This is a genomic window from Pseudomonas sp. SWRI99 (genome assembly GCF_014270125.1).
GTDB classification, from domain to species: domain Bacteria; phylum Pseudomonadota; class Gammaproteobacteria; order Pseudomonadales; family Pseudomonadaceae; genus Aquipseudomonas; species Aquipseudomonas hamedanensis.
The window spans coordinates 170,642-228,312 of record NZ_JABWQR010000006.1 but is presented as its reverse complement, the minus strand read 5'-3'; the positions used below and the strand labels follow the sequence as shown (position 1 = coordinate 228,312).

Sequence of the window (57,671 nt, the reverse complement as noted above, 5' to 3'; positions counted from 1 at the left end):
TCAAGCCGTCCACGCCGACCGTGGAGAATCCGGATTTTTTCGCCGACAGCGAGCTGCTGTGCAACAAACGCTCGCGGGTTTCCTGTTTGTGACCGGCAGAATAACGCACGTGTTTTTCCTCGTACTGCAGTGCCTTGACGTTAATCGAATCCTAGCATAACGTTCGTTAACTAAACGATCGTTAACCAAAGGCAATCCCAATGAATAACAAGAAGGTCGTACTGGTAGTCGGCGCCGGAGATGCCACCGGCGGCGCTATTGCCAAGCGCTTTGCCAAAGAGGGCTTCATTGCCTGTGTAACGCGCCGCAGCGCTGACAAGCTTCAGCCTTTGGTGGATGCGATAAACGATGAAGGGGGTGAAGCTCATGGTTTCGCCTGCGATGCGCGCAAAGAAGAGGACGTCATTGCGCTGATTGAGGATATCGAAACCCGCCTTGGCCCGATTGAGGCGTTTGTCTTCAACATCGGCGCTAACGTGCCCTGCAGCATCCTGGAAGAAACCGCCCGCAAGTACTTCAAGATTTGGGAGATGGCCTGTTTCTCAGGCTTCCTCAATGCGCGTGAAGTCGCCAAACGTATGGTGACCCGCCAGCGCGGCACGATCCTGTTCACCGGCGCCACGGCCGGGTTGCGCGGTGCTTCCGGGTTCGCGGCATTCGCCGGGGCCAAACACGGCATTCGTGCCTTGGCGCAAAGCATGGCGCGGGAATTGGGCCCGCTGAACATTCATGTCGCGCATGTGGTAGTCGACGGAGCGATCGATACCGACTTTATCCGCTCCCAATTTCCCGAGAAATATGCGACCAAGGATGACGACGGCATTCTCGACCCCGAGCATATCGCCGAGAACTATTGGTACTTGCATAGCCAGCCACGGGACGCCTGGACATTTGAGCTGGATTTGCGGCCGTGGAACGAACGCTGGTAAAGCCCTCCCCTACAACAATAATGAGAGCACCGTGATAATGACTAAAACCGTGGAGTTCTATTTCGACCTCGGCAGTCCCGCGACCTACCTGGCCTACACCCAGTTACCGAAAATCTGCGCCGCTACCGGAAGCGAACTGCGCTATATCCCGATGCTTCTGGGCGGTGTGTTCAAAGCCACCGGCAACGCATCGCCAGCGATGATCCCGGCCAAAGGGCGCTACATGTTTCAAGACCTGGACCGCTACGCCAAACGTTACGCGGTGCCGCTGCGATTCAATCCGCACTTTCCGATCAACACGCTGTTATTGATGCGGGCCGTCACTGGCATCCAGTTGCATCAACCGCAACGCTTCGCGGCGTTTGTCGATTGCCTGTTCAACGCACTGTGGGTTGACGGCCGAAGCCTGAATGAACCGGAAACCGTCGCCGCCGTACTCAGTGAGCACGGCTTCGATCCGCAGGAAGCTCTCGCGCTGTGCAATGACGAGTCGGTCAAAGCGGCGCTCAAGGACAATACCGAGACCGCGGTTAAACGAGGTGTGTTTGGTGCCCCGAGCATGTTTGTCGGGAATCAGCTGTTTTTCGGTCAGGATCGGCTGGACTTCGTCGAGGAGGCGTTGCGCCAGGCCTAGAACGAGGTCGCCACTCAGACGCTGGTCGCAGCGCCTGAGTGGTCACCGATCAGATGGCTTCTGTACGGGTTTTCAGCCATTGCAGTGCCGCACCGTCAAGCAACGGGCTCAAGCGCTCACGCACCTCGGCGTGATAGGCGTTTAACCACTGCTGTTCTTCCTGCGTCAGCAAGGAAGGAATCAGGCAGCGAGTATCGATCGGGCACAAGGTCAGCGTTTCGAACTTGAGGAACTCGCCGAACTCGCTGCGACCGGCCTCGCGATTCATCGCCAGGTTTTCGATCCGCACGCCCCAGCGACCCGGACGATAAGTGCCCGGTTCGATCGACGTGATCATTCCCGGCAGCATCGCCGTCTGCGGCGTCGCGGCGGCCTGATACGCGATGACCTGCGGCCCCTCGTGGACGTTGAGGAAGTAGCCGACACCGTGACCGGTGCCATGCCCGTAATCCACGCTTTCGGCCCAGATTGGCGCACGGGCGATGGCATCGAGCAGCGGCGAGAGAATGCCTTTGGGAAATTGTGCCCGCGACAAGGCAATCACACCTTTGAGTACCCGAGTGCAGTCCTGTTTCTGCTCTTGCGTCGGCGTCCCGACCGGCACCATCCGCGTGATGTCGGTCGTACCGCCGAGGTATTGGCCCCCGGAATCGATCAGCAACAAACCGTCGCCCTCGATCACGGCGTGCGCTTCTTCGGTGGCGTGGTAGTGCGGCATTGCGCCATTGGCGTTGAACGCAGCAATCGTGTTGAAACTCAGCGAGACGTAATCGGGCCGACGCTCACGGGCTGCGGTGAGCTTCTCATCGATGGTCAACTCGGTAATACGCTCGCGCCCCCAAGCCGACTCCAGCCAGGCGAAGAATTCGCACAACGCCGCGCCGTCCTGCTCCATCGCCTGGCGGATGTGCTGGGCATCGGCTTCACTTTTTTGCGACTTGGCCAGTGTGGTCGGGTTCAGGCCCTCGACCAGTTTGACGCCACTGTCGAGGTGCTCCAGCAGACCCCAGGTCACGCGCGCCGGATCGACCAGCAGACTTGCGTCACTCGGCACCGCACGCAGCGCATCGGCGACTTCGCGGTAATCACGCAGGGTCACGCCATCCTGTTCCAGCACCGCGCGCAATGTGTCATCGACTTTGCTCAGCGCCACGAACAACGTGGCCTGCTGTTGATTGACCAACGCAAACGACACAAACACCGGGTTGAACGACACATCGCCGCCGCGCAGGTTGAACAGCCAGGCGATGTCGTCGAGGGTCGCGATGAAATGCCAATCGGCGCCCCGCTCCCGCAGGGTTTCGCGCAGGTTGGCGAGTTTCTCGCTGCGGCTGACGGTCGCTTGCGGTGGCAGATGCTGATAGATCGGCGCATCCGGCAGACCTGGCCGGTCGCTCCAGACGTGCTGCAACACATCGATGTCGGTGCGCAGGCGAGCGCCTCGGGCTTCAAGTTTGCTGCCAAGCGTGCGCGCCGAAGCCACGGCCATCACCGCACCGTCGACCGCGACCACACCGCCTTCAGGCGTTTGCTCGGCCAGCCAGTCCAGCGGGCTCGGCTGTCCCGGTTGCAGCTTGACCAGTTCGATGCCGCTGCCCTCAAGTTCCTGAGTCGCCTGTTCCCAGTATCGGCTGTCGGCCCATACGCCGGCGAAATCAGCGGTGACAATCAAAGTGCCCACCGAGCCGTGAAAGCCTGACAGCCATTGCCGGCCTTGCCAGTAGCCCGGCAGGTATTCCGACAAATGCGGATCGGCAGACGGCACCAACAACGCATGGATGCCTTCACGGCGCATCAACTCTCGGGTGCGCGCCAGGCGCTGGGGCACCGATCCTTCGGTCGAGGTCTGGGTACTCATCATGTCTCCTGCTAATCACTTCATCGTTATTGTTCGTCGCCGTCAGGACGGCGGTTCAAATTCCTGTCGTCCAGAATGCCGGAGCACTGGCGCAGGCGGTCTTGATCAGTTCGGCAGCCTTGTCGACGTCCTCGACGCTGGTGAAGCGGCCGAGGCTCAGGCGAATCGTGCGGCTGGCAAGTCGAGCATCGTGCCCCAGCGCCAGCAATACGTGCGAAGGCGTGTTGCTCGCCGAATTACAGGCCGATGTCGCGGAAAATGCGATCGAATGGCTCAACGCGGCGCTGTTGAACTCGCCTTCGCTGAACGTCAGGCTCAAGGTATGCGGGATGCGCTGCGCAGCGCTGCCATTCAGGCGTACGCCCGGCAGGCTCAACAACTGTTCGAGCAGACGCTCGCGCAAGGCCACGATGGTTTTTTTCTCTTCATCAAACGCTGCGGCCGCCAAAGCGAATGCCGCGCCCATCCCGGCAATCTGATGGGTCGCCAGGGTCCCCGAGCGCAAGCCGCCCTCGTGACCGCCGCCGTGGATCTGCGCCTGCAAACGCGGCTTCGCGCGCGGGCCGACGTATAAAGCGCCGATGCCCTTGGGGCCGTAGAGCTTGTGCGCCGAGAACGACATCATATCGACCGGCCATCGGGCCAGGTCGATCGCGACCTTGCCGGCGCCTTGCGCGGCATCGACATGAAACAGCGCGTCGCGACTGCGCACGACTTCGCCGATGGCCTGAACGTCATTGACCGTGCCGAGCTCATTGTTGACCAGCATCAGCGACACCAGAAAGGTGTCCTCGCGCATGGCTTCGCTGACCGCTTGCGGCGTGATCAGGCCGTCGGCGTCCGGCACCAGATAGGTCACGGCGATGCCGCTGTCCTGCAACTGCCGGGCAGTATCGAGGATGGCCTTGTGTTCGATCTGACTGGTAATGAAGTGGCCGCCGCTGACGCCACGCGCCTGGGCGCTGCCCTTCAGGGCGAGGTTGTTGGACTCCGTGGCGCCGGAAGTCCAGACGATCTGTTCGGCTTGCGCGCCGACCAGTTCGGCGACTTGCCGACGGGCCTGCTCGACCGTTTGCCGGGCCTGCTGGCCGAATGCGTGGGAGCTGGAGGCAGGGTTGCCGAAGTTACCGTGCAACCCCAGACATTCGATCATCACCTGGATGACCCGCTCGTCCACCGGGGTGGTGGCGGCGTAATCGAAATACAACGGACGTGTGTTCATAAAAGACTCGCAGAGCGTGTTCCGGGATCAGGAGGCTCGTTGTCTGCAAACGACAAACACAGCCTCGTGAGCTGTGCCTGGATTCGAGAGCGTCATCAATACCTGATCGGATGCCGTTAAAGAAGTAGGGCTTCATTTAAAAGTGCGTAGGAACGCTCCTGAAGCCGAGCTTAACAGTCATCGGGCCGGCGGTTGAAGCAATGCGTCAGCTAAAGCTTTCGAGAAGTAACGGGTACAGCGAGATGACCAGCAGTGCCGCCATGCCCCAGTTGAATACGCGTAACCAGCGCGGCTCCTTCAACACATTGCGCAACAATGTACCGCAGGCAGCCCAGACGCCGACGCTTGGCAGGTTGATGATGGCGAACACAGCGGCAATCACCACGACGTTGGTGAAATAGCCCTGCATCGGCGTGTATGTGCTGATCGCACCGATGGCCATGATCCACGCCTTCGGATTGACCCACTGAAACGCGGCCGCGCCCAGGTAGCTGATCGGCCTGGCTTCGCCTTGGGCGTTGTCACCGACAGGTCCCGAGTGAGCGATTTTCCACGCCAGGTACAACAGATACGCCGCGCCGGCATAGCGCAGAACCGTATAAAGCAGCGGATACGACTGAAATACCGCGCCCAGGCCGAAGCCTACCGCCACCACCAGGACAAAGAAGCCGCAGCTAATCCCCAGCATGTGCGGGATGGTGCGGTTAAAACCGAAATTCACCCCCGAAGCCAGCAGCATGGTGTTGTTCGGTCCCGGTGTGATCGAGGTAACAAGGGCAAACAGGGCAAAGCCCAACATCAGGTCAAGCGAGAGGGTCATGGTGCGGCTTTCCGTCAAGGTCATTCAGAGATTGACCCTATCCCAGCCGGCCCGACAAACCCACGCACAGTTGGCCAAAAGTTCAGGCGGTACAGTTTTCTGTCAGCTTGGACGTCCGTGCAGCTGTACTGCACGTTCAGCGCTCATTTCACCTTGTTTGTCGAAACCGAAGGTTCTCTGCGGCTGGCCGAGCAACTGCGCTTTTTTCGCGTGATATTCCTCAAAGGACAAGCCGCTACGGTTCAACGCCTCCATCGCCAGCTCACGGGATTCTTCGGCGGTGTAAGGGCGCAACTCGGGGGAAACATGGCTGGCGCAACCCGCCAGCACAGATACAGCGAAGATCAGCGAAACAGTCAGTAAACGATTCATGGGAGCGTCCTGGCGAGCAGTGTGGGTCGATGGACAAAGGCTACGCCCGGGCACGCTCGCGCAGAAATCAACGCTCTCAATAGTGGCTATCAGAAATAGGCTACAGACGGATATGCCGCACCAGCCATGCCTAGCCCACCAGATTGCAATGCAGCGCATCGTCGTGGCTGCGGGCAATGCTGCTCAACACCTGAAACGAATTGAACGTCACGGTTTTCGCTCGATGGCTGCGGATCAACTGCCAGAAATCCTCTTCGCCGCTTTCGAAACGGCGAAACGCCGCCTCCCCCGCCTCGCGCGTCTGCCATTGCAACAGGCTCAAGACGCGCCGGCCGTCGTCGCTGGCCTGCACGCTGGCACTGAGAAAACCTGCGTAGCGCTGCGCCAGATGCTCGGTCTGCGTCGCTAACGCCGACACCAGCGCCGGTTGCTGGCGAGGCTCGATTTCGAATTCGATCAGTTGAGTAAAGCTGTGGTTTTTCATGAACGCCCCCAGTCATCTTGAAACGAGTCTTGCGACCCGAAGATCAGCAGGGTAAAACCTCTAGTTAAGTCAAGGTCAAGGGCTATTTCCAACATGATCAGCAAAGACAACGTGCACAAACCGCTCACCGTCGGCGAGGTCGCCGCGCGCAGTGGCGTGGCGGTCACGGCCCTGCATTTCTATGAGTCCAAGGGGCTGATCAAGAGCCAGCGCAACGCCGGCAATCAGCGGCGTTACCCGCGTGCCGTACTGCGCCGCGTGGCGTTGATCAAAGTGGCCCAACGGCTGGGAATACCGCTGGCCGCGATCGGCGAGGCGATGAAAAATCTCCCGCAGGATCGCGCGCCGACAGCGGCAGACTGGAAAATTCTCTCCGAACAATGGCGACAGGAACTCGATGAGCGGATCCATCAACTGACGTTGTTGCGTGATCGGCTCAATGGCTGCATCGGCTGTGGCTGCCTGTCGATGGAGGCCTGTCCGTTGCGCAACCGGGGTGATGTGCTGGGCGAGCAAGGACCCGGGCCGCATTTCCCGGTTGAATAAGGGCGCTGCTCGTCGGGGCAAAATCGCCATGGCCGGGACAGTTCTATAGTGATCCTTCCGGGTCGATCCGGTGCAGCCACCTCCTATACAACAACATCAAGGAGAACGTCATGAGCGTAAAACCCATTCCCGAGGGGTATCACAGCATTACCCCGTACCTCGGCATCCAGAAGGCCGCCGAGGCCATCGACTTCTACAAAAAAGCCTTCGGTGCCACCGAGGTGATGCGTCTGGCCATGCCCGACGGCGGTATCGGCCACGCCGAACTGCGCATCGGCGACAGTGCCATCATGCTCGGCACGCCCTGCGATCAGGGACCGCTGAGCAATCCCGACCAGGCCGTCTCGGTCGGTTTGCATTTGTACGTCACCGATGTCGACAAATCCTTCCAGCAGGCGCTGGATGCCGGTGCGACAACGGTGTCCGAGGTCAAGGATCAGTTTTACGGCGATCGCAGCGGAACGCTGAAAGATCCGTATGGGCATCTGTGGTTCCTGGCCACGCACAAAGAAGATCTGAGCGAAGAGCAGATCCGCCATCGGGCGATGGAAATGTTCAGCCAAGGTTGAAACCTACCGGCCCGGTATCAGGGCTGTGCATACCCTGCTCCTTGTGGAGCGAGCTCGTTCCACAAGGACATCTGAGAACGCGTATCGAACTGCGAAACATTTACTTTCATATGATTTAGCGGGATTTGCCTCGCTCATCCGTCTTATAGGAATGCAGGCCGTTCGCGTAGGCAAAAGCCACGATCGGCCTTCCGGGGATTCCCGTGCTGCGAAGCCCGTAGCCCGGCACCCTTCCAACGAAATCAAGACGCGTAATCATGTCGAAGAAATCCCGCTCGAAATTGTGGTTCCTGGTGCATAGCTGGCTGGCGTTACCGATCTGGTTTTTTGTGCTGATCGTCTGTGTCACCGGTACGCTGGCGGTGGTCAGTCAGGAAATCGTCTGGCTGGCCAACCCGCAGATGCGTGCCAGTCAACCGTCGGACGATGCGCCGCGCCTCAGTTATGACCAGATCCTCGCGGCCATCAAAAAAGCCGAACCGCAGACTCTGGTCGAAAGCATGAGTCGCCCGGACGAGTCGCACTTTGCCCTCGATGTCGAAGTCAGCTACCCGGACGGCCGCTCGCTGACGGTGTACGTCAACCCTTACACCGGCGCGATTCAGGGCACCGCGCCCGACTTCAACTTCAAGGCGTTTACCCGCGCCCTGCATGGCTGGTGGCTGGTGCCGTTTACCAGCGGTTTCAGTTGGGGCTGGTATCTGGTGTCCTTTCTCGGGCTGCCTTTGCTGGCCTCGTTGATTACCGGACTGGTGGTCTATAAACGCTTCTGGAAAGGGTTCTTCACCCCGACCTTGCGCATTCGCCATGGCGCACGAATTTTCTGGGGCGACTTTCATCGCCTCAGTGGCATCTGGTCGATCTGGTTCATCGCGGTGATTTCGATCACCGGGACCTGGTTCCTGATTCAGGCGCTGCTGGCGGACAACCATATTTCGATTTCCAGCGAGCCGGTCATTCCCGCGATGTCCCGTGAAGCGGTACCGCGTTCGGCCGATGGCTCCCCGCCTGAACGCATCAGCCTGGACCGTGCCATTGACATTGCCCGGCAAACGATTCCGGGCCTGGAAGTCAGTTTCATCAGCCTGCCCGGCAACGCCTATAGCCATATGAGTGTGGGCGGCCGTGGCTGGTATCCGCTGATGTTCCAGTCTGCCACGCTCAACCCGTACAACGGTGATCTGGCCGCGTCGCGAATGCTGTCGGACCGCACGTCGCTGGAGTTCGTCACCGAGTCCATGCGTCCCCTGCACACCGGCGATTTTGGCGGGCTGTGGATCAAGCTGATCTGGTTCTTCTTCGGCTTGTTGCTGAGCATGATGGTGCTCAGCGGCTTGTTGATCTGGACCAAACGCACCGCCCTGGCCACGGCCAATGCCTTCAAGCGCGAATCGAAGAAAAATCGCCTGCAGGCCCAACCGGCCATGCAGCGTGAAACGTCGGAGGCCAACCTGTGAACAAGTCCATTACCGCCCCGCCACCCTCGCGTCTGAACCTGCTCTGGCGTAAATGGCGCTTCCACATCAACGTGCTGTTGCTCCTGATTCCGCTGGGCTTCATGCCCAAGTATTTCGCCGATGTCGCTCTGTTTCGCGGCGACAGTGGTCTGGGCGAACGAGAAATCGGCGAAATTCAGGTCGGCCCCTGGAGCGTGCGACTCGCCGAGTTGCGCAATGAAGCGCCGCGCTCCGACGGCCCGGCCGGGTATCTGAAAGGCTTCAACGCAGCGCTCTGCCAGGCCTGTATCGAACCGGTGAAGGCGACCTACCTGCGCATCGGCAAACCCCGCAGCCTGCGCGCCGCCGGGGTGATTTTCTTCGGCACGCCCTATCGCATGGGCACGCAATTGCCGGTTCCGGAAAAGACCAAACCCGACGCCGAACTGTGGATCACCATGGAAGGCTGGGACGGCAGCATGCACCAGGCCTCGATTCCCCTGAGCCATGCCTCTCCCGCCACCGTGGCCTGGCTGAACACACAAGGAGCCAAACCATGACTCGCCCACAACGCCCTTCCCGCTTGCTGCTGAGCGCCGCGCTGCTGATGCTGAGCGCCGGTTTCAGTGCAGGCGCTCTGGCACACAACCCGATGTGCGAATGCAAAGCCATCGACGCCGAACAGATCAAGTGCACTGGCGGCTTCTCCGACGGCAGCGGCGCGCCCGGCGTAACCCTGGATGTGATCGGCTATGACGAAACGATTCTGGTGCCAGGCAAGCTCGGCACCGATTCGACCCTGACGTTCAAGAAGCCCGACTCCGAGTTCTATGTGCTGTTCGACGCCGGTCCCGGCCACGTCGTGGAAATCGACCAGGCGGATATCGAAACCCCATGAGCACACCGACCCGTCAAATCGTGCGCCCGGCGGGCGCCGGTCATGAAACCCTCAACGTTCTGCTGCTGTGCCTGCTGATCCTCGCCGTCGCCGGTTCTGTGGTGGCGTGGCGCGGGGTTTCCCATGAACCGGAACCTGTCGCCAGCCACCAGTACGATGCCCGTCGCGACCTCAGCGCCGCCGAGCAGGGCATTTATGCCGACCTGCGGGTGACCCTCGACGAAATCCGCTTGCTGCGTGAAGAACAGCAAACCCTGCCGACCCCGCAGAATTTGGCGCAGGAAGGTTTTGCGCCCTTTGCCCAGGACGCCAGCTCGGTCAGCCGGGGTGGTCACGCCTGGCAAATGCTCGGCGACAGCGCTTATTTCGGTCGCAGCGCAACGCCTGCGGTCGCCGGTTCATTCCTGATGCGCGTCAGCACCGACCCGGACGCCGCGCCGGATATCTGGTTGAACCGTGGCGCAGAGCTCACGCCCGCTCAGGATCTGTCCGACACGGCGCTGTCCGCCGCTGGCTGGAAACAGATCGTCGCGCAATACGACGCCGGGGTGACCCGCGAACATCGTCATTGACTCCTCGCCCCATTCGAGAGAAGACCGCTTGCCCATGTCCATTTCAGCTCCTCGCCGTCCGTTGTTACGCCTGTTTCTGCTTGGCCTTTGCGCCTGCATGCTGAGCCCGCTGGCCAGCGCCGATCAAGCCAAGCGCCTGCGCATCGGCATCACCCTGCATCCTTATTACAGCTACGTCGCCAACATCGTCGGCGACAAGGCCGAGGTGGTGCCGCTGATTCCCGCCGGCTTCAACCCGCATGCCTATGAGCCGCGGGCCGAGGACATCAAACGCATCAGCGGGCTCGATGTGATTGTGCTCAACGGCGTCGGCCACGATGATTTTGCCGATCGCATGATCGCGGCCAGCGAAACACCCAACGTCAAGACCATCGAAGCCAATGAAAACGTTCCGTTGCTGGCTGCCACGGGCGTCGCGGCACGGGGTGCCGGCAAGGTGGTCAATCCGCATACGTTCCTGTCGATCAGTGCGTCCATCGCGCAGGTCAACAACATCGCCCGGGAGTTGGGCAAGCTTGATCCGGACAACGCCAAGACCTACACGCAGAACGCCCGCGCCTATGGCAAACGCCTGCGGCAGATGCGCGCCGATGCCCTGGCCAAGCTGACGCAGGCACCGAACGCCGAACTGCGCGTCGCCACGGTACACGCGGCTTACGATTACCTGCTGCGTGAATTCGGCCTGGAAGTCACCGCCGTGGTCGAGCCGGCCCACGGCATCGAACCGAGCCCCAGCCAGTTGAAAAAGACCATCGATCAATTACGCGAACTCGACGTCAAGGTGATCTTCTCGGAGATGGATTTTCCCTCGAGCTACGTCGACACTATCCAGCGTGAATCGGGCGTGAAGCTGTACCCGCTGTCGCACATTTCCTACGGCGAATACACCGCCGACAAATACGAAAAGGAAATGACCGGCAACCTCAACACCGTGGTCCGGGCGATTCAGGAGTCGGGGGCATGACATCCAAAGAAACCCTCTCCCCGGAAAACACCGATTCCCCTGTAGGAGTGAGCCTGCTCGCGATGGCGCCGGGTCAGCCGACATCATTAGCAAATGACACACCGCTATCGCGAGCAGGCTCACTCCTACAGGTTACGGGACCGGCGCTGGATTTTGCGCAGGTGAGCCTGACCCTGGGGCGCACCACGATTCTCGACAACGTGACTTTTCAGGTCCAGCCCGGCAGCAGCCATGCGCTGGTCGGCCCCAATGGTGGCGGCAAGAGCTCGCTGATCAAGACCTTGCTCGGACAGATGCCGCATCAGGGCCAGCTCAGCCTGCACTGGCGCGGCGCGCCCGGCACCATTGGTTACGTGCCGCAAGCGCTGGAATTCGATCGCGGCCTGCCGATGACCGTCGACGACTTCATGGCCGCGATGTGCCAGCGTCGCCCGGCGTTCCTCGGCCTGAGCAAGCGTTATGCCGCGGCCATCGGTGAAGCGCTGGAGCGGGTCGGCATGCAGGACAAACGCAAACGCCGCATGGGCGCGCTGTCCGGCGGTGAACGCCAGCGCGTCCTGCTCGCCCAGGGGCTGATCCCGACGCCGCAGTTGCTGGTGCTCGACGAGCCGATGTCGGCCCTCGACGAAGCCGGCATTCAGGTGTTCGAACGCCTGCTCGGCGACTGGCGTGCAGCCGGGGTTACGGTGCTGTGGATCGAGCATGACCTGGAAGCGGTCGGGCGTCTGGCCGAGCGTGTCACCGGTCTCAACCGCCGCGTACTGTTCGATGCGACGCCGCAACAGGCACTGACCCCGGAGCGTCTGCTGAGCTTGTTTTCGACCCATCCACGGAGCGCTGCCTGATGAGTTACGAAGCCTTTCGATTGATGGTCCAGGGCTGGGCATCTTCCGGTTATCTGCCGGAAGCACTGGCTTACGGCTTTGTGGTCAATGCCCTGCTCGCGGGCCTGTTGATCGGCCCGGTGCTGGGCGGTCTGGGCACGCTGGTGGTGGTCAAGCGCTTTGCGTTTTTCTCTGAAGCGGTGGGCCATGCGGCGCTGACCGGTGTGGCCGTCGGCATTCTGCTCGGCGAACCCTACACCGGGCCGTACGGCAGCCTGTTCGGTTACTGCCTGCTGTTCGGCATCCTGCTCAACTACCTGCGCAACCGCACCGGCCTGGCGCCGGATACGCTGATCGGCGTATTCCTTTCCGTGTCGCTGGCACTGGGCGCGAGCCTGCTGTTGATTCTCGCCGGCAAGATCAACGTGCACATTCTCGAAAACGTGTTGTTCGGCTCGGTACTGACGGTCAACGGCAATGACCTGGCGGTGCTGGCCATCGTCGGTTCGCTGGTCATGGCGCTGGCGTTGCCGTTGTACAACCGCATCATGCTCGCCAGTTTCAACCCGCAACTGGCAGCAGTGCGCGGCGTGGCGGTGAAAACCCTGGATTACCTGTTCGTGATTCTGGTGACACTGATCACCGTGGCCGCCGTGAAAGTCATCGGCGCGATTCTGGTCGGCGCACTGCTGGTGATTCCGGCTGCCGCGGCACGCTTGCTCAGCCAGTCGCTGAAAGGCTTCTTCTGGTGTTCGGTGCTGATTGCCACCGTGAGCACGTTGTGCGGAATTCTCGCACCGATCGTGTTCGACCTGCCGATTCCGTCCGGCGCCGCGATCATTCTGGTTGCCGGCATTGCCTTCGCCCTCGCCGCCGTCGCGCGCGGCGTGGTCCCCAGCCTGAAAGGGAATCTTGGATAAATGGCTTTTTCATTGAAAGAACTGACGCTGGCCATCGCGCTGTGCGGCGCAATCTGCACCCCGCTGATGGCCGCTGACAGTGCTAAACCACTGCGAGTACTGGCCTCGTTGCCGATCACCTACGGCTTGGGCGAAGCGCTGCTCAAGGGCACCGAGGTCCAGCTCGAACGCGCGGCGCCGGCCAATCTGCCGGGTAGCCGCCAGACCGCCTATTTCACCGGACGCGGCGCACCGGCGCTGAGCAAACTGGCGACCGACGCCGACGCGGTGGTCGGTGTGCGCTCACTGTGGGCCGATGATCCGCTGTACCCGATTGCCCGGCGCAGCAATATTCGTATCGTCGAGGTCGATGCCGCCCGCCCGGTCGACGGCGCCCTGCCGGGGATTGCCGTGCAGCCGGGCCTTCAGGTCGATGGACTGAACAGTCAGCCATGGCTGGCGAGCAATAACATGGGACGCATGGCGGACGTTGTGGCCGCCGATCTGGTGCGTCTGGCGCCGACTGCCAAGCCGAAAATCGAAGCCAACCTGGCGGCGCTGAAACAGCGTTTGCTGAAACTCAGCGCCGAGACCGAAGCGCGTCTGGCCGAGGCCGATAATCTGAGCGTGATGAGCCTGAGCGATCATTTTGGCTATCTGATCGGCAGCCTCAATCTCGAACTGACCGGACAGGACCCGCGTCCTGATGCCGAGTGGACGGCGCAAGACCTGAAGAAACTGACGGCGACGCTCAAGGACAATGACGTGGCGGTGGTACTGCACCATCGCCAGCCAGCGGAGCCGGTGAAAGCGGCGATTGCCGAGTCCGGCAGTCGCCTGGTGGTATTGAGCACAGATGCGGCGGACCCGCTGGCGGAACTGGAGGGGAATGTGGATCTGCTGCTCAAGGGGCTGAGCGGGGCGTAGTTTCCGTCATAGACCGCGTTATCGTTTATCGCGAGCAGGCTCACTCCTACAGGGGGAACGCATTTCAACTGTAGGAGTGAGCCTGCTCGCGATGAGGCCCGACATGCCAACGAAAAATTACGGACAAAAAGAAACCCGCTGACCATTACGGGTCCAGCGGGTTCTTTTTTGCCCGGTCGCTTATTGTGCCGCGACTTGCGCTTCCATTTTCTGACGCAGGCTCAGCGGGCGCATGTCGGTCCAGACTTCCTCGATGTAGGCCAGGCATTCCTTTTTCAGGCCGCTCTTGCCCACGGTGCGCCAGCCCTCTGGTACCGCTTTGTAATCCGGCCAGATCGAATATTGCTCTTCGTGGTTGACCACGACCTGAAAGAGGATGTCCTCACGGTCGAATACTGACGTCATGCTGGTTCTCCATCGTTGTATGGGGTGGCCGCACAACGGGTGCAGCCGGGTATGTAGAAAGAACGTTCGGCGCCGCGAAAAATTTACAGCGCCGCAGTGGCCGCCGCCAACGCACGCCCGAAGATCTGCGCGACACGGTCGATTTCAGTGGCGGTGATGACCAACGGCGGCAGGAAACGCACCACCGCGCCATGACGGCCGCCCAGTTCCAGGATCAGGCCGCGCTTGAGGCATTCGCGCTGAACCAATGGCGCCAGTCGGGCGAACGCCGGCGGATGGCCGAGCGCGTCCGGACTGCCGGTCGGGTCCACCAGTTCGATGCCCAGCATCAGGCCCCGACCGCGGATATCGCCCAACTGCGGGAAGTCGCGTTGCAGGATGTGCAAATGCTCGCTCAATCGCTCGCCCATGGCTGCGGCGTGTTCGCAGACCTTGTGTTCGACCAGATAGCGCATCACCGCGGAGCCGGCGGCCATCGCCATCTGATTGCCGCGGAAGGTGCCCGCGTGGGCGCCCGGTTGCCAGGTGTCGAGCCAGTCGCGATACACCACCACCGCCAGGGGCAGGCTGCCGCCAATGGCTTTGGACAACACCACCACATCCGGAATGATGCCCGCATGCTCAAAGGCAAACATCTTGCCGGTACGGGCAAAACCGCTCTGAATCTCGTCGACGATCAATGCAACGCCGGCCTTCTCGGTGATGCGGCGCAGGCCACGCAACCACTCGATGTCAGCGGGAATCACGCCGCCCTCCCCCTGCACCGCCTCGACGATCACGGCGGCCGGCAGTTGCACACCGGCTTCGGGATCGTTGAGCAGATTGTCCAGATAGCTCAGATTGGCTTTGACGCCCGCCGCGCCGCCGAGGCCGAACGGACAACGGTAGTCATATGGAAACGGCATGAACTGCACGCCGTTGCTGAGCAAGGCACCCAACGGCTTTTTCGGCCCGAGACTGCCCATCAAGCTCAATGCGCCTTGGCTCATGCCGTGATAACCACCGGAAAACGACAGCACCGTACTGCGCCCGGTGGCGGTGCGCACCAGTTTCAAGGCCGCTTCCACGGCATCGGTGCCGGTCGGGCCACAAAACTGAATCTTTGCCTGCGCCGCCAGTTCCGCCGGTAGCAGCCCGAACAGGTCCTGGACAAACTGGTCCTTGACCGGCGTGGTCAGGTCGAGGGTGTGCAGCGGCAGCTCATCGGCCAACACTTGCTGGATGGCCGCGATGACTACCGGATGATTGTGGCCCAGCGCAAGTGTGCCGGCCCCGGCGAGGCAGTCGATGAACGTGCGACCTTCGACATCCTCGACATACAAGCCCTTGGCCCGTTTGAGCGCCAGGGGAATGCGCCGCGGATAGCTGCGGGCGTTGGACTCCTGCCGACTCTGACGAGCCAGCAGCGGTGACTCATTGAACTGATACAGGGTTTCGGCCGGCGCCGGGGCAACCCGGGCCGACGATTGTTCGATAAGGCTGGTGGCGACTGACATCTCTCGACCCCTCAATTCGCTATGGATAGTGACCAAAACAGCACACCGGACAGGTGCGCGTTCCGGTCGCGGGGCGCACTTGCAGGTTTTCCTGTTCTGGAAACGCTTAAGCGCGATGCGGATTTACACCCTTGATCGAGTTGTCAGTCCGGTGGCGGCAAAGACTTGTGCAGCGGCACGGTCTGCGAATCGGACGTGAAGGCTGGCGATGCCTGTTGATAGCCCAGGTGCCGGTAGAACGGCTCGGCAGTTCGGGAGCTGTTGAGATGGAAATGCTGCACACCGCGAATCCGCAGCCAACCCTCGAGGCTCTGCATCAGCGCCCGGCCGACGCCTCGCCGGAAGGATTCCGGCTGCACGTAACACAGTGAGATTTCGCCACCGGCCTCGGCCATGCCGACACCGACCGGTTTTTCTTCAAGCAAAGCGAGACAAAGATAAAAGTCTGGGTCGGCAAGCCGGCCACTGATGAAATCGACAGAGGACTGACTGACCCAGTCGCTGACGAGCAGAGGGTCGTTTCGGTGATCGAACGCGCAACCAATGCGGATCGAACGCTCGATGATACGGTTGATGATGCCGGTGTCGGCCAGCGTGGCCGAACGTATGCAAACGAGTGCTTCCATGGCGCAGTTCCCTCAATCCATTGAGTCAAGGCTGGGTTGACCTTAGCCCCAACACTGGCGGATAGCGAACGCCGAGAAGTTACATTTGATGTGCCAGAACACGAAACTTTTGTAGGAGTGAGCCTGCTCGCGATAGCGTTCCGTCATCAATCAACTTGTCAACTGACATGACGCTATCGCGAGCAGGCTCACTCCTACAGGGGAGTTGTGGTGGATTCAGCTGACTTGCAACGGCATCGTCAACTCGACCCGCAGGCCATCCGGGCGGCTGTCGAAATGCAAGGCACAGTCACAACGCTGAACAATCGCCTGCACGATCGCCAGCCCCAGGCCGCAGCCGGTGCTTTGGCCATTGCGCCAGAAGCGCTGGGTCAGATGTTGCAGATCGTCAGGCGCGATACCCGGGCCATGGTCGCGCACAACAAAACGCACGCGATTGCCGATGGTTTCCAGTGTGACCTCGACAGCACAGTCTTCAGGCGTATGGCGCAGTGCGTTATCGAGCAGATTACGCAACGCCGCAATCGCCAGCACGGCGGGCATCTGCAGCGGCGCGGCGGACAGATCATCTGGCACCTGCAGTCTGATCCGCAGTCGCGCACCGCCCGTCGCGTCCTGAATCGCCAGCCGGGCGACTTGTTCGGCGCTGTATTGCGAGCCGTCATCGAACGACAGGCTGCCCTCGACGCGCGCCAGCAGCAGCAATTGCTCCAGGGTTCGGTGCAGACGGTCCGCGCCCTCTTCGGCCCGCGCCAGCGATTGATCGCGGGCGCTGCCATCGGTCATGCGCGCCACTTGCAAGTGGGTCTTGATGGCCGTCAGCGGACTGCGCAGCTCATGCGCCGCGTCACCGGTCAGGCGGCGTTCACGCTCGATGGTCTTGCCAATACGCTGGAACAATTGGTTCTGGGTTTCGAGCAACGGTTTCAGTTCGCTGGGGAACGCCTGCAACTGCAACGGTTCAAGCGAATCGGCGTTGCGCCGCATCAACGCTTCACGCAGGCGATTGAGCGGAGCCAGCCCTTGTCCGATGCCCAGCCATAACAGGCACAGGCAGCCCAACAAGGCGACACCGACCGGTACCGAGGCGGCGAGCAGAATCGACATGTTCAGCGCCTCGCGCTCGATCTGCCGGTCCGCCGTGGTGATGCGCACATCGCCCCGGGCCAGGGTGAAACTGCGCCACGGCGCGCCGTCGATGATTTGATCGTGGAAGCCCATTTTCTCGGCTTCCAGCGCCTGCTCGGGGTTGTTGTGGCTGCGCGCGAGAATTTCCCCGCGCAGGGAACTGACCTGGCAGGCCATGCCACCGGGAACATTGAGTTGCTCGGCACTGAAATGGGTGCCCTCGCCTTTGCTCGGCAGCGTCGGCAGTTGTTCGAGCAACCCGGCGACCATACGCGCCGAGGCCACCAGCCGCTGGTCGAGGGAAAACATCATCTGGTTGCGCAGATCGCTGAGCATCCACGCCGCCGCCAGCGCCCAGATCAACGCAAACGCGGCGCCGAGTGTCAGGCTCAGGCGCAGGCGCAGACTCATCATTTGCCTTGATCCCCGCCGTCGGCCGGGCCGAGGCGATAACCCAGGCCGCGCACGGTTTCGACGATGCCCTTGCCAAGTTTGCTGCGCAGGTGATGGATGTGCACGTTGAGGGCGTTGCTTTCCAGCTCATCGTTGAAGCCATAGACGCTGTCTTTCAACTGCTCGGTGGACAGTACTCGCCCACGATTGTGCAGCAGTGCCTGCAACAGTGACTGCTCGCGGCGCGACAGGTCCACTGGCTGCCCGGCCAGCGTGGTTTCGCGGCTGCTCGGATCGTACGTCAGCGCGCCATGCTCGATCAGGTTGACACTGCGCCCGGCAACCCGGCGCAACAGGGTTTGCAAGCGGGCGAACAGTTCGCGCAGGTCGAACGGCTTGAGCAGGTAGTCGTCGGCACCGGCCTGCAAGCCATCGACGCGGTCGATGACCGAATCGCGTGCGGTCAGGATCAGCACCGGGATCTCCAGGCCAGAGTGACGCAACTGTTGCAGCAGCTTGAGCCCGTCCTCGTCCGGCAGGCCCAGGTCAAGCACCATCACGTCGAATTCCGCGACCTTGAGCATCGCCCGCGCCTTGGACGCCGTGTTGACGTGCTCGACAGTCAAGCCCTGGGCGGTGAGGCCGGCGACGATGCCACTGGCGATCAGCTCATCGTCTTCGCAAACCAGTACGTGCATGGGTGCTCCGTGAGAAAAATGGCGAGTGAAGCAGGCGAGGATTAAGGGGCAATTATGGCCATGCGCGACAGTCACGGGAAGTCGGTTAAACATTCCGACCACTTCCAGGCGACGGGAAACCCGGGGTAGCGACGGTCGAAACATTCGCCAACCTAAAGGCGTCTTCAGAAACAATTCATCGCTTTGTCTACGAATGCGTCGTCACTTACTTTGAATCGGGCAACTTCGCCAACCGTCTAAATGGACTTTGGAAACATGACCGAATTAAAAAACTTTGTCGCCGTCGACTGGCGCTCCGGCCCCGACCGTATTTATTTCTTCTTCAAGGATACTGACACTTACTCCCGATTCAATATCGGCGACAACATTGTCCCTGGCAACTATCCCACCAAGACAGCAGGCCACTGGGACAGTTTCAGCCCTTTTACCCAACACCTGCGCTTTGGCCTGACCACCACTTCGTTCGGCTGGAACGTCGATAGCGATGAAGACATTGCCTGGTTCTTCTTCTACCAGGGAACAACCCCGATGGTCTGTAAATATGATCAGGACACTGACAAAGTTGCCGCTTTCCATGAGGTCGCCGATTCGATCTGGAAGCCGATCCTGCCGTATTTCGATAAGATTATCGCCGGCACCTGGTTTCAATTGACCGGTCATCCGTTCCTGTTTCGCTTCATTCTCAATGACGGGCACTACTTGTCGTTCAATTACAAAGCTAAGACTCTGACGCGCAAGCCCTTCGGCGACTATCAACTGGGGGCATTAAAACCCTACAAGGACCGAATCATCACCGCCGCCCAGAATGACCGGACATTTGCCGACAGTTACTGGTATATCTTCCTGACCCATAATCAATATCTGACTTACAACATCCAGACTGATCGACTGGTTTCCGGTCCGAAAACCATTAATGAAGGTAATTGGCCCGGTCTGTTGCGCGGCTGATTGGCCAATCATGGAGGGGCTAGTAGGATAGGGTTAATTATCGGTTAATCGCCGCCGCCCATTCTGCACCCACTTGCACAGGGACAAGGCTCCTCCATGCGTCGTTTTTTTCTGTTGTTTGCTCTGCTGATCTCCGGTCTGGCCCAGGCCGGAAACAATCCCTTTGAGACGAAACCGGACTTTTTGCCAGTCGACAAGGCATTCGTACTCACCTCCGAACGGCTGGAGTCCGGCGAGACCCAAGTGTTCTGGCAAATCGCCGATGGCTATTACCTGTATCAGAAGCGTCTGAAATTCGATGGGCTGACGCCCGCACAACAGCCGACATTGCCTGCGGGCGAATCCCATAGCGATGAGTTTTTTGGCGAGCAACCGGTCTATCGACAGGGCCTGGAAGTGAAAATCCCGGCCGCCGCCACAGGGCAAATCAAGGTCAGCTATCAGGGCTGCGCGGATGCGGGGCTGTGTTACCCGCCGCAAACCCGGGTGATTGATCTGGGCGGCAAAACGGCGCAGGCCGACAACGCTCAAGCGCCGGATCAAGCCCTCGCCAGCAGCCTGCAACAACGAGCGTTGGGCTGGAGCCTGCTGGTGTTTTTCGGCCTTGGCCTGCTGTTGGCATTCACCCCGTGTTCCTTGCCGATGCTGCCGATTCTGGCCGGCATGATTGTCGGCAGCGGTGCCACACCCCGTCGCGGTTTCGCCCTGGCCAGCAGCTATGTGGTCTGCATGGCGCTGGTGTATGCGGCAATGGGCGTGATCGCCGCACTGCTTGGCGCAAACCTGCAGGCCTGGCTACAGAACCCGTGGTTGCTGGGTGCCTTCGCCGCCGTATTTGTGATACTTGCCCTGCCGATGTTCGGCTTCTTCGAGCTGCAATTGCCCGTGGCGCTGCGTGACCGACTGGAACACGCCTCGCGCAGCCGCAGCGGCGGCAGTCTGATTGGCGCCGGTGTGCTCGGTGCGTTGTCCGGTCTGCTGGTCGGCCCGTGCATGACTGCGCCGCTGGCCGGAGCATTGCTTTATATCGCGCAGAGCGGAAACGCCGTGCACGGCGGCTTGATTCTGTTTGCGCTGGGCATCGGTATCGGTGTGCCCCTGTTGTTATTGGTGACGGTCGGCAATCGTTTTCTGCCCAAGCCCGGCGCCTGGATGAATCTGCTCAAAGGCGTGTTCGGCTTCCTGTTCCTCGCCACTGCGTTGCTGATGCTGCGCCCGGTACTGGACGCTTCGTTGTGGCTGGGTCTGTGCGGTGCACTGCTGTTGATCGCCGCATTCTGCGCCTGGAAACAGTCCGAAGGTTTTGGCCGGGTTGCCCAGTTGTTCGGCGCCAGTTCGCTACTGCTCGGGTTGTGGGGCAGTCTGCTGGTGATCGGCGCGGCGGGCGGCAGCGATGATCCCTATCAACCGCTGCAGGTTTACAGTGCCGGTCGCGCCAGCACGGCGGCACCATCAGGTCACGAGGCGTTTACCACGATCAACGACCCGGTGGCGTTGCAACGCGAACTCGACGCTGCCAAGGCGCAGGGCCAGTGGGTCCTGCTCGACTACTACGCCGATTGGTGTGTGTCGTGCAAAGTCATGGAAAAACAGGTCTTCGGCCAGGCCAAGGTGATGCAGGCGTTGAACGATGTACGGCTGCTGCGCCTGGATGTCACCGCCGACAACGCCGCCAGCCGTGAACTGCTCGGTCGTTACAAAGTGCCGGGACCACCGACTTTCATCTGGATCGGCACGGATGGCGAAGAGCGGCGCAGCCAGCGCATCACCGGCGAAGTCGATGCCGAGGCGTTTCTGCAACGCTGGATCACTACCCGAGACGCCAATTAATGCTGACTTTCACCCTCGGCACCTTCGCCATCGCACTTAACCACCTGCTGCTGATCAGTGCCCTGGCGCTGGCGACGTTTGTCGGCTGGCGGGTGGCCAAACGTGGCGGCGAGAATCCCGAGTCGGCGCTATTCAGCCTGTTTCTGCTGGGCATGCTCGCGGCGCGCATTGCGTTTGTGCTGATGTACTGGCCGCACTACCGCAATGACCCCTGGCAGATCATCGACCTGCGCGACGGCGGTTTCCTCGCCTGGCCGGGGGTGATCGTGCTGCTGCTCGCAGCGCTCTATCGCGGCTGGCGGCGACCGGGCTTGCGGCGACCGCTGGGCTTTGGCGTGGTCAGCGGCGTGGCCTTCTGGTTGCTGGCAACCCTGTCGCTGAACATTTACGAACAGGGCACGCGCCTGCCGGAAATCTCACTGCGCAACGCCGCCGGAGAAACGGTAAAACTCAGCGATTATCAGGGCGGCCCGCTGGTCATCAACCTGTGGGCCACCTGGTGTCCACCCTGCCGGCGCGAAATGCCGGTGCTGGAAAACGCCCAGCAGCAGCGCCCGGACCTGACCTTCCTGTTCGTCAATCAGGCCGAAAGCATGCAAAGCGTGGCGACGTTCCTCGAAACCCAGGGTCTGAGCCTGAACAACGTGTTGTTCGATCGTGGCGGTCGACTCGGTCAGGCCGTCGGCTCCATGGCGTTGCCGACTACGCTGTTCTACAGTCCCGACGGCCGCCTGCTGTCCAGCCACTTGGGCGAATTGTCCAACGCCAGTCTGGCACGCGCCCTGGAAAATTTCGGCGAACCGAACCTGAATTCAAACCCGGCCGCTGCACCGGCCACCTCTGCAAGGAAACTCCCATGCCCCGCCTCCGCCACCTGCTGACGCTGACTCTGGGCAGCGCCCTGCTGCACTTGCCGTCGGTGCAGGCTGCTGAAGAATTGCCCGCCGCGATCAAGCAGATCGAAGCCAAGGGCGCGAAAATCGTCGGCCAGTTCGACGCGCCCGACGGCCTGCGCGGTTATGCCGCGCAATATCAGAACCGCGGCATGGCGCTGTACCTGACGCCGGATGGCAAGCACGTAATGGTGGGCAATCTGTACGACGCCGAGGGCAAGGACTTGAGCAGCGAACCGTTGCAGAAACTGGTCTACGCGCCGATGGCCAAGGAAGTCTGGGCCAAGTTCGAAGCCAGCAACTGGATTCAGGACGGCAACAAGGACGCGCCACGCACCGTGTATCTGTTCAGCGACCCGAACTGTCCGTACTGCAACGTGTTCTGGGAACAGGCGCGGCCCTGGGTCAAGGCCGGCAAGGTGCAGTTGCGCCACATCATGGTCGGGATCATCCGCGAAGACAGCCCGGGCAAATCGGCGGCGCTGCTGGCAGCGAAAGATCCGGCCAAGGCGCTGGAGGACCACGAAAAGGCTGGCAAGGGCAGCTCACTCAAAGCTCTGAAGGATATTCCGGTGGCGGTGCAGACCAAGCTCGCGGCGAATATGCAACTGATGGAAGATCTGGAGTTGCAGGCCACGCCGGCAATTTTCTACATGGACAGCAAGGGTGAGCTGCAACAGCAGCAGGGGGCGCCGACGCCGGAGAAGCTGGTGAAGATTCTGGGGCCGAAATAGTTTTCCGTTGCCTGAACCGGCCCCATCGCGAGCAGGCTCACTCCCACATTGAAATATGTTCACCTGTGGGAGCGAGCCTGCTCGCGAATGAAGCTACTCGGTCTAACGGTTGCACTCGCTCAGAAAGGCCAGCAGCGCCTCAGTGACAAACTCTGGATTCTCCAGATTGGAAATATGCCCCGCCTCCGGCACCAGCACACACGGACAGCCGATCAGTTCAGCCATTTCCCGGGCTTCCGACGGCGGGCGTGGCTTGTCCTGATCGCCGCACAGCACCAGCGCGGTCGCGGCATTCAACTCGCCCAGACGCGGCAACAGATCATCGCGGCCAAAGGTGATGCGCCCCATCGGCACGATGCTTTCGCGCAGGCGATCGGATGAGTAAGCCGCGAGTTTCGCGCGGAAATCCTGATACAGCGCCGACTGCGGATCGATGCCCGGGCGGAAAAAGATCGGCACGACAATGTCGAGCAGTTGCTCGGAGATTTCGCCGCTGTCTTCGATTTGCTTGAACAGCGAGAAGTAGTACTGCTTCGTAGGCTCAGGTTCGACGCCGACGTAAGTGTCCATCAGCACCAGACCGGTTAGACGCTGCGGCGCCGACAGTGCCAGGCGAACGCCCCACATGCCGCCGACCGACAGCCCGACCAGCGTGACGCGGTCAATGCTCAGGTGATCGAGCAAGGCCTGCGCCTGACGGGCGATGTCATCGAGCGATGCAGTCCCTTCAGGCAGCCGTCCCGACTCACCGTGCCCCCACAGATCCAGCGCAATCACCCGATAGTGCGGAGTCAGTGCAGCGATCTGCGGCGCCCACATGGCCTGGTCCCACAAATAACTGCCGGCCAGCAACACGGCCGGGCCGGTGCCTTGATCAATGTAGTGCAGCGCTTGTCCGTCAACCGTAAAAAAAGGCATCGACCACCTCCTGTGAGAAAAAACAGAACCGGCAGACTGAGCTGCCGGATCTTTATCGTCAACCTTGAAAATGTACGGGAATGTACAGTCGCCATTCGCGAGCAGGCTCGCTCCCACAGGGGATTGTGTGAACGACACAAAGCCAGTGTGGGAGCGAGCCTGCTCGCGAAGAGGCCGATGAAAACACCAGAGAACTAGAGCCCCTCCAGCTCCGCCATCAAATCATTCAACCGGTCGACCTTCTCCTCGGTGATATCACTCGCTGCCAGGCCAGCAATGTACTCGGCCAGTTCCTCCACCGTGCCGCACTCGAACATCGCCCGCAGCGGCACATCGCGTTGCAGGCTTTTCTGCACCCGTGAGGCGATCTGCGTGGCCAGCAGCGAGTGCCCGCCCAACTCGAAGAAGTTATCGCGTACGCCGACCTTCTCGACTTTCAGCACTTCGGCCCAGATATCGGCCAGGGTCTGTTCGAGGTCGCTGCGCGGGGCCAGGTAATCCTGGATTTGCAACTGCCCGATCTCCAGCGTTGGCAAGGCCTTGCGGTCCAGTTTGCCGTTAGGGTTGAGCGGCAGCTGCGGCAACCACAGCCAGTGCAACGGCACCATGTATTCAGGCAGTTCGGCGCGCAGACACTGTTTGATGCTTTCCAGGCTTTGGCCCGGATCGAGTGCAGAATCCGCAGCGACCAGATAGCCGACCAGATGCTTGCCATTGACGCCTTCCTGCACGCCGACCGCAGCATCACGCACTGGCGGTTGTTCATGCAGGCGCGCTTCAATTTCACCCAGCTCGATCCGGTAACCGCGGATCTTCACTTGGTGGTCGACTCGGCCGACGTATTCCAGCACGCCATCGCTGCGCCGCCGCGCCAGGTCGCCGGTGCGATACAGGCGTTCGCCCGGTGCGCCGAACGGGTTCGGTACAAACACCGGCGCGGTACGCAACGGGTCGCTGACATAACCGCGACCAACGCCTGTGCCCGCCACGCACAACTCACCCACCGCCCCCAACGGCACCAGCTCCAGTGCGCCATCGAGCAGATACAAAACGTTGTTGTCAGTCGGCGTGCCGATCGGCAAATAACTGCCGCGCGTCGAAGCCCTGTCGACCCGGAAGAAAGACACGTCGTCCGAACATTCCGCCGGGCCGTAAGCGTTGACCAGACTGATATCGGGGTAACGCAGCAGCCATTGATGCGCCAGCTCCGGCGGCATCGCTTCGCCGGTCGGCAGCATCCAGCGCAGGCCGTCGAGGCTCAGGCGTTCGGAGGCAAGCATGCCCTGAATCAGCGACGGCACACTCTCCAACACGGTGATGCCCTGTTCTTGCACATGCATCAGCAAACCTTGCGGATCGTGGGCGATGGTGTTGGGCACGATGTCCACCCGCGCGCCAAACAGCGGCGCGGCGAGGAACTGCCAGACCGAAATATCGAAGCTTTGCGAGGCAGTCTGGGCGATAACATCCGCATCGCTCAGATTCAGATAAGGCACCTTGCTCAACTGGTTGTTGAGCATGCCGCGCTGCTCGACCATCACGCCTTTTGGCAGGCCGGTCGAACCCGAGGTGTAGATCACATAGGCGAGATTGTCCGGGCCGCTGTGAATACCTGGATTGTGCGTCGCGGCGACCGAGGCTTGTATCTCTTCCCATACCAGCAGGCGTGGACGGTTGGAACAGCCAAACGCTTCCAGCAAAGTCTGCGCCTGGTCACGGCAGGCTGCGCTGCACACCAGCAACGGCGTGCGGCTCAGCTCGATGATGCGGCTCAGGCGCTGGCTCGGCAGGCCGGGATCCAGCGGCAGATAACCGGCACCGGCCTTGAAGCTGCCGATGATCATGCCGAGCAAATCGAGGTTGCGCTCGGCGAGCAAGGCTACCGGTTGATCCATCCGCACCCCGGCCGCGACCAATGCATGGCCGAGACGGTTGGCATTGCGGTTCAGCTCGGTATAGCTCAATTGCTGGTCAAGGCAACTGGCAGCAATGCGCTGCGGGTGCTGCTCCACCTGCGCTTCAAACAGCGCAGCGTAGCTCTGCTCCAGCGGATAGTCGTGGCTGCTCTGGTTGCAACCGTTCAGCAGGAAACTTTTCTCCTCATCGCCCAGCAGCGGCAGATCGTCCATGTCACCATGGAAGCCGTCGACCAGCGCCAGCAACAATCGCTTGAACTCGCCGAGCATGCGCTCGACCGTCGACTCGTCGAAGTAACGCTGGTCATACGATAAATGCAGGCCCAGGTCATCGCCCGGATAGCACACCGCCGTCAACGGGAAGTTGGTGTGGGTGCGACCCGAATCCGACGTCGCGTCAAGGCTCTGCGCACGATCCAGTACCGAGACTTCGACCGGCGCGTTTTCGAAGACGAACAGGCTGTCAAACAGCGGCTGGCCTTTCGGCAACTCGCTCTGTTCCTGAATGTTCACCAGTGGCAAGTATTCGTATTCGCGCAGTTGCATGTTGCTGTCGAGCAGAGCGTTGAGCCACTGGCGCACGCTGCTGCGTTGGTCGTCCTCGGGCATCTTCACCCGCAGCGCAATGCTGTTGATGAACAGGCCGACGGTGCGCTGCATTTCTGGCATGTCTACCGGGCGTCCGGCCACTGTCACACCGAACAGCACGTCGCGATCACCGCTCATGCGCCGCAGCACCAGCGCCCACGCCGCCTGGGCGAAGGTGTTGACCGTCAGTTGATGGGCCTGCGCCAGTTCACGCAAACGCACACCGTCTTTGACATCGAGGCGGGTGTAGCAGTCGCCGACGATCATGCCGCCGCTTTCACCGGCGTGTTCACGCAGGAACGGACGATCACTCGGGATCGGCGTGGTGCGCTCGAAGCCTTGCAGGTTCTGTCGCCACCACTGCCGCGCCTCGGTCAGGCTCTGGCGTTGCAACCAGCCAATGTAGTCACGGTAACGCGGTGGCACACTCAACTGGGGTTCGCGGCCTTCGCCGAGGGCGGTGTAGATCTCGAAGAAATCGTTCATCAACAGCGAGCGGCACCAGGCATCGATGAGGATGTGGTGGTTACTCATCATGAACCAGTAGCGCGCCGCGCCGACCTTGATCAGGCGCAGGTGGAACGGCGCTTGATTGAGTAGATCGAAACCGGCCTCGCGCTCGCTTTTCAGCAGCGCTTGCAGCTTCGGTTCCTGCTCGTTTTCGTCGATGGCGCTCCAGTCCAGAGACTCGATCGGCGTGCGCCCCGGCGTGTGAATCACTTGCAGCATGTCTTCGCCGACGTTCCAGCAGAACGACGCACGCAATGCTTCATGACGGGCGACCACCGCTTGCCATGCCTGGGCGAAACGCTCGGCATCGAGTTCGCTGTTGATGCGATAGCGATCCTGCATGTAGTACAGACCGGTGCCCGGTTCGAGCAAGGTGTGCAGCAACATGCCCTCCTGCATCGGCGTCAGCGGATAGACGTCTTCGATGTGCGCGGCGGGCACCGGCAGGGCATCGAGTTGCGCCTGGGTCAGCTTCGCCAGAGGGAAGTCCGACGGTGTCAGGCCACCGGCTTCGTCTTGCAGGCAATGTTCGATCAGGCTTTGCAGTTCGCCGAGGTAAGCCTCGGCAAGATCGTTGATCGTCTGCTCAGCGTAGCGCTCGGCGCTGAAGGTCCAGCGCAGCAGCAATTCGCCGCCGTAGACCTGACTGTCAATACTCAGCTCGTTCGGCAAAGGCGCTTGCGGATCATGGGCAGCGCCGCTTGGCTCATCCACAGGACGGAACAATGCGTCGTCGCCGAAGCTCTGGTCGAACTGGCCCAGGTAGTTGAAGGTGACTGGCGCGTTCGCCAGCGCTGCCATTTGCTGGCGACTGGCGTCATCGGCCAGATACCGCAGCACGCCATACCCCAGGCCTTTGTGCGGCACCGCGCGCAGTTGCTCCTTGATCGCCTTGATCGAAGCGCCCTGCCCGGCGGCTTCTTCGATGGCGTGCGGGGTCAGGCGCAGCGGGTAAGCGCTGGTGAACCAGCCAACGGCACGGGTCAGGTCGATCTCATCGAACAGGGTTTCGCGGCCGTGGCCTTCCAGCTGAATCAGGGCCGATGACTGGCCGCTCCAGCGGCACAGCACACGGGCCAGTGCGGTCAGCAGCAAGTCGTTGACCTGCGTGCGGTAAGCGCTCGGCGCCTGTTGCAGCAACTGCCTGGTGCGCTCGGCATCGAGACGCACGCTGACGGTTTGCGCGTGCAGATTGTGTCGCCCGCCTTGCGGGTTTTCGCACGGCAGATCGGCGCTCGGACCGGCCAGTTGCGCTTGCCACCAGTTCAGCTCTTCACGCAGTGATTCGCTGCCGGCGTAGGCTTGCAAACGCGCGGCCCAGTCCTTGAAGGCACTGGTTTTGGCCGGCAGTTTTACCGCCTGCCCGGCGTCGAGCTGGCGATAGCCAGTTTGCAGATCGTCCAGCAGCACACGCCACGACACGCCATCGACAACCAAGTGGTGGATAGCCAAAAACAGCCGTTGCTGATCATCCGGGCCGTCGACCAGCACTGCGCGCAGCAGCGGACCGTTTTGCAGGTGCAGACTGCGTTGCGCGTCGGCGAACAAGGCTTCGCACTGGTCCATCGAATCGACGCTGAATTGCCAAAGAACGTCTGCATCGGTCAGCATTTGATGCGTCGCTTGCCAAGCGTCATTGACTTCGCTGAAGCGCAAACGCAACGCGTCGTGTTGTTCGATCACGGCCCGCAAGGCCTGCTGCAAACGCTGCGGCTCAAGAATCACGGTCGGTTTTAGCAACAACGCCTGATTCCAGTGCTGACGCTGGGGAATCTCGGTATCGAAGAACCAGTGTTGAATCGGCGTCAGGCGCGAGTCGCCGCTCACCAGACCTTGTTCGGCGCTCACCTGCTGTGTGCGGCTGGCGACAGCGGCGAGGGTCAGCACGGTCTGATGCTGGAACAGATCGCGCGGGCTGAAGTGAATGCCTTGCTGGCGTGCGCGGCTGACCACCTGAATCGACAGAATCGAGTCGCCGCCCAGTTCAAAGAAATTGTCGTTCAACCCCACCTGTTCGACGTTGAGCACCTCGCACCAGATCTGCGCCAGCGCCTGCTCCAGCTCGTTACTCGGCGCTACGTAATCCTGACGATTGAGTTCCGGGTCCGGTGCCGGCAACGCGTGGCGGTCGAGTTTGCCGTTGGCGGTGAGCGGCATGCTCGCCAGCAGAATCAGGTGCGTCGGCACCATGTAGTCCGGCAGTTGTGCCTTGAGGTGCGACTTGAGGGTTTCGCGCAGTTCAGCCTGTTGCGCTTCGCTGTGTCCGGCGACTTCGGTCGCCAGATAGCCAACCAGTTGCTTGCCGCTCGGCGCCTCAAGCGCCAGTACCACCGCTTCGCGGATCGACGGGTGATCGAGCAGACGTGTTTCGATTTCGCCCAGTTCGATGCGGAAACCACGGATTTTCACCTGATGGTCAATCCGCCCCAGGTACTCGACCAGACCGTCGGCACGTTGGCGCACGAGATCGCCGGTGCGGTACATGCGCCCACCGTCAGCAGCAAACGGATCAGCGACAAAACGCTCGGCAGTGATGCCGGGACGGTCGTGATAACCCTGCGCCAGACCGGCGCCACCGACGAACAATTCACCGGTCGCGCCTTGCGGCACCAGGGCCAGATCGGCATCGAGAATATAGGCGACGCGCGCGCCGATCACACTGCCGATCGGCACGCTGCCAGCGCCCTCTTCCAGCACGTCCGGGGCCAGACTGGCCAGCGGCATGACCACGGTTTCCGTCGGCCCGTAGGCGTTGAAAAACGCCGTCGGTTGGAAGGCTGCGCGAATCCGTTGAAGATGTTCGCCGGTCAACGCTTCGCCGCCGGTGATGATCATCCGCACCGGCAGGACTTGGTTCTGCGAGGCGAGGAATTGCGCGAGCTGGCTGCCGTAGCTCGGGGTGAAACCGAGGACGTTGATTTGATGGGTACGGATCAAGCCGCAGATTTCTTCGGCATCCCACTGACCCTGCGCACGCAGCACCACCTGCGCACCACTGAGCAGTGGCACCAGCAGACGCTCGGTGGCGGCGTCGAAGTTGATCGAATAGAAGTGCAGTTCGCAGTCGTCCGGGCGCATGGCGAAACGCTCGGTCACCGCTTGGCAATGCATGGCGATCTCGCCGTGGGAAACCACCACGCCTTTTGGTTTGCCGGTCGAACCCGAGGTGTAAATCAGGTAAGCCTGATGCTGCGGCAGGCTGATGTATGGCAGCTCGCCGGCCGGGTAATCGGCCAGTGCCGCGCGGTCGTCTTCCAGGCACCAGCGCGCCACGCCTGGCGGCAACTCACCGAGGGTCTGGAACATCGCTCGGTCACTGAGCAGCAAACCGATGCGGCTGTCTTCGATCATGTAATGCAGGCGGTCGAGCGGGTATTCCGGATCCAGCGGCACATAGGCGCCGCCAGCCTTGAGAATCGCCAACAGGCCGATGACCATTTCCAGCGAGCGCTCCAGCGCCAGACCGACGCGCACCTGTGGTCCGACGCCGCGCTCGCGCAGCGCCCAGGCCAGACGATTGGCGCGGGCGTCGAGTTCGGCGTAGCTCAGGGTCTGCCCGGCGAAGGTCAGGGCCGGTGCGCCTTTGCGCGACAGCGCCTGCTCGGCAAATAGATGATGGACGCACTGATCGAGACGATGCACGCCCGGCTCGACGCCAAGGCTGTCGAGCAGTTGCTGTTGTTCCGGCGCATCCAGCAGCGGCAGTTCGCTGAGGCGTCGCTGCGGATCGGCGATCAGCGCTTGCAGCAGGTTGCACCAGTGTCTGGCCATGCGCGCAATGGTCGGTTCGTCGAACAGATCGGTGCTGTAGGTCAGGCAGCAACCGAGGCGATGATCCAGGTCGGTGACTTCCAGATTGAGGTCGAACTTGGTCGCCCGCGCATCGTTGGCCAGGTACTCGACCGTCATGCCGGCCAACGTCCGGCTCTGCTGGAATTCCCAGCGCTGCACATTGCACATCACTTGGAACAGCGGGTTGTAAGCGGCGCTGCGCGGTGGCTGCAAGGCTTCAACCAAATGATCAAACGGTAGATCTTGATGCGACTGGCCTTCGATAACCGTATGGCGCACCTGCTCGAACAGTTCACCCACCGACATCTGCCCGTCGAGCTGGCAACGCAGCACTTGGGTGTTGAGGAATGCGCCGATCAGCCCTTCGCTTTCCGGGCGAATGCGGTTGGCCACCGGCGCGCCGATGCGCAGATCGGTCTGGCCGCTGTAGCGGTAAAGCAGCGTGGCGAGCGCGGCGGTCATGGTCATGAACAGGGTCAGACCGTGTTGCGCATTGAAGGCACGAACCCGGGCGGCGAGCTCATCGCTCAGATCAAAGCGGAACAGTTCGCCCTGATGACTTTGCACCGGTGGACGCGGTCGGTCGCCCGGCAGCTCCAGCAGAGGATGTTCACGGCCCAGTTGCGCGGTCCAGTAATCGAGTTGCCGTTGACGCTCGCCGGATTCCAGCCACTGGCGCTGCCAGACGCTGTAATCGAGGTACTGCACCGGCAACGGTTGCAGCGGCGAATCGCGCTCATCGACGAACGCTTCGTACAGCGCGCTGAGTTCGCGGGCGAAAATATCCATCGCCCAGCCTTCGGTGACGATGTGGTGCAAAGTCAGAACGAAGTAATGCTCCTGCTCGGCAGTCTTCACCAGACAGGCGCGCAGCAGCGGACCGGCTTCCAGGTCGAAAGGCTGGTGCGCTTCTTCGTCGGCCAGGTGCTGGACGCTCTGCTCGCGCACTTCGAGCGGCAATCGGGAGAAATCTTTCCAGCCCATGCGCACGCCCATCTCGGCATGCACGTGCTGACGAGCAACGCCATCGATGCTGGGGAACGTCGTGCGCAGGGTTTCGTGACGCAGGATCAGCGCCTGCAACGCCGCCTCGAAATGCTCGACATGCAGCACGCCACGCAAGCGCGCCATACCGCCGACGTTGTAGGCCGGGCTGTCCGGTTCCATTTGCCAGAGGAACCACATGCGCTGTTGCGAATAGGACAACGGCACCGCTTGGCGGCGGTCGACTTTGCCGATCGGCAGTTGCTGGTTGGTGCGGCCGCTGGCCTGGATCAGGCGGATCTGCTCGGCGAAATCACCCAGTTCGCTGTGCTCGAACAACGTGCGCAACGGCAGTTCAACGTCACAGGCCTGACGGCTGCGGGAGATGATCTGCGTGGCCAGCAGCGAATGACCGCCGAGGGCGAAGAAGTCGTCGCGCAGGCCGACCTGCTTCAGGCCAAGCACCTCGCGCCAGATCGCGGCGATCTGTTGTTCCAGTTCACTGGCCGGTTCGACATGCTCACGCACTTGCCACTGCGGCTCGGGCAACGCGCGGCGGTCGAGTTTGCCGCTGGGGCTCAGGGGCATCGCGTCGAGGCGCAGCAGTTGCGCCGGGACCATGTATTCCGGTAATTCAGCGGCCAGAGTGGTTTTCAGGCGAGTGATTTGCTGGTCAGCGTTTTCATCGGCATCAGTCGCCGTGAAGTAGCCAATCAGTTGCGCACCGGCAGCGGTTTCCCGCACCAGCACCACGGCTTGGGCGACGCCGTCCTGAGCGAGCAGACGCGCTTCGATTTCCTGCGGTTCGACGCGAAAACCACGCAGCTTCACTTGCTGATCGAGACGGCCGAGGTATTCGATCACGCCATCAGCTGTCCAGCGCGCCCGGTCGCCGGTGCGGTACAAACGCGCGCCCTGCTCGCCCAGCGGATCGACAACAAAGCGTTCTGCCGTTAACGCCGCGCGGCCGAGGTACCCCCGGGCCAGACCGATGCCGCTGATGCACAGCTCCCCCGACACACCGGCAGGCACAGGGTTGAGATCGGCATCGAGGATGCGGCAGACCACATTGCCCAACGGGCGGCCAATCGGCGAGCGCTCACCATCGGCGCTGGTGCAATGCCAATGGGTAACGTTGATCGCGGTTTCGGTCGGGCCGTAGCGGTTGTGCAATTGCACCGCCGGCAGTTGCGCCAGCACACGGTTGCGCAGCTCGGCAGGCAGTGCTTCACCGCCCGAAAATATCCGGCGCAGGCTAGTGCATTCAGCCGTCAGTGGCTCATCGATAAACAGCGCCAGCAACGGCGGCACGAAGTGCAGCGTGGTCACGCCATATTCCTGAACCAGCTGCGCGATGCGATGCGGGTCGCGGTGTTCGCCCGGGGCAGTAATCAGCAGGCGCGCGCCGGTGATCAGCGGCCAGAAGCATTCCCACACCGACACGTCGAAACTGATCGGCGCCTTTTGCATCAGCACGTCAGTTTCATCGAGACCGTAGGTGTTCTGCATCCATTGCAGACGTTCGGCCAGCGCGGCATGAGTGTTGCCGACGCCTTTCGGTTGCCCGGTAGAACCCGAGGTGTAAATCACGTAAGCAAGGTTGTCGCCGTGCAGGTGCAGACCCGGTGCCTGGCTCGGCCAGTTTTCCAGGTGCAACGCGTCCATGGCGATCACACTGACGCCCGCGCTGGCCGGCAAGCGCTCAAGCAGTTCGGTCTGAGTCAGCAGCAATTCGACGCCACTGTCGCTGAGCATGTAGGCCAGGCGCTCCGCCGGGTAATCCGGGTCCAGCGGCACGTAGGCGCCACCGGCCTTGATGATCGCCAGCAGACCGATCAACAGTTGCGGCGAACGTTCGGCGGCGATGGCCACGCACACGTCCGGGCCGACGCCTTTATCGCGCAGGTAATGGGCCAGACGGTTGGACTGCGCGTGCAACTCGGCAAAATCGAGGCTGCCGCCGGCCCACATCAGCGCGGTGCGTTGTGGGCTTTTGCGCAGTTGATCGTCGAGCAGTTCCGGCAGCCACTGCTGCGCGGGAGTGCACGGTGCCACGCTCCAGTCGTCCTGCAGATGTTGCTCGCTGACGGTCAGCAAGCGCAGATCGCCAATCGCCTGCTGCGGCCGTTCGCAGACTTCGCTCACGAGGTTATGGAAATGGTCGGCCAGTCGCTCAATGGTCGCGCCATCGAACAGTTCGCTGGCGTAGTCGAACGACAAGGTCAGCAGACCATTGCGGTCTTCTTCGCTGTGCAGTTGCAGGTCGAACTTGGCTTCGCGGCTGTGCCACGGCAGCTCTTCGGCGAGCAGGCCCGGCAAGCGTTTAAGCGCGCTGAGGTCGCGCTGCTGATGGTTGAACATGACCTGAAACAGCCCCTGCTCACGGGCTTGCGGGAAGGCCTCGAGCAGTTGCTCGAACGGCAAATCCTGATTCGCCTGGGCGCCGAGTGTGGCCTGGCGGGTCTGAGCCAGCAGTTCGACAAACGGCAGGCGCGAATCGATCTGCGCACGCAGCACCTGGGTATTGATGAAAAAGCCGATCAGGCCTTGGGTTTCCAGACGCGGGCGGTTGGCGTTGGGTACGCCGATGCGAATATCGCGCTGGCCGCTGTAGCGGTGCAACAAGCTTTGGAATGCCGCGAGCAGCAGCATGAACGGCGTGGCTTCATGCGCCTGGGCGGTCTGCCGGATCGCCTCGCTGAGCTTCGCGCTCAAGCGCACACTGTGGCGCGCGGCGCTATGGCTGTGTTGCGCCGAACGCGGGTAGTCGGTGGCCAGTTCCAGCGGCGAATGCTCCTCGCCCAACTGCGCTTTCCAATACGCCAGTTGTCGCTCGCCCTCGCCTTGCTCCAGCCATTGGCGCTGCCAGGCGCCGTAGTCGGCGTACTGGGTGGGCAGCGGCGCGAGCTCGGCGCGCTGGCCTTGCGAAGCGGCGGCGTAGAGGCGCGAGAATTCGTCGATCAGCACGTTCAGCGACCAACCGTCGGCAATGATGTGGTGCATCGTCACCAGCAGCTGGTGGTCTTCGCCAGCAAGGCGCACCAGAGTCACCGTGAACAGTGGGCCGTGTTGCAAATCGAATCGGGTGCGTGCCGCGTCTTCGCGGATCTGTTGCGCGTGCACCTCGCGCTGGTCGGCTGGCAAGTCGCTGAGGTCGATGCGTTGCAGGTTGAGCTCGGCGGCGGTAACGACTTGCTGCAAAGCCACGCCGTCACGTTCGAAGAAGTGCGTGCGCAGGGATTCATGGCGCTCGATCAGCTGCTGAAAACTCACGCGCAGCGCGTCTTCATCCAGTTCGCCACGCAGGCGCAGGCCGCCGGGAATGTTGTAGGCGCTGCTGTGCGGATCGAGTTGCCAGGTGATCCAGAGACGGTTTTGCGCCAGCGACTGCGGCAGCGGTTCGCTGCGCGACAACACGGTGATTGCAGCTTGGGCGCTGGCACCGTCCTGTTGCTGTTGCGCCACGGCCGCCGTGAACGCGGACAGGGTTGGCGCTTCGAACAGCAAACGCAGGTTCAGCTCCAGCGCCAGTGCTTCGCGGACCCGGGCAATCACTTGAGTGGCGGCGATCGAATTACCGCCGAGCAGGAAGAAGTGGTCGTCGGCGGCGACCTGTTCGACGTTCAGCTGTTCGGCCCAGATTTGACCGATCAACGCTTCGAGGCCCGAGGTGCTGGCAGCCGGCGTTTGGGGTTCGGCGCTCGTCGACGGGAACACTGCGTAACTGTCGAGGCTGCCGTCGGCCAGACGGCTGCGGCACGCCGAACGCTGGAGTTTGCCGCTGGAGGTTTTCGGCAATGCGCCCGGATTGAGCAGCACCACCACGCTTGGCGCTTCCTGACAGGCTTCGGCGACGGCTTGGCGAATGGCTTTGATCAGCGCGTCGGGTGGCAGAATTTTCTGCACGCTGCGGCTGATTTCCGCGGCGATGCCGATGCCCTCGTCGCCATTCTGATTGACCGCGAATGCCGCCACCCGGCCCTTGCGCACCACTTCCACTTCGCGCTCGACGGTCTGTTCGATGTCCTGCGGATAGAGGTTGTGACCGCGCACGATGAGCATGTCTTTCAGGCGCCCGGTGACGAACAGCTCCCCGGCGCGGATGAAGCCCAAATCCCCCGTGCGCAGCCAGGTGCGACCGGCGTGCTGAACGAAAGTCTTCGCGCTGGCTTCGGGGTTGCGCCAGTAACCTTGGGCAATGCTCGGGCCGGTGGCCCAGACTTCACCGACGGTGTTGTCGGCCAACTCTTCAAGCGTATTCGGTTCGACAATCAGCACCGCATGTTGCGGCTGGCTGATGCCGCAGCTCATGACCGGGCTGCCGTCGCCCGGCTCGGCGCGGTTTTGCGCCAGCGCCTGATCGTCCACGCGTAACGCTGGAATGCCGGTGCCGCGCGGCGTGCCGGCGACAAACAGTGTGGCCTCGGCCAAACCGTAAGACGCCATGAAACTGTTTTTGCTGAAAGCACACGCGGCGAATTTTTCGGCGAAGCGCTCAAGGGTGTCGAGGCGAATCGGTTCGGAGCCGGAATACGCCACGCGCCAGCGGCTCAGGTCGAGTCGCTCAAGTGCCGATTCGCTGACCCGCTCGCTGCACAAGCGGTAGGCGAAATCCGGGCCGCCACTGATGGTCCCGCCGTATTGGCTGATCGCTTCCAGCCAGCGCAAGGGCCGCGCCAGAAAATACGCCGGCGACATCAGAATGCACGGCACGCCGCTGAAAATCGGTTGCAGCAGACCGCCGATCAGGCCCATGTCGTGGTACAGCGGCAACCAGCTGACGATAACGTCGTTCGGGTTAACGTCGATACCGAAGCCGTGACGGATCAGCAGTTCGTTGGCGACCAGATTGCCATGGCTGACTTGCACGCCTTTGGGCAGCGCGGTGGAGCCGGAGGTGTATTGCAGAAAAGCGATGTGTTCGGGTGGCAGGGGCGGTTCAACCCAGCGCTCGGCCAGCGCGCTGTCGAGGGTGTCGACACACAACAGCGGCGGCGCGCCTTCAATGTGCTGCAAGGCCTCGCGCAGATCGGCACTGGTCAGCAGCAAGCGCGGCTCGGCGTCGGCAATGATCGACAGCAGACGTTCCTGATGATGACGGCGTGCGGATTCCGGCGGATAGGCGGGCACTGCAATCACACCGGCGTACAGGCAACCGAAAAACGCCGCGACGTAGTCCGGACCACTGGGAAACAGCAGCACCGCGCGATCGCCCGGCTCAGCTTCGGCCTGCAACGCGGCGGCGATGGTGCGCGCCCGCTGATCCAGTTCGCGATAACTGAGTACCACAGCCTGCTCTTCGTTTTCGGCAAGAAAACGCAAGGCCAGTCGGTCCGGTGTCAGCGCGGCGCGGCGCTGCAGGGCTTGGACCAGTGTGCTGGGGAGTTCGAACGCGTCGGTCATGAGGTTTCCTGCCTGAAATCGGCTTGCCAGTGGAATCGGGTTGCTGCAACACGCCCATCGAAAGGCGCGCGGGGCACGGTCTGGGCCGACCGCGCAGGGCTTCGCAAAGCTGTCTGGCCGGGCGTTGTAGCCCAGACCATTCACCAATGAGAACGGATGACCTCTGGAAATAATTAGTCGGCAGGCTCGACGCCCAACGGCGCCGGGGTGCGGCAGCGTGCCGCAGTTCGCAAAACACATCGACTTACAGCACTACTTCTCTTTCTCATTTGACAATCATTATCATTCAACATAATTTGTCGCTCGATGTGTAGGACGGCCCTGCCCCCCAGGCCCTCCACTAACCTATTGGCAGCAAGGTGATTTCCATGACGGAACAGGTATCCACAAGCAGGTGCGATTCACCGCTACTTCAGGCATTTGTCGACAACCGACTGATTCTGGTAAAGATTGCAGCGCGCATTACCGGCTGTCGGTCACGCGCCGAAGATGTGGTGCAGGATGCGTTTTTCCGCCTGCAATCGGCGCCACCGATCACATCGTCCATCAAGGCCCAACTGAGCTATCTGTTTCAGATCGTGCGCAACCTTGCCATCGATCACTACCGCAAACAGGCGCTGGAACAGAAGTACTCCGGCCCTGAAGAGGAAGGGCTGAACGTGGTCATTCAGGGTGCTTCGCCGGAAACCTCGCACATCAACTTCTCGACCCTGGAACACATCGCCGATGCGCTGACCGAGCTGCCCAGCCGCACCCGCTACGCGTTCGAGATGTACCGTTTGCACGGCGTGCCGCAGAAGGACATTGCCAAGGAGCTCGGCGTATCGCCAACCCTGGTCAACTTCATGATTCGTGATGCGCTGGTGCACTGCCGCAAGGTTTCGGGCAGCCGGCGGGATGCGGTGATCGCGGGTCGCCGCTAGTCTGTCGGATCGATGCGCCTCCGATCGCGAGCAGGCTCACTCCTACATTGGTCCTGTGTTCACAGTTCGAGTGTAGGAGTGAGCCTGCTCGCGATGGCGGACTCAAGACCGCAGAAGACCTTGAGCCCGGACACGTCAGGCCAAGCTGCACCGATCAAAAAACCGCTCACGCCCCAAAATCATCAGCGCCGCACGCTTGTGCGGGAAGTCGAATTCCTTTTCGCAATGAAAACACTGGTTGTGCATATGCCCGATCATCTTCGCGTTATCGGCCCGCGGCTCGGCCACCACGCGCTGGGTACGTGGATCATCAAGAAACAGGTAATGCACCAGCGCCGATAACCAGCTCGCGACTTTGTGCGGACCGCGGTGATTTTCCTCGCCGACCAACATGTGAATGCCACGGTCGAAATCACCGGCCTCGTAGAACGGCGCGATGCGATCTTCCTTGGCCCAGTAGGCTTCGAAATAGGCAAACGGCTGATCATCGAAACAGCCGATCAAGGTCAGCGTGTGCGGGTCGGCGTCGAGCTTGCGCAGATACTCGCGGTGTTGCTCAAGACTGCCCTCCTCTTGCCAGAAACTGGCCACGCGGGGGCTGTTCTGCCAGCGATTGAAGCGCGGCAAATCTTCTTCAATCTCAAGTGTGCGCAAGGAAATCCAGGCGCCAAGACGGGCATCGAAGCGCCGATAGACTTCACCCCGCGGTTTCACCGGTCGCCGCGGATGGCGCTTGCCCTGACTGATCACCATTTGCTGCGGATAGCTACCGCTGATGGACGTACCAAGCCAGGGCTGCGGCAATTGCCAGAACAACGTGCGCTCGCAGCGATATTCACCGGCCACCTCGGTGTTCACCAGCAAACCGCTGAGCAAGGCTTCGGTCGGCGGCTGATCCAGTTGCCAGGTCAGCTGTCGGCAATCGGGATCACGAGCGAACAACCAGTAACAGGCCGCCCACAACGCTTGGCCCGCCGGCAGCGCGTAACGTTCATCAAGCTGGATCGGGCCTTTCGCTTCGCGGTCAAGGCGCAGACGAATCAACGGCTGGCCGTCGAGGCTCAGGCTCAGGCGGCTTTCGCTGGCATCGGCCTGGAGTTGACTGCCCGAAGGCAAGGCCAGCGCAGTCAGGTCATTCAGATGGGACATGGGTCGGGCTCACGGTAATCGTCGACAGTTCAACGATGTGACGTGAGCCGCATGGGGAAATTTAGGCTCAAGGCAAAAACAGCCTTCAGCGCTGAGGCACCGGCACCACCGCAATCTTGTACGGATCGAAGATCTTCAGCATCTCGCCATTGTCGCGTAAGCCCTTGAGCAGTCTGGCAAACGCTTCGCTGGAAATCGGCGCGGCGCTGCGCAAAATGGCGTAGTGGTGATAGACCTGATCGATACGTTGCGAGACCAGCAGCTCGTCGCGCACCTTTTCGTTGCGCATCAGGTAGTCACTCAGATACGAACGGGTCACCAGTGCGATATCGGCGCGTCCGCGCAACACCATCAACAGGTTGCTGTCGTGGGAATAGGTCAGCGTCGCGTTGTAGTTGCGGGCGAGGAATTTCGGGTCGGCGTTGAAGCTGGCGAATTCGTAGTGGTACCCACTGAACAGGGCCAGACGCTTGCCTTCAAGGTCGGCGAAGTAGCTCTGCTGGCGGTTGTCCTGGCGTTGCGCGACGAAAATCTCGGCGTCTTCCAGGCCCATGTCGACATCCGTGTGGGGAATTTCCTTCCAGCCCCATTGCGGATTTTCGAAGATGGCCATGTCGATCCGGCCCTGTTTGAAGTCACCAAAGCGCCGCGGAATCGACGTCGGTACGAGAACGAACTGATAGTCGCTTTGCAAACGGTTCAAGGCCTCGACCAGTTGCGGAAGCAAACCGGTGTCGGCGCCGTTTTCAGGACGAATGGTGTAAGGCGGAAAATGCGCCGCGCCGACCCGAACCAATTGCGCTGCCTGAGCGGGCAATACCCAAAGCGCAGCCAGCCCTGCGAGCATCAGCCCGGCGGCCGTCCGAATTGGCAAAGACTTCAAAACACCCCACTCCCCGAAAAAAGATCGATCAATGCATTCAAGCTAGGCGGTTTCGCCCAGTTAGCCAGTTTCCCGGCCGGATAGAAACTCGCTCAACGCTCTTCAAGGACCAGAATCAGCGCCTCATCGGCCAGTTGATCGAGGCTCAAACTGCCGCCGGCACGGAACCAGGTGGTGGTCCAGGACAGTGCGCCGGTGAGAAAACGTCGAGTAATAAAAACATCGCCGCGAATAAATCCGGCGTCCTTGGCTTCGCCCAGCACTTGCAGCCAGAGGTCTTCGTAAATATCGCGCAGCGCGAGGACTTTGGCCTGACCTTCCTCGGACAACGACCGCCACTCATAGACCAGCACCGCCATGGCTTCGCCGCTGCCGCCCATGATCGACTGCAATTCACAGCGGATCAGCGCCAGCACGCGCTCGCGCACATCGCTGGCTTCGGCCAGCGCTGCGCGCATCAATGCAGTGTTGTAACGGATGGTTTCTTCCATCACCGCGCGCAGGATTTCGTCCTTGCTCTTGAAGTGATGAAAAATGCTCCCCGACTGAATGCCCACCGCACCGGCCAGGTCGCGCACTGTCGTACGTTCGTAGCCTTTGTTGCGGAACAGGTGAGCCGCCACTTGCAGCAATTTGCCGCGGGCGCTGTCAGGGTCGGTCAACTGGCCCGCGTCGACCAATTGGCGCATGACCCCCAGGGCTTTTTGCTCGTCCACCCGTTCTCTCCTACAGTCGATCAGTGCGTTGCCCCCCGAACCTTAAGGGTTGCGCGCAATTTAAGCCGCGCACCGTGACCAAGCAAGCGCTTGGGCAGAAGATAGTTTCAACTGTTTACAAACCAAGCGCTTGCTTGGTAGCCTCCAGACACTTCTGTCGCAGGCTTCTGAGTCGGAGATAAACATGCCAACCACCGTCCGCATCGGATGCGCCAGTGCCTTCTGGGGCGATACATCGACCGCCGCCGCGCAGCTCGTAAGCGGTGGACGCCTGGATTATCTGGTGTTCGATTACCTCGCCGAGATCACCATGTCGATCATGGCAGGGGCACGCATGAAAGACCCGCAGGCAGGCTACGCCAGCGACTTCATCGAAGTGCTTGCACCGCTGTTGCCACAACTGGCCGAGCAGAACATTCGCGTTATCAGCAATGCCGGCGGGGTCAATCCGCACGCCTGCGCCGCCGCGCTGCAAGCGGCCTGCGACAACGCCGGCATTGACCTGAAAATCGCCGTGCTGCTGGGCGATGACCTGCAACCCCGGTTCAAACAACTCACTGGCGTCACCGAAATGTTCAGCGGCACCCCGCTGCCGCCATTATGCGTGTCGACCAACGCCTACCTCGGCGCGCCGGGCATCGTCGAAGCGCTGCGCCTGGGCGCGGACATCGTCATCACCGGACGGGTGGTCGACAGTGCGGTGGTCAGCGCCGCGCTGGTCCACGAATTCGGCTGGTCGTGGCACGACTACGACAAACTCGCCCAGGCCGCACTGGCCGGGCATATCATCGAGTGCGGCGCACAATGCACCGGCGGCAACTTCACTGACTGGCGCGACGTGGCGGATTACGAGCACATCGGCTTTCCGATCGTCGAAGTCAGCGCCGACAGCCAATTCATCGTCAGCAAACCCGAAGGCTCCGGCGGGCTGGTCACGCCGCTGACTGTCGGCGAACAGATGCTTTATGAGATCGGCGATCCGCAGGCCTATCTGTTGCCTGATGTGGTCTGCGATTTTTCCCAGGTCAAACTTCAGCAGCAAGGCAAAAACGTCGTTCACGTTCACGGCGCCAAAGGCCTGCCGCCGACCGACAAGTACAAGGTCAGCGCGACGTACCCGGATGGTTTTCGCTGCACCGCCAGTTGCCTGATGGCCGGCATCGACGCCGTGGAAAAAGCACGGCGCGTCAGTCAGGCGATCATCGACAAGACCGCTGAAATGTTCAGCCTGCGCGGCTGGGCGCCCTACAGCGAAACCCACATCGAATTGCTCGGCAGCGAAGCCACCTATGGCCCCCACGGTCAACGCCGCGACAGCCGAGAAGTGGTGATCAAAATCGCTGTGCGCCATCCCGAGAAAAAAGCCCTGGTGCTGTTCTCCAGAGAGATTGCCCAGGCCGCGACCGGCATGGCTCCGGGCCTGACCGGTATCGTCGGTGGACGCCCGACGGTTTATCCGCTGATCCGCCTGTTCTCGTTCCTGATCGACAAAACCGCCTGCAGCCTGCACGTCGAAATGGCCGGTGAACGCTATCCCTGCGCCCTGCCCTCGCAAGTTGCGCTCGCCAGCGAGGATTTACCGCTCGCCCATCAACCCCCCAAACCTAAGGGGCGCGCCGATGCCAGTGTGCCGCTGGTGAAACTGGCAGTGGCGCGCTCTGGCGACAAGGGCAACCACAGCAACATCGGCGTACTGCCGCGCCACCCCGACTACCTGCCGTGGATCGCCGAAGCGCTGACCACTTCGGTGGTAGTCGACTGGATGCGTCATGTCCTCGATCCGGTCCTGGGCCGCGTCGAACGCTGGTATTTGCCCGGCACTCACAGCCTCAACTTTCTTTTGGAAAACGCCCTCGGCGGCGGCGGCGTAGCCAGTCTGCGCATCGACCCGCAGGGCAAAGCCTTTGCCCAGCAATTGTTGGAAATCCAGATTCCGGTGCCAACAAGCATCGCCGAACAGCTCGATTAAAGGAGGGTGCGCATGGCTTACGCGTCGATTTTCAAAGCCGATCTGTTCAGCGGCCAGAACGTCATTGTCACCGGCGGCGGCAGTGGTATCGGCCGTTGCACCGCCCACGAACTGGCAGCCCTCGGCGCCAATGTGCTGCTGGTTGGGCGCAAGCCGGAAAAGCTTGAAAAAGTCGCCGCCGAGATCGCCGAGGACGGCGGTCGTGCACATTGGAAAGCTTGCGACATTCGCGATGAAGAGGCAGTCAGGCAGTTGATCAAGGATCTGATCGCTGAGCATGGGCCGGTCCACGGCCTGGTCAACAACGCTGGCGGTCAGTATCCGTCACCCCTGGCCTCGATCAATCAGAAAGGCTTCGAAACCGTGTTGCGCACCAATCTGGTCGGCGGCTTCCTGATGGCGCGCGAAGCGTTCAATCAATCGATGAGTAAACACGGCGGCAGCATCGTCAACATGCTCGCCGACATGTGGGGCGGCATGCCTGGAATGGGCCACTCCGGCGCGGCGCGCTCGGGCATGGACAACTTCACCAAGACCGCTGCGTTCGAGTGGGGTTATGCCGGAGTTCGGGTCAACGCCGTGGCGCCCGGCTGGATCGCCTCCAGCGGCATGGACACCTATGAAGGCGCGTTCAAAGCGGTGATCCCGACCCTGCGCGAGCATGTGCCGCTCAAACGCATCGGCACCGAGTCGGAAGTCAGTGCGGCGATCGTGTTTCTGCTCAGTCCGGCAGCCGCATTCATCAGCGGCACCACGGTGAAAATCGACGGTGCCGCCAGCCTCGGCAGTCGCGCCTGGCCGCTGCACAAGGCCAGCCACAGCGAGTCGTTCAACGGCTTCCACCGCGCCTATCGTCCAGAAGTGCTCAAGGACAAGGAATAAGCCATGGCGCACCTACAGTCGCAACTCGACCCGCACAGTGAAGCGTTCGTGCGCAATCGCGCGGCCATGCTGGCGGCCATCGAGCAGGTGCAACAGCTGGAACGGAACCTGCTGGACAAGGCCGCCGACGCCAAAGCCAAATTCGACAAACGCGGGCAATTGTTGCCCCGCGAACGCCTGAACCTGTTGCTCGACCCCGGCGCGCCGTTCCTCGAACTGGCCAGCCTCGCCGGCTACAAGTTGCACGACGACAAAGACGGCAGCGCGGCCGGCGGCGGCCTGATCGCCGGTATCGGCTATGTGTCTGGCGTGCGCGTGATGCTGGTGGCGAACAACAGCGCGATCAAGGGCGGCACCATCTCGCCAAGCGGGTTGAAAAAATCCCTGCGCCTGCAACAGATCGCCCAGGAAAACAAACTGCCAGTGATCACCCTCGCCGAAAGCGGCGGTGCCAACCTTAATTACGCGGCGGAAATTTTCGTCGAAGGCGCGCGCAGCTTTGCCAATCAGGCGCGGATGTCGGCCCAGGGCCTGCCGCAGATTACCGTGGTGCACGGTTCGGCCACGGCGGGCGGCGCCTACCAACCGGGGCTGTCGGATTACGTGGTGGTGGTGCGCGGCAAGGCCAAGCTGTTCCTCGCCGGCCCGCCACTGCTCAAAGCGGCGACCGGCGAAATCGCCACCGACGAAGAACTCGGGGGCGCCGAGATGCACGCGCAGGTCGCCGGCACTGCTGAATATCTGGCTGAAAACGACGCTGACGGCATACGTCAGGTACGCGACATCATGCGCATGCTGCCATGGAACGAACAATTGCCATGGCGCGCGCAGCCGCCATACAAAGAGCCGCTCTACCCTATCGACGAGCTGCTCGGCCTGATCCCCGATGATCCGAAAAAACCGTATGACGTGCGCGAAATCATCGCACGCATCGCCGACGAATCGTGCTTCCTCGAATTCAAAGGCGAGTTCGATCAACAGACGATTTGCGGCCACTTGAAAATTCAGGGCCGCGCCTGCGGCTTCATTGGCAACAACGGGCCGATCACCCCCAACGGTGCGAGCAAGGCAGCGCAGTTCATTCAACTGTGCGACCAGAGCCAGACGCCGCTGCTGTTTTTTCACAACACCACAGGCTTCATGGTCGGCACCGAATCGGAACAGCAAGGCGTGATCAAACACGGCTCGAAGCTGATTCAGGCCGTGGCCAACGCGCGGGTGGCGAAGCTGACCATCGTCGTCGGCGGTTCCTACGGGGCTGGCAATTACGCGATGTGCGGACGCGGTCTCGATCCACGCTTCATCTTCGCCTGGCCGAACAGCCGCACAGCGGTGATGGGTGGCGCTCAGGCCGGCAAGGTGCTGCGCATCGTTACCGAAGCCAAACAGCTCAAGGACGGCCAGGTGCCGGACCCGAAAATGCTCGACATGCTGGAGCAAATGACCGCGCAGAAACTCGACAGCCAATCCACCGCGCTTTACGGCAGCGCCAACCTGTGGGACGACGGCCTGATCGACCCGCGCGACACCCGCACCCTGCTCGGCTATTTGCTGGATATCTGCCACGAAGCCGACCTTCGCAAGCTGCAACCCAACAGCTTCGGCGTCAGCCGCTTCTGACCGCCACGGATCCTACGGAGAACAACAATAATGATCTTCACCCCGGAACACGAAGCCTTGCGCCGCACCGTCCGCCAGTTCGTCGAACACGAGATCAACCCGCACGTCGATGAGTGGGAGAAAGCCGGACGCTTTCCCATTCACGAGATTTTCCGCAAGGCTGGCGAGCTGGGCCTGCTGGGTATTTCCAAACCGGAAAAATTCGGCGGCATGGGCCTCGATTACAGCTATTCGATCGTGGCTGCCGAAGAATTCGGCACCATCCATTGCGGCGGCATTCCGATGTCGATCGGCGTGCAGACCGACATGTGCACACCCGCGCTGGCCCGTTTCGGCTCCGATGAACTGCGCGAAGAATTCCTGCGCCCGGCAATCAGCGGCGAGCAGGTGGGTTGCATCGGCGTTTCCGAAGTCGGCGCCGGCTCCGATGTCGCCGGGCTGAAAACCACCGCGCGCAAGAACGGTGACGACTACGTGATCAACGGCAGCAAAATGTGGATCACCAATTCGCCGAGCGCCGACTTCATCTGCCTGCTGGCCAACACCTCGGACGACAAACCGCACATCAACAAGTCGCTGATCATGGTGCCGATGAACACGCCGGGAATCAGCCTCGGTTCGCACCTGGACAAACTCGGCATGCGCAGCTCCGAAACCGCGCAGGTGTTCTTCGACGACGTGCGCGTGCCTCAACGCAATCGCATCGGCCACGAAGGCGCAGGCTTCATGATGCAAATGCTGCAATTTCAGGAAGAACGCCTGTTCGGCGCGGCGAACATGATCAAAGGCCTGGAATATTGCGTCGATAGCACTATCGAGTACTGCAAGGAGCGCAAGACCTTCGGTAACGCGCTGATCGACAATCAGGTCATCCACTTTCGCCTCGCCGAACTGCAGACTGAAATCGAATGCCTGCGGGCGCTGGTCTACCAGGCCACCGAGCAGTACATCAAAGGCCAGGACGTGACGCGGCTGGCGTCGATGGCCAAGCTCAAGGCCGGACGCCTGGGCCGTGAAGTCAGTGACAGTTGCCTGCAATATTGGGGCGGCATGGGCTTCATGTGGGACAACCCGGTGGCCCGCGCCTACCGCGACGTGCGGCTGGTGTCGATTGGCGGCGGCGCTGACGAAATCATGCTGGGGATCATCTGCAAACTGATGGGCATCCTGCCGGGGAAAAAGAAATGAGCCACCTGCCCGAGTGCCAGACGCTGCTGCTGGAACTGCACGGCGGCGTCTTGCACATCGCCCTCAATCGCCCGGACAGCCGCAACGCGATGAGCCTGCAAATGATCGGCGAATTGCGTGCGCTGCTGGCCGCGGTACGTGATGACCGTGCGGTGCGGGCCTTGGTGCTCAGCGGTGCCGGCGGGCATTTCTGCGCCGGCGGCGACCTCAAGGACATGGCCAACGCTCGGGCCCAGGGCGCGGAGGCTTACCGCGAGTTGAACCGGGCCTTCGGGGCCTTGCTCGAAGAAGCCCAGCACGCCCCACAAGTGCTGATCTGCCTGTTGCAAGGCGCCGTGCTGGGCGGCGGTTTGGGTCTGGCCTGCGTCAGCGATATCGCTCTCGCCGATCACCAGGCGCAGTTCGGTTTGCCGGAAACCAGCCTGGGGCTGATCCCGGCGCAAATCGCACCGTTTGTGGTGCAACGCATCGGGCTGACCGAAACCCGGCGACTGGCGCTGACCGCTGCGCGATTCGATGGCGCTGAGGCGCTGCGTTTGGGGCTGGTGCATTTCGTTGAACAGGATGCCCAGGCACTGGCAGAACGACTGGATGAGGTGCTGCAACAGGTGCTGCGCTGCGCGCCTGAAGCGAATGCCGCGACCAAGAAATTGTTGTTGGCGAGCGCCGGGCAGCCGTCGAGTGAGTTGCTTGATGAGGCGGCTCAGTGGTTCAGCGCGGCGGTGACTGGCGCCGAAGGTGTGGAGGGAACCATGGCTTTTGTGCAAAAGCGTAAACCGCGGTGGGCCACCTGAAAGCTTCGCGAGCAAGCCCGTTCCCACATTTGGAATGCATTCCCCTGTAGGAGCGGGCTTGCTCGCGAAGAGGCCTGTACATTCACCGCCAACCCTTCAGGAAACCCACCATGCCCGCCATTCACAAAGTCCTGATCGCCAACCGCGGTGAAATCGCCTGCCGCATCCAGCGTACCGCCCAGGCCCTCGGCTATCGCACCGTCGCCGTGTTCAGCGACGCCGACGCCGATGCGCTGCACGTGCAAATGGCCGATCAGGCCGTGCGCATCGGCCCGGCGCCGGTGCAGCAGTCCTATCTCAATATCGCAGCTATCCTCGACGCGGCCCTTCGCAGCGGGGCCGATGCCGTCCATCCTGGCTACGGTTTTCTCTCGGAAAACGCCGAGTTCGCCCGCGCCTGCGACGACGCCGGCCTGACATTCATCGGCCCCAGCGTCGAAGCAATCGAACTGATGGGCAGCAAACGCCTGTCGAAAATCGCCATGCTTGCGGCGGGCGTGCCGTGCATCGCCGGTTATCAGGGCGCCGCGCAGGACGACGCCACTCTGCTGCGCGAGGCCGCACGCATCGGCTACCCGCTGATGATCAAGGCCAGCGCCGGCGGCGGCGGACGCGGCATGCGTCTGGTGCACGATGCCTGCGATCTGCCGGCACAATTGCGCACCGCCCGTTCGGAAGCCCTGAACGGATTCGGCAGCGACGAACTGATCCTTGAGCAGGCATTGATCGAACCGCGTCACGTCGAAGTGCAGCTGTTCGGCGACCAGCACGGCAATCTGGTGTACCTCGGCGAACGCGACTGCTCGATCCAGCGCCGCCACCAGAAAGTCATCGAAGAAGCACCCTGCCCGGTGATGACCGCCGAGTTGCGTCAGGCGATGGGTGAGGCGGCGCTCAAGGCCGGTCGTGCGGTGGATTACGTCGGTGCCGGCACCGTGGAGTTTCTGCTCGACGCGCGCGGCCAGTTCTACTTTCTGGAAATGAACACCCGCTTGCAGGTCGAGCATCCAGTGACGGAAATGACCACAGGAATTGATCTGGTCGCCTGGCAATTGCGGGTTGCCGAAGGGCAGCCGCTGCCGCTGACTCAGGACCAGGTCCAGCTCATGGGTCACTCGATGGAGGTGCGCCTGTACGCAGAAGATCCTGCGCAGGACTTTCTGCCACAAACCGGTCGCATCACGGCGTGGACGCCGGCCGAGCAACACGGGGCGCGCATCGACCACGGTCTGCTTGAAGGCCAGTCGATCAGCCCGTTCTACGACCCGATGCTCGGCAAACTGATCGCCCACGGCGCCACCCGCGAAGAAGCGCGGCGCAAGCTGTTGCGCGCGGTGCAGGACACGGTACTGCTCGGCGTGCAAAGCAATCAACGCTTGGTCGAAGGCCTGCTGCAACATCCGCAGTTCATCAACGGCGAGTTCAGCACCGCTTTCATCCAGCAACATTTTTCCAGCCATGCCTGCCTGAACACCTATGTGCCAACGGCGGAGCAACTGGCGATTGCCGTGGTGTTGTTCTATCAGGCCAGCGCCCTGCCCCATCGCCCGCCGCTTAATGGCTGGCGCAACAACGCCAGCGTGCCTTTGCACTATCGACTGGGCAGTGAGGAGCAGGACTGGACGCTCTCCATGCTGGCGCGCCAATCCGGCGAATTCTCGGTGCAGGTCAGCGAACGCACGCTGATCGCAAAAGTCATCGAGCTCACCGCACAATCGATAACGCTGGACATCGACGGTTTGCGCCAACGCCACGCCTATCGTCTGGACGCCGAACAGCTTTGGCTGTTCACCCATCCGGGCAGCCTGCGCCTGGAGGATCGAACTCAGGCCGTGATCGACAGTCAGAGCAGCGTCAGCTCCGGCACACTGAAAGCGCCGATGGACGGCGCCATCGTTGACGTACTGGTCAGCGAAGGCAGTACGGTCAGCAAAGGTCAGTTGCTGGTGGTGCTGGAGGCAATGAAAATGGAGCACCCGCTCAAGGCCGGGATCGACGGCGTGCTCAAGCGGGTGCAAGTCAAGGTCGGCGATCAGGTAAAAAATCGTCAGGTTCTGTTGCAGGTCGAGTAGTCGCCCGGACACCGGCGCGGGGTTTGACTACGCTCTGAACAATCAGAACGCGAAATCAGGAACCCTGCGATGCCACACTGGCTGGTCATAGATCTGGAAGCCACCACCGATGAAGGCGGCTGGCCGGTCACGGAAATGGAAATTATCGAGATCGGCGCCACGCTGGTCGATCGTGCCGGGCGCGAGCAGGATCACTTTCAGCGCTTCGTCAAACCGACACGGCGGCCTTTGCTCACCCCGTTCTGTCGTGAGCTGACGCACATCAGCCAGGCCAATATCGATGCCGCCCAGCCGCTGACCGAGGTCTGGCCGGCGTTCGAACGCTGGCTCGTGCAGCATCAGCCGCGCCTCGAGGGTTGGGCCAGTTGGGGCGATTACGACCGCAAGCAGTTGCTCCAGGAATGGCAGCGCCTGCAACTCGACAGCGGCTTGAGCAAAGTGCCGCACATGAACCTCAAACAGCGCTTCGCCAAGGCCCGCCGCCTCGACCGGCCACTGGGGCTCAACGGCGCTCTGCAACTGGCGGGCATGCAGTTCAGCGGTCAGCAGCATCGCGCCCTGGAAGATGCGCGCAACACGGCCCGGTTGTTGCCGCTGGTGCTGCCGCTATAGGCACGTGACGGCGCTAAACGCCTTGTGCATACTGGCCGCCCCCTTTTAAGCCCTTTTCGAGGAATCGCCCATGTTTAAAGTCAACGAGTACTTCGACGGCACCGTCAAGTCGATCGCCTTTGGCACCGCCGAAGGTCCAGCGACCATTGGCGTCATGGCCCCGGGCGAATACGAATTCGGCACCAGCCAGCGTGAAATCATGCATGTGGTTTCCGGCGCGCTGAGCGTAAAACTGCCAGACAGCAGCGACTGGGAAACCTTCGCAGCCGGCAGCCAGTTCAACGTACCGGCCAACAGCAAGTTTCAGTTGAAAGTGGCGGTCGACACCGCTTATCTGTGCGAATACCGCGGCTGATCCAGCCGTTTTCACCGCGCCAAAAAAAATGCCCGTGTTCAGCAACACGGGCATTTTTGTTTAGTGACAGTTACCCGAGAATCTCCACCGGCATGCCGACTTCCAGGCGACCATTGCCGTCGTTGACCAGATTCTGTCCGAACATCGCGCCATCGGCGGTTGTCCGGTACTTTTGCAATGTCGCGAAAGGCTCACGGTCGGCGCTACGCTCACCGGTTTGTGGGTCGACGGTGGTCATGATGCAACGCGAGCACGGCTTGACCACGCGAAACTCGATATCGCCGATGCGAATACGCTTCCAGCCGTCCTCTGCGTAAGCCGCGCTGCCTTCGATAACCAGATTCGGGCGAAAACGCAGCATCTCCAGCGGTCGCCCGACTTTTTCCGACAAGTCCTGCCGGGATGCTTCGCCGATCAATAACAATGGATAACCGTCAGCAAACGCCACTTGGTCGTCGTCCTTGCCGAAACCCGATTGCGTGGTTCGCGCCCGCTCCAACGGCATTTGTACCAACCGCGTCCGCTTGCCAAGGAAATCGCTGACGAAGCGCGCGGCTTCATCCCCGGCGTCCGGTACGCGCAAGGTGTCACGCCAGATCGTCACGCCACGCAGTTCGGCGTTGTCGTCAGGTAACGCAATCTCGATCGAACCTTGCTCAGGAGTGTTGAGGGTCAAGCCGCCACGGGCATTCCACAGGGCCGACAGCTGGCTCATCTTCGCTTCGGCACGCTGGGTCAAAAAGCGGCCGCTGGCCTCGTCCACCAGCATCCAGCGTCGATCCCCCGCCAACCCCAATTTGTCCAGCTCTATGCTTTGCAGCACTTCGCCCTTGCCGGATTTCAACGGGTAACGATAAAGCGCGCTGAGACGCAGCATGGCCAGCTTCCTTGATGGAAAAACGCCACCCTATACGAGCTTGATCAGGAATCAAAGAGCAATAACTGTAGGAGTGAGCCTGCTCGCGATAGCGCTGTGTCAGGTAATGATTCGGGGCTGACACAGCGCTATCGCGAGCAGGCTCACTCCTACAATGGGTGTGTGATCAGGCCGGCACGACATCGAGCATCAGACGCTGGCGCACCACGTCGACCAGCTTGTCCGGCTGGAACTTGGAGAGGAAGTTGTCGCAACCGACCTTTTTCACCATCGAGTCGTTAAAGCTGCCCGACAGCGAGGTATGCAGCACCACATACAGACCACGCAGACGCGGGTCGTTACGGATTTCGGTGGTCAGGCGGTAGCCGTCCATTTCCGGCATTTCCGCGTCAGTGAAGATCATCAGCAGCTTGTCAGTCATGTGCACACCGGTATCGGCCCAGGCCTTGAGCATGTTCAGCGCTTTCAAGCCGTCGCTGGCGATGTGCATTTTCACCCCGAGCTGGCCGAGGGTGTCGCGCAGCTGCGAGAGCGCCACGTTGGAATCGTCCACCAGCAGCACTTCGCGACCACGGGCGCGCTCCAGCACCGGGTCGTCGAGTTTCTCGCGCGAGACCTTGGCGTTGTACGGGACGATTTCAGCAAGGACCTTCTCGACGTCGATAATTTCCACCAACTGATCGTCGACCTTGCTGATCGCCGTCAGGTAGTGCTGACGGCCGGCACTGGCCGGTGGTGGCAGGATGGCTTCCCAGTTCATGTTGACGATGCGATCGACGCCGCCGACAAGAAATGCCTGAACCGAGCGGTTGTACTCGGTGACAATAATCGTGCTGTTGGGGCCCGGCACCAGCGGGCGCATGCCGATCGCCTGGGACAGGTCGATCACTGGCAGCGTCTGCCCGCGCAGGTTGACCACACCGCACACGAACGGGTGACGCTGAGGCATCAGCGTCAGTTTCGGCAGTTGCAGCACTTCCTGCACCTTGAACACGTTGATCGCGAACAATTGGCGTCCGGCGAGTCGAAACATGAGAATTTCCAGGCGATTCTCACCCACCAGTTGCGTGCGTTGGTCTACCGTGTCGAGAATGCCGGCCATCAATGACTCCTGGGCTTGTTCGGGTGAATTCATTAAGAAGGTTTATCGGCTGCCGGGCGCGAATCTTGATCGCACAAAAAACATCCGCAAAATGCCACAGGCGGGCATTGATGTCACATTAACATCATGCTTTACTGGCTCTCGTTATTTCATCTGCTACATTCAATGCGGCGCGACCTCAATTCGCACGTTAGGTTCCCGCGCCTAAGGGATTCCCCTACCCACAATCAGGCCCAACCTGATATTCGCAATATCCAATAGCCATTAATGTGACGCCATTCTCATTGCATGAACGGAGTCAGGCTATTGTGTGCGATCGCAGTTCAGTGGCAACACACCCCCTGGAACCTCTCAGTCTGTGCACTTGCACGTCTGGGCGCGATCTACCGACGATTCACGATCGTCGCCACACACGGCATTCCCCCATCAGACATGACGTTGTGGAGATAAGCATGCCAATCGACCGCAAAGACTGGGCGCAACGCTTCCCCGAGTTTCTGGTCGAGGCCGAAGCGCTCCTTGCCAAAACCGAAGAATGCTTGAGCCACCTGCAACTGATCAGCAATGACAAGGATGCCATTGACTGCCTGCTCGCTACCCTGCTCAAACTGGCAAACCGGGCCGAAACGCTGGCGCTGGTGGCGATCTCCGAGTTCTGCCAGCACCTGCACAGCGTGATCGACAGCGCGCGGGTCCGGATCGACCTGCACGAGCAGGCACTCGATGCCTTGAAGGATTGCCTCACGCTGATGGCATGGCAGCTTGAGCTGGTCGACCAGCAGACCGGCCAACTGGATCTGGAAGAAAGCGAACAAACCGCACTGATCGAAGCGTTCGCCTTCCAGATTGGTCAAGGCCCCGTACAGCCGGCCCTGACGAGCAAACGTTTGCCCCAACTGGCTTTTTCCGAGCGTCAGGCCTGATCGAACTTCGGGCGGCTGATCGCGCACAGCCAATAGCTGAATGTCGTAATTGAATAGTTCATGCCCACCCGCGACACATCAATTCAAATAATCTCTCTTGGATACTGCGAATTTTTTCGCACCGCCATCAGGGTTTGCCTGTCTATCAAGCATGCGAATTCAGGCAATATCGTTCATTGCCCAACGGCCATGTCCGGACTTTTTCCGATTATGGAACTGACGTCCTCGGTGGCGTGTTTTCTACCCCCTCGGACCTCTATCGCATACGCGACCAACGGTATCTTAAGTGGTATTATGCCGCGCAGTCAGTGACCGCCCAGTTAATGGCAAAGTGACGTCTATCATCGGCGTCGGCTGTAGTGGACAATCAACTACCGCTTACTGAGCCTTGTTGAATCAAGTAACAGAATCGACAGTATTTCAGACAGAGATCGCCCGCCACCGGCCGGTCTGCCCGCAGCGAACATCCAGTGGCTCCATTCGTTATGTACGCCAGCCTCAAGTCATTCATCACATGGCCACCCTCCCGGGAAAATGCCCGCCGGATCACACTCATACTGTGCGTCGCGGCAGCGCTCGGCAGCCTGCTGACCTACGGTTTTTCTGCGCCAGTGAGCCTCGCCCTGCTGTTGCTCAATATCGCGGCCACAGCGTGCGTCTGGGTGCAATATCGCTTGTCGCGCAAGTCGATCAAGTTTCAGCCACAGGAACTGGCCGATCGTCTGCTTCAGGTCCAGGAGAACGAACGCCATCGGCTCAGCCGCGAACTGCATGACGATATCGGCCAGTTGCTGACCGCCGCTAAATTGCAAGGCGAATGGCTTAAACGGCGCCTGCCGCAAGATCTGCAGGAACAATGTACGGTGCTCTGCGACACGCTTGAAGAAACACTGAACAAGGTGCGCGACGTTTCGGCGATTCTCAATCCGCGTCAATTGACCAGCCTGGGTCTGGAAGCCAGCCTGCGTGCGCACCTGCTCAAGACGCTGGCTAATACTTCGGTACACTGGAGCCTCGATTGCCAGCAGCGTCTGAACGGTATCCCGGAGGAAATGGCGGTCGCCGCTTTCCGTATCACCCAGGAAGCGGTGACCAATATCTTGCGTCATGCACAAGCGCAAAACCTGCTGGTGCGTGTTCAGCGACTGCCGCAAGGTCTGACGTTGCTGATCAGCGACGACGGGCTCGGGTTTGCCCCGGCAGCCAATCCGGGACGGGAAGGACAACGGGGCATGGCCGGGATGGCCGAGCGGATCGAACAGCTGGGCGGCACACTGAGCGTCACCAGCGAGCCGGGCAAAGGCACACAAATCGAAGCACTTTTCCCCTGGGCGCCCCGAGCACTCGAGCGGGCCAGTACGAATAAGGTTATGCGTTGACTTGTAACTTACTTCTGGTGGATGACCACTCGCTGATCAGGGCCGGCGTGCGCGCTCTGGTGCTGGATATTCCCGGTTACGCGGTAATCGGCGAAGCCAATGACGGCTCGCAACTGCTCGAAATGGTCGAGCAACTGAGTCCCGACATCGTGTTGCTCGATATCTCGATGAGGGAAACCGGCGGTCTGGAAGCCCTGCAACGCCTCAAGCGGGTCCGCCCGCAGAGCAAGGTCCTGATCCTTTCCATGCACACCGACCCGGCCCTGATCATGCAGGCGCTGGAGTCCGGCGCCCATGGCTACCTGCTCAAGGACACCACTGCCACCGAGCTTGAACACGCGCTGGAAGCCCTGCGTAACAACGAGCGCTACCTGAGCCCGGCCATCGCTCACACCGTGATCAACCAGGCACTGACCCGCAATCAGAAAAACCAGCCGGAAGTTGCCGAGTCGCACAACCTGACAGCGCGCCAGCTGGAAATCCTCAGGCTGATCGTTCGGGGCAAATCCACCCGCGAAATCGCCAATGGCCTGGGGCTGAGCATCAAGACCGTCGAGACCCACCGCTCGCAGATCATGAAGCGCCTGCAAATCTACGACGTGGCCGGCCTGGTGTTGTTCGCCGTGCGCGAGCAGATCATCAGCCTTGACGACTGATTGACGCCGAGCGCGCCAAAAGCGGCGAATGCTTGGGCAGATGCACCTGCAAGGCTGCCGGCCGCGCCGCAAACCTCAGGCTATTGCCCTCCAGCGGCTCACCGTCGAGATTGATGTACAGCCCTTCCGCCACCTTGATCTCGACCCAGGGCAGCCGCGCCCGCACAAACATACTGTCGATACCGAAACCTTCCGTGAGCAGGTTCTTCAACGTGCCGACCAGTTCCTGCGGGGCCGGCAGAATACTGATGTCCAGCAGCCCATCATCCACCTGCGCATCGGGGCACAGGACATGCCCGCCTCCGGCCTGGCGACCATTGCCGATGCCCAATGCCAGCAGCTCGCCTTCCCATTGGAAATCCGGCCCCTGCAATTCACCATAGGCGGCATGCAACTCGCTGAATCGGGACAAACCCGTGAACAGATAGGCCGCGCCGCCCAAGACTTTCTTCAAATCTTCCGAGGTATTGGCGGTGACCTGACTGCCGAATCCGCCGGTGGCCATATTGAGAAAAATCTGCCCGCCCACTTCGCCCAGATCGATGTCAGTGGGCGGCGTATCAAGCAGCTCCAGGGCTTCGGCAGGCTCCAGCGAAATACCGGCGGCACGGCAAAAGTCATTGGCAGTCCCCAGCGGCAGCAGGACCAGGCTGGCTTTGCGTGGGTGCATGGCCAGGGCTTCGGCAATATCGCGCAAGGTGCCATCGCCACCGCCGGCAATGATGTGCGTGTATCCAGCTGCCAAGGCTTCTTCCACCAGGCGCTTGGCATCCCCGGCCTCCCAGGTCAGCCGAACCGCCAGCTCCCAACCCCGCTCGCGCCGGTCCAGTACGGCTGCACGAACAGCCTCGTTGAGTGCCTGCTTGCCATGCAGAATCAACAGTGCCCGGCGCTCACTCATAAACGTCACTCCCAGAATTGATACGGTTGAATCATCTTGACCACCGCGACGCGCAAAAAAGCCGTCAGCGTCTCAATAAATTCGCCTGTCCGGCTGCAGCGTCCTACACGGTGGTATTTTTTCTTACGAAACATGAGGAATCGGCTCAATTGACCCGGCACAAGCATTAGGTCAACGTGTGCCGGCGGTATCGTTTTTCAATCCAACAACACAAGGATGTGCCGGTAATGAGCAGATACGCCCCGAGGGCTGATGACCGTTCGCCAGATGGACCAGGCAGCAAGCGTTCACTTGAAATAGCTGGTGGATGTTTCCATGCAAAGTCATGAAGCCAGAATACCAGTGAGTCCGGTCGCCGCCCTCGCCGAAAGTCGCGCAAGTCATCAGTCGGATTTCAATAAAAGCGCCAAGACCCCTGGAGAAATCGAAATGGAACCTCGTGTCACCGAGCTGGAAACCCACCTCAAATATATCCGCCGGGACATGGACGAAGTTCGCAACGATGTCAAAACGATCAAGCATCGACTGGCCTACTCGGCGGGTGCGACGACGATCGTGCTGGGGTTGCTGGGTTGGGTCGCCAATAGCCGATTCGACCAGTTGGTGTCACTGATCAGCAATTGACTCAACGTTTTTTACACGCGCCAGCTTTATCAGCCGACGCGTGTACTGGCTGCAACGGGATCAGCCCAGAAGCTCGCTTAACGGAATGAAAGCAACCTCGTCCCCTTCAGTCAGCGTGCGTCCTTCCAGCACTTCCACCAGTCCGTCGGCCCACGCGGCGCTACGCAGCACGCCAGAACTCTGATTTTCGTAAATCATCGCCCGACCTTGCTCAAGCCGGCCCCGCAGGTACTCGCGACGGTTTCCGGCCACAGGCCAGACAAAACCCGCCGGCACCGTGAACTTCAGCGGCTCGACGTCCTGTACGCCTTGGCGCCTTAACAAATAAGGGCGTGTCAGCAACGCGAAGGTCACCAGCGTCGAAGCCGGATTGCCAGGAAGACCAATGACCGGAACATTGCGAAAATGTCCGAACGTCAGCGGTTTTCCGGGTTTGATCGCCAGTTTCCACAGCGCCAGCTCACCCTCTTCCCGCAGCGCTATGCCAAGGAAATCGGCTTCGCCGACAGAGACTCCACCGGTAGACAGGATCAGATCGACATCCTGCAATTCGCCCAGACGAAGCCGGGTCGCGGCCAGATCATCCGGAAGAATGCCCGCATCAATCACTTCACATCCCAGACGCTGCAGCCAACTGCACAGCACCACGCGGTTGCTGTTGTAAATCTGCCCCGGGCCGAGTGCCTGCCCAGGCTCAACCAGCTCATCGCCCGTGGACAATACCGCCACACGCACTTTACGCACCACGCTCAGGCCTGCGCAGCCCAACGAAGCTGACAAGCCTTGCTCGATCGGTCCCAGCCGGGTGCCGGCGGCAAGTACGCACTCGC

At 61.2% G+C, this 57,671-nt stretch carries 49 protein-coding genes (2 of these 49 running past the window's edge); 29 read left to right on the top strand and 20 right to left on the bottom strand.

The genetic code is table 11. The annotated features are described in order from the left end of the window. A protein-coding gene (locus HU743_RS07470; RefSeq protein WP_186647893.1) for a TetR family transcriptional regulator crosses the window boundary here: on the bottom strand, positions 1–109 show its 5' portion. 461 nt of this gene lie to the left of the window's left edge; the window shows 109 of its 570 coding nt (coding positions 1–109); it begins with the start codon at positions 107–109; its stop codon lies beyond the left edge, outside the window. Between the two features lie 91 nt (positions 110–200). Between HU743_RS07470 and HU743_RS07465 the strand changes: the two genes are divergently transcribed. Next, positions 201–929: an SDR family oxidoreductase gene (locus HU743_RS07465; protein ID WP_186547165.1), complete on the top strand. Its 729-nt coding sequence runs from the start codon at positions 201–203 to the stop codon at positions 927–929. A 37-nt stretch (positions 930–966) separates the two neighbouring features. After that, complete coding sequence (locus HU743_RS07460) at positions 967–1,563, top strand: 2-hydroxychromene-2-carboxylate isomerase (RefSeq protein ID WP_186647891.1); 597 nt, start codon at positions 967–969, stop codon at positions 1,561–1,563. Between the two features lie 49 nt (positions 1,564–1,612). Here HU743_RS07460 and HU743_RS07455 read toward each other — a convergent pair whose 3' ends face one another. From HU743_RS07455 to HU743_RS07435, 5 genes are all read right to left on the bottom strand, one after another. Continuing rightward, a complete protein-coding gene (locus HU743_RS07455; protein WP_186647889.1) occupies positions 1,613–3,421 on the bottom strand; it encodes an aminopeptidase P family protein in 1,809 nt (602 codons plus the stop codon). 55 nt (positions 3,422–3,476) lie between these two features. Then, complete coding sequence (locus HU743_RS07450) at positions 3,477–4,643, bottom strand: aminotransferase class V-fold PLP-dependent enzyme (protein ID WP_186647887.1); 1,167 nt, start codon at positions 4,641–4,643, stop codon at positions 3,477–3,479. Positions 4,644–4,848: 205 nt separating this feature from the next. Next, a complete protein-coding gene (locus tag HU743_RS07445; RefSeq protein ID WP_186619207.1) occupies positions 4,849–5,463 on the bottom strand; it encodes a LysE family translocator in 615 nt (204 codons plus the stop codon). Between the two features lie 102 nt (positions 5,464–5,565). Next, complete coding sequence (locus HU743_RS07440; protein ID WP_186647885.1) at positions 5,566–5,835, bottom strand: hypothetical protein; 270 nt, start codon at positions 5,833–5,835, stop codon at positions 5,566–5,568. Positions 5,836–5,965: 130 nt separating this feature from the next. Then, positions 5,966–6,331: an antibiotic biosynthesis monooxygenase gene (locus tag HU743_RS07435; protein WP_186647903.1), complete on the bottom strand. Its 366-nt coding sequence runs from the start codon at positions 6,329–6,331 to the stop codon at positions 5,966–5,968. Positions 6,332–6,412: 81 nt separating this feature from the next. Between HU743_RS07435 and soxR the strand changes: the two genes are divergently transcribed. From soxR to HU743_RS07385, 10 genes are all read left to right on the top strand, one after another. Further along, a complete protein-coding gene (gene soxR / locus HU743_RS07430; RefSeq protein WP_186547160.1) occupies positions 6,413–6,865 on the top strand; it encodes a redox-sensitive transcriptional activator SoxR in 453 nt (150 codons plus the stop codon). Positions 6,866–6,975: 110 nt separating this feature from the next. After that, positions 6,976–7,434 carry a VOC family protein gene (locus tag HU743_RS07425; protein ID WP_186647883.1) on the top strand — a complete coding sequence of 153 codons (459 nt, stop codon included), beginning with the start codon at positions 6,976–6,978 and terminating at the stop codon, positions 7,432–7,434. A 257-nt stretch (positions 7,435–7,691) separates the two neighbouring features. Then, positions 7,692–8,891 carry a PepSY domain-containing protein gene (locus HU743_RS07420; RefSeq protein ID WP_186647881.1) on the top strand — a complete coding sequence of 400 codons (1,200 nt, stop codon included), beginning with the start codon at positions 7,692–7,694 and terminating at the stop codon, positions 8,889–8,891. Further along, complete coding sequence (locus HU743_RS07415; protein ID WP_186647880.1) at positions 8,888–9,430, top strand: thiamine pyrophosphate-binding protein; 543 nt, start codon at positions 8,888–8,890, stop codon at positions 9,428–9,430. Before HU743_RS07420 ends, HU743_RS07415 begins: the two co-directional genes overlap by 4 nt. Continuing rightward, on the top strand, positions 9,427–9,768 hold the full coding sequence (locus tag HU743_RS07410; protein WP_186547156.1) for a hypothetical protein: 342 nt from the start codon (positions 9,427–9,429) through the stop codon (positions 9,766–9,768). The genes HU743_RS07415 and HU743_RS07410 overlap by 4 nt, the downstream gene beginning before the upstream one ends. Further along, on the top strand, positions 9,765–10,340 hold the full coding sequence (locus HU743_RS07405) for a DUF6162 family protein (protein ID WP_186647879.1): 576 nt from the start codon (positions 9,765–9,767) through the stop codon (positions 10,338–10,340). Before HU743_RS07410 ends, HU743_RS07405 begins: the two co-directional genes overlap by 4 nt. A gap of 97 nt (positions 10,341–10,437) precedes the next feature. Continuing rightward, a complete protein-coding gene (locus tag HU743_RS07400; RefSeq protein ID WP_238351705.1) occupies positions 10,438–11,304 on the top strand; it encodes a metal ABC transporter substrate-binding protein in 867 nt (288 codons plus the stop codon). Beyond that, a complete protein-coding gene (locus tag HU743_RS07395) occupies positions 11,301–12,149 on the top strand; it encodes a metal ABC transporter ATP-binding protein (protein WP_238351704.1) in 849 nt (282 codons plus the stop codon). Before HU743_RS07400 ends, HU743_RS07395 begins: the two co-directional genes overlap by 4 nt. After that, complete coding sequence (locus HU743_RS07390) at positions 12,149–13,048, top strand: metal ABC transporter permease (RefSeq protein ID WP_186547153.1); 900 nt, start codon at positions 12,149–12,151, stop codon at positions 13,046–13,048. Before HU743_RS07395 ends, HU743_RS07390 begins: the two co-directional genes overlap by 1 nt. Then, complete coding sequence (locus HU743_RS07385) at positions 13,049–13,954, top strand: zinc ABC transporter substrate-binding protein (protein ID WP_186647877.1); 906 nt, start codon at positions 13,049–13,051, stop codon at positions 13,952–13,954. A gap of 180 nt (positions 13,955–14,134) precedes the next feature. Here the strand turns inward: HU743_RS07385 and HU743_RS07380 are convergent, their stop codons facing one another. From HU743_RS07380 to HU743_RS07360, 5 genes are all read right to left on the bottom strand, one after another. Next, positions 14,135–14,359, bottom strand: coding sequence for an MbtH family protein (locus HU743_RS07380; protein ID WP_053122206.1), 225 nt, complete (start codon positions 14,357–14,359; stop codon positions 14,135–14,137). Positions 14,360–14,442: 83 nt separating this feature from the next. Then, the gene (locus HU743_RS07375) at positions 14,443–15,855 is read right to left on the bottom strand and encodes an aspartate aminotransferase family protein (RefSeq protein ID WP_186647876.1); all 1,413 of its coding nucleotides are present in this window, start codon (positions 15,853–15,855) and stop codon (positions 14,443–14,445) included. A 143-nt stretch (positions 15,856–15,998) separates the two neighbouring features. Next, positions 15,999–16,481 (bottom strand): GNAT family N-acetyltransferase, encoded by a 483-nt coding sequence (locus HU743_RS07370; protein WP_186647875.1) that lies wholly within the window; start codon positions 16,479–16,481, stop codon positions 15,999–16,001. 216 nt (positions 16,482–16,697) lie between these two features. After that, positions 16,698–18,023: an ATP-binding protein gene (locus HU743_RS07365; RefSeq protein WP_186647874.1), complete on the bottom strand. Its 1,326-nt coding sequence runs from the start codon at positions 18,021–18,023 to the stop codon at positions 16,698–16,700. Further along, positions 18,020–18,700: a response regulator gene (locus HU743_RS07360; protein ID WP_186647872.1), complete on the bottom strand. Its 681-nt coding sequence runs from the start codon at positions 18,698–18,700 to the stop codon at positions 18,020–18,022. The genes HU743_RS07365 and HU743_RS07360 overlap by 4 nt, the downstream gene beginning before the upstream one ends. Positions 18,701–18,955: 255 nt before the next feature. Here HU743_RS07360 and HU743_RS07355 point away from each other — a divergent pair, with 255 nt between their 5' ends. From HU743_RS07355 to dsbG, 4 genes are all read left to right on the top strand, one after another. Then, positions 18,956–19,648 carry a hypothetical protein gene (locus HU743_RS07355; RefSeq protein ID WP_186647870.1) on the top strand — a complete coding sequence of 231 codons (693 nt, stop codon included), beginning with the start codon at positions 18,956–18,958 and terminating at the stop codon, positions 19,646–19,648. Positions 19,649–19,744: 96 nt separating this feature from the next. Then, positions 19,745–21,478, top strand: a complete 1,734-nt coding sequence (gene dsbD, locus HU743_RS07350) for a protein-disulfide reductase DsbD (RefSeq protein WP_186647868.1) — start codon at positions 19,745–19,747, stop codon at positions 21,476–21,478. Continuing rightward, the gene (locus tag HU743_RS07345) at positions 21,478–22,359 is read left to right on the top strand and encodes a TlpA family protein disulfide reductase (protein WP_186647866.1); all 882 of its coding nucleotides are present in this window, start codon (positions 21,478–21,480) and stop codon (positions 22,357–22,359) included. Before dsbD ends, HU743_RS07345 begins: the two co-directional genes overlap by 1 nt. Continuing rightward, positions 22,335–23,105 (top strand): thiol:disulfide interchange protein DsbG, encoded by a 771-nt coding sequence (dsbG, locus tag HU743_RS07340; protein WP_186647864.1) that lies wholly within the window; start codon positions 22,335–22,337, stop codon positions 23,103–23,105. Before HU743_RS07345 ends, dsbG begins: the two co-directional genes overlap by 25 nt. Before the next feature lie 102 nt (positions 23,106–23,207). Here the strand turns inward: dsbG and HU743_RS07335 are convergent, their stop codons facing one another. Both HU743_RS07335 and HU743_RS07330 read right to left on the bottom strand, forming a co-directional pair. Further along, on the bottom strand, positions 23,208–24,023 hold the full coding sequence (locus tag HU743_RS07335; RefSeq protein ID WP_186647862.1) for an alpha/beta fold hydrolase: 816 nt from the start codon (positions 24,021–24,023) through the stop codon (positions 23,208–23,210). A 194-nt stretch (positions 24,024–24,217) separates the two neighbouring features. Then, entirely contained in the window at positions 24,218–37,216 is a 12,999-nt protein-coding gene (locus HU743_RS07330) for a non-ribosomal peptide synthetase (protein WP_186647860.1), read from the bottom strand. 368 nt (positions 37,217–37,584) lie between these two features. Here HU743_RS07330 and HU743_RS07325 point away from each other — a divergent pair, with 368 nt between their 5' ends. Further along, positions 37,585–38,139, top strand: coding sequence for an RNA polymerase factor sigma-70 (locus HU743_RS07325; RefSeq protein WP_008088195.1), 555 nt, complete (start codon positions 37,585–37,587; stop codon positions 38,137–38,139). Between the two features lie 135 nt (positions 38,140–38,274). Here the strand turns inward: HU743_RS07325 and HU743_RS07320 are convergent, their stop codons facing one another. The 3 genes from HU743_RS07320 to HU743_RS07310 form a co-directional block, all read right to left on the bottom strand. After that, positions 38,275–39,288 (bottom strand): GNAT family N-acetyltransferase, encoded by a 1,014-nt coding sequence (locus HU743_RS07320; RefSeq protein ID WP_186647858.1) that lies wholly within the window; start codon positions 39,286–39,288, stop codon positions 38,275–38,277. A gap of 85 nt (positions 39,289–39,373) precedes the next feature. Further along, complete coding sequence (locus HU743_RS07315; protein ID WP_186647856.1) at positions 39,374–40,171, bottom strand: transporter substrate-binding domain-containing protein; 798 nt, start codon at positions 40,169–40,171, stop codon at positions 39,374–39,376. 92 nt (positions 40,172–40,263) lie between these two features. Then, positions 40,264–40,887 (bottom strand): TetR family transcriptional regulator, encoded by a 624-nt coding sequence (locus HU743_RS07310; protein ID WP_186637426.1) that lies wholly within the window; start codon positions 40,885–40,887, stop codon positions 40,264–40,266. Positions 40,888–41,071: 184 nt separating this feature from the next. Between HU743_RS07310 and HU743_RS07305 the strand changes: the two genes are divergently transcribed. The 8 genes from HU743_RS07305 to HU743_RS07270 all read left to right on the top strand — a co-directional run bounded on the left by HU743_RS07305 (position 41,072) and on the right by HU743_RS07270 (position 50,379). Next, positions 41,072–42,856: an acyclic terpene utilization AtuA family protein gene (locus HU743_RS07305; RefSeq protein WP_186647854.1), complete on the top strand. Its 1,785-nt coding sequence runs from the start codon at positions 41,072–41,074 to the stop codon at positions 42,854–42,856. A 12-nt stretch (positions 42,857–42,868) separates the two neighbouring features. Continuing rightward, positions 42,869–43,738 carry an SDR family oxidoreductase gene (locus HU743_RS07300; RefSeq protein WP_186647852.1) on the top strand — a complete coding sequence of 290 codons (870 nt, stop codon included), beginning with the start codon at positions 42,869–42,871 and terminating at the stop codon, positions 43,736–43,738. A gap of 3 nt (positions 43,739–43,741) precedes the next feature. After that, entirely contained in the window at positions 43,742–45,358 is a 1,617-nt protein-coding gene (locus tag HU743_RS07295; protein WP_186647849.1) for an acyl-CoA carboxylase subunit beta, read from the top strand. Positions 45,359–45,388: 30 nt separating this feature from the next. After that, on the top strand, positions 45,389–46,546 hold the full coding sequence (atuD, locus tag HU743_RS07290) for a citronellyl-CoA dehydrogenase (protein WP_186647847.1): 1,158 nt from the start codon (positions 45,389–45,391) through the stop codon (positions 46,544–46,546). Next, the gene (locus tag HU743_RS07285) at positions 46,543–47,340 is read left to right on the top strand and encodes an enoyl-CoA hydratase-related protein (protein ID WP_186647845.1); all 798 of its coding nucleotides are present in this window, start codon (positions 46,543–46,545) and stop codon (positions 47,338–47,340) included. The genes atuD and HU743_RS07285 overlap by 4 nt, the downstream gene beginning before the upstream one ends. A gap of 110 nt (positions 47,341–47,450) precedes the next feature. Then, entirely contained in the window at positions 47,451–49,412 is a 1,962-nt protein-coding gene (locus HU743_RS07280) for an acetyl/propionyl/methylcrotonyl-CoA carboxylase subunit alpha (protein ID WP_186647842.1), read from the top strand. Between the two features lie 69 nt (positions 49,413–49,481). Continuing rightward, positions 49,482–50,024 carry an exonuclease domain-containing protein gene (locus HU743_RS07275; RefSeq protein ID WP_186619182.1) on the top strand — a complete coding sequence of 181 codons (543 nt, stop codon included), beginning with the start codon at positions 49,482–49,484 and terminating at the stop codon, positions 50,022–50,024. 70 nt (positions 50,025–50,094) lie between these two features. Next, positions 50,095–50,379 (top strand): pyrimidine/purine nucleoside phosphorylase, encoded by a 285-nt coding sequence (locus tag HU743_RS07270; protein WP_039759849.1) that lies wholly within the window; start codon positions 50,095–50,097, stop codon positions 50,377–50,379. Between the two features lie 70 nt (positions 50,380–50,449). Here HU743_RS07270 and HU743_RS07265 read toward each other — a convergent pair whose 3' ends face one another. Together HU743_RS07265 and HU743_RS07260 are read right to left on the bottom strand one after the other, a co-directional pair. Beyond that, positions 50,450–51,256 carry an MOSC domain-containing protein gene (locus HU743_RS07265; protein WP_186647840.1) on the bottom strand — a complete coding sequence of 269 codons (807 nt, stop codon included), beginning with the start codon at positions 51,254–51,256 and terminating at the stop codon, positions 50,450–50,452. 166 nt (positions 51,257–51,422) lie between these two features. Further along, a complete protein-coding gene (locus HU743_RS07260) occupies positions 51,423–52,358 on the bottom strand; it encodes a chemotaxis protein CheV (protein WP_186637442.1) in 936 nt (311 codons plus the stop codon). 452 nt (positions 52,359–52,810) lie between these two features. Between HU743_RS07260 and HU743_RS07255 the strand changes: the two genes are divergently transcribed. The 3 genes from HU743_RS07255 to HU743_RS07245 all read left to right on the top strand — a co-directional run bounded on the left by HU743_RS07255 (position 52,811) and on the right by HU743_RS07245 (position 55,316). Beyond that, a complete protein-coding gene (locus HU743_RS07255; RefSeq protein WP_186647838.1) occupies positions 52,811–53,281 on the top strand; it encodes a hypothetical protein in 471 nt (156 codons plus the stop codon). A gap of 485 nt (positions 53,282–53,766) precedes the next feature. Further along, entirely contained in the window at positions 53,767–54,660 is an 894-nt protein-coding gene (locus HU743_RS07250; protein ID WP_186637458.1) for a sensor histidine kinase, read from the top strand. Then, entirely contained in the window at positions 54,657–55,316 is a 660-nt protein-coding gene (locus HU743_RS07245) for a response regulator transcription factor (protein ID WP_186619180.1), read from the top strand. The genes HU743_RS07250 and HU743_RS07245 overlap by 4 nt, the downstream gene beginning before the upstream one ends. On the opposite strand, the gene yegS is transcribed toward HU743_RS07245, so the two are convergent. Next, complete coding sequence (gene yegS / locus HU743_RS07240; RefSeq protein WP_186647836.1) at positions 55,300–56,217, bottom strand: lipid kinase YegS; 918 nt, start codon at positions 56,215–56,217, stop codon at positions 55,300–55,302. The two genes, HU743_RS07245 and yegS, sit on opposite strands and share 17 nt — an antisense overlap. Positions 56,218–56,532: 315 nt before the next feature. Here yegS and HU743_RS07235 point away from each other — a divergent pair, with 315 nt between their 5' ends. After that, positions 56,533–56,841, top strand: coding sequence for a hypothetical protein (locus tag HU743_RS07235; RefSeq protein ID WP_186547125.1), 309 nt, complete (start codon positions 56,533–56,535; stop codon positions 56,839–56,841). A 60-nt stretch (positions 56,842–56,901) separates the two neighbouring features. Here the strand turns inward: HU743_RS07235 and glp are convergent, their stop codons facing one another. Further along, positions 56,902–57,671: the 3' portion of a gephyrin-like molybdotransferase Glp gene (gene glp / locus HU743_RS07230; RefSeq protein ID WP_186647834.1), read on the bottom strand. Its footprint extends 457 nt past the window's final position; the window shows 770 of its 1,227 coding nt (coding positions 458–1,227); its start codon lies off the right edge, out of view — the gene reads right to left on this strand; the stop codon is at positions 56,902–56,904.

What these genes read in the sequence shown, in the direction of transcription:
- HU743_RS07235 (WP_186547125.1), top strand. Translation starts at nt 56,533, where the DNA reads ATGCAAAGTCATGAAGCCAGAATACCAGTGAGTCCGGTCGCCGCCCTC.
- HU743_RS07420 (WP_186647881.1), top strand. Translation starts at nt 7,692, where the DNA reads ATGTCGAAGAAATCCCGCTCGAAATTGTGGTTCCTGGTGCATAGCTGG.
- HU743_RS07275 (WP_186619182.1), top strand. Translation starts at nt 49,482, where the DNA reads ATGCCACACTGGCTGGTCATAGATCTGGAAGCCACCACCGATGAAGGC.
- HU743_RS07365 (WP_186647874.1), bottom strand. Translation starts at nt 18,023, where the DNA reads ATGATGAGTCTGCGCCTGCGCCTGAGCCTGACACTCGGCGCCGCGTTT.
- HU743_RS07280 (WP_186647842.1), top strand. Translation starts at nt 47,451, where the DNA reads ATGCCCGCCATTCACAAAGTCCTGATCGCCAACCGCGGTGAAATCGCC.
- HU743_RS07270 (WP_039759849.1), top strand. Translation starts at nt 50,095, where the DNA reads ATGTTTAAAGTCAACGAGTACTTCGACGGCACCGTCAAGTCGATCGCC.
- HU743_RS07305 (WP_186647854.1), top strand. Translation starts at nt 41,072, where the DNA reads ATGCCAACCACCGTCCGCATCGGATGCGCCAGTGCCTTCTGGGGCGAT.
- HU743_RS07455 (WP_186647889.1), bottom strand. Translation starts at nt 3,421, where the DNA reads ATGAGTACCCAGACCTCGACCGAAGGATCGGTGCCCCAGCGCCTGGCG.
- HU743_RS07450 (WP_186647887.1), bottom strand. Translation starts at nt 4,643, where the DNA reads ATGAACACACGTCCGTTGTATTTCGATTACGCCGCCACCACCCCGGTG.
- HU743_RS07400 (WP_238351705.1), top strand. Translation starts at nt 10,438, where the DNA reads ATGCTGAGCCCGCTGGCCAGCGCCGATCAAGCCAAGCGCCTGCGCATC.
- HU743_RS07260 (WP_186637442.1), bottom strand. Translation starts at nt 52,358, where the DNA reads ATGGCCGGCATTCTCGACACGGTAGACCAACGCACGCAACTGGTGGGT.
- dsbD (WP_186647868.1), top strand. Translation starts at nt 19,745, where the DNA reads ATGCGTCGTTTTTTTCTGTTGTTTGCTCTGCTGATCTCCGGTCTGGCC.
- HU743_RS07355 (WP_186647870.1), top strand. Translation starts at nt 18,956, where the DNA reads ATGACCGAATTAAAAAACTTTGTCGCCGTCGACTGGCGCTCCGGCCCC.
- HU743_RS07465 (WP_186547165.1), top strand. Translation starts at nt 201, where the DNA reads ATGAATAACAAGAAGGTCGTACTGGTAGTCGGCGCCGGAGATGCCACC.
- HU743_RS07385 (WP_186647877.1), top strand. Translation starts at nt 13,049, where the DNA reads ATGGCTTTTTCATTGAAAGAACTGACGCTGGCCATCGCGCTGTGCGGC.
- HU743_RS07300 (WP_186647852.1), top strand. Translation starts at nt 42,869, where the DNA reads ATGGCTTACGCGTCGATTTTCAAAGCCGATCTGTTCAGCGGCCAGAAC.
- HU743_RS07425 (WP_186647883.1), top strand. Translation starts at nt 6,976, where the DNA reads ATGAGCGTAAAACCCATTCCCGAGGGGTATCACAGCATTACCCCGTAC.
- HU743_RS07390 (WP_186547153.1), top strand. Translation starts at nt 12,149, where the DNA reads ATGAGTTACGAAGCCTTTCGATTGATGGTCCAGGGCTGGGCATCTTCC.
- HU743_RS07330 (WP_186647860.1), bottom strand. Translation starts at nt 37,216, where the DNA reads ATGACCGACGCGTTCGAACTCCCCAGCACACTGGTCCAAGCCCTGCAG.
- HU743_RS07250 (WP_186637458.1), top strand. Translation starts at nt 53,767, where the DNA reads ATGTACGCCAGCCTCAAGTCATTCATCACATGGCCACCCTCCCGGGAA.
- yegS (WP_186647836.1), bottom strand. Translation starts at nt 56,217, where the DNA reads ATGAGTGAGCGCCGGGCACTGTTGATTCTGCATGGCAAGCAGGCACTC.
- HU743_RS07440 (WP_186647885.1), bottom strand. Translation starts at nt 5,835, where the DNA reads ATGAATCGTTTACTGACTGTTTCGCTGATCTTCGCTGTATCTGTGCTG.
- HU743_RS07255 (WP_186647838.1), top strand. Translation starts at nt 52,811, where the DNA reads ATGCCAATCGACCGCAAAGACTGGGCGCAACGCTTCCCCGAGTTTCTG.
- HU743_RS07360 (WP_186647872.1), bottom strand. Translation starts at nt 18,700, where the DNA reads ATGCACGTACTGGTTTGCGAAGACGATGAGCTGATCGCCAGTGGCATC.
- HU743_RS07445 (WP_186619207.1), bottom strand. Translation starts at nt 5,463, where the DNA reads ATGACCCTCTCGCTTGACCTGATGTTGGGCTTTGCCCTGTTTGCCCTT.
- HU743_RS07325 (WP_008088195.1), top strand. Translation starts at nt 37,585, where the DNA reads ATGACGGAACAGGTATCCACAAGCAGGTGCGATTCACCGCTACTTCAG.
- HU743_RS07265 (WP_186647840.1), bottom strand. Translation starts at nt 51,256, where the DNA reads ATGCTGCGTCTCAGCGCGCTTTATCGTTACCCGTTGAAATCCGGCAAG.
- HU743_RS07335 (WP_186647862.1), bottom strand. Translation starts at nt 24,023, where the DNA reads ATGCCTTTTTTTACGGTTGACGGACAAGCGCTGCACTACATTGATCAA.
- HU743_RS07395 (WP_238351704.1), top strand. Translation starts at nt 11,301, where the DNA reads ATGACATCCAAAGAAACCCTCTCCCCGGAAAACACCGATTCCCCTGTA.
- HU743_RS07375 (WP_186647876.1), bottom strand. Translation starts at nt 15,855, where the DNA reads ATGTCAGTCGCCACCAGCCTTATCGAACAATCGTCGGCCCGGGTTGCC.
- HU743_RS07320 (WP_186647858.1), bottom strand. Translation starts at nt 39,288, where the DNA reads ATGTCCCATCTGAATGACCTGACTGCGCTGGCCTTGCCTTCGGGCAGT.
- HU743_RS07380 (WP_053122206.1), bottom strand. Translation starts at nt 14,359, where the DNA reads ATGACGTCAGTATTCGACCGTGAGGACATCCTCTTTCAGGTCGTGGTC.
- HU743_RS07460 (WP_186647891.1), top strand. Translation starts at nt 967, where the DNA reads ATGACTAAAACCGTGGAGTTCTATTTCGACCTCGGCAGTCCCGCGACC.
- dsbG (WP_186647864.1), top strand. Translation starts at nt 22,335, where the DNA reads ATGCCCCGCCTCCGCCACCTGCTGACGCTGACTCTGGGCAGCGCCCTG.
- soxR (WP_186547160.1), top strand. Translation starts at nt 6,413, where the DNA reads ATGATCAGCAAAGACAACGTGCACAAACCGCTCACCGTCGGCGAGGTC.
- HU743_RS07345 (WP_186647866.1), top strand. Translation starts at nt 21,478, where the DNA reads ATGCTGACTTTCACCCTCGGCACCTTCGCCATCGCACTTAACCACCTG.
- atuD (WP_186647847.1), top strand. Translation starts at nt 45,389, where the DNA reads ATGATCTTCACCCCGGAACACGAAGCCTTGCGCCGCACCGTCCGCCAG.
- HU743_RS07295 (WP_186647849.1), top strand. Translation starts at nt 43,742, where the DNA reads ATGGCGCACCTACAGTCGCAACTCGACCCGCACAGTGAAGCGTTCGTG.
- HU743_RS07410 (WP_186547156.1), top strand. Translation starts at nt 9,427, where the DNA reads ATGACTCGCCCACAACGCCCTTCCCGCTTGCTGCTGAGCGCCGCGCTG.
- HU743_RS07370 (WP_186647875.1), bottom strand. Translation starts at nt 16,481, where the DNA reads ATGGAAGCACTCGTTTGCATACGTTCGGCCACGCTGGCCGACACCGGC.
- HU743_RS07285 (WP_186647845.1), top strand. Translation starts at nt 46,543, where the DNA reads ATGAGCCACCTGCCCGAGTGCCAGACGCTGCTGCTGGAACTGCACGGC.
- HU743_RS07405 (WP_186647879.1), top strand. Translation starts at nt 9,765, where the DNA reads ATGAGCACACCGACCCGTCAAATCGTGCGCCCGGCGGGCGCCGGTCAT.